The sequence below is a fragment of the Gymnodinialimonas sp. genome, assembly GCF_059726805.1.
In genome coordinates, this window is the sequence record NZ_AP041059.1 from 3140452 (window position 1) to 3195736 (window position 55285).

The 55285-nt window shown below is 65.1% G+C and carries 59 protein-coding genes and 1 pseudogene (1 of these 60 cut by a window edge); 14 read left to right on the plus strand and 46 right to left on the minus strand.

The genetic code is table 11. The features are described from left to right. The 21 genes and pseudogenes from AC6I9R_RS15310 to AC6I9R_RS15410 form a co-directional block, all read right to left on the minus strand. Positions 1 to 161: the 5' end (the start) of a phage distal tail protein, Rcc01695 family gene (locus AC6I9R_RS15310; RefSeq protein WP_461426433.1), read on the minus strand. It extends 472 nt beyond the left edge of the window; 161 of the gene's 633 nt are visible here — the first part of the coding sequence; its start codon is at positions 159 to 161; the stop codon falls past the left edge of the window. 13 nt (positions 162 to 174) lie between these two features. Continuing rightward, complete coding sequence (locus AC6I9R_RS15315; RefSeq protein ID WP_461426434.1) at positions 175 to 843, minus strand: RcGTA-type gene transfer agent tail tape measure protein; 669 nt, start codon at positions 841 to 843, stop codon at positions 175 to 177. Next, positions 827 to 1051: a rcc01693 family protein gene (locus tag AC6I9R_RS15320; RefSeq protein ID WP_461426435.1), complete on the minus strand. Its 225-nt coding sequence runs from the start codon at positions 1049 to 1051 to the stop codon at positions 827 to 829. Before AC6I9R_RS15320 ends, AC6I9R_RS15315 begins: the two co-directional genes overlap by 17 nt. Next, the gene (locus AC6I9R_RS15325; RefSeq protein WP_461426436.1) at positions 1048 to 1365 is read right to left on the minus strand and encodes a gene transfer agent family protein; all 318 of its coding nucleotides are present in this window, start codon (positions 1363 to 1365) and stop codon (positions 1048 to 1050) included. Before AC6I9R_RS15325 ends, AC6I9R_RS15320 begins: the two co-directional genes overlap by 4 nt. Positions 1366 to 1368: 3 nt before the next feature. Beyond that, positions 1369 to 1782, minus strand: a complete 414-nt coding sequence (locus AC6I9R_RS15330) for a phage major tail protein, TP901-1 family (RefSeq protein WP_461426437.1) — start codon at positions 1780 to 1782, stop codon at positions 1369 to 1371. 40 nt (positions 1783 to 1822) lie between these two features. Continuing rightward, positions 1823 to 2233 carry a DUF3168 domain-containing protein gene (locus tag AC6I9R_RS15335; protein WP_461426438.1) on the minus strand — a complete coding sequence of 137 codons (411 nt, stop codon included), beginning with the start codon at positions 2231 to 2233 and terminating at the stop codon, positions 1823 to 1825. Then, the gene (locus AC6I9R_RS15340; protein WP_461426628.1) at positions 2230 to 2556 is read right to left on the minus strand and encodes a phage head closure protein; all 327 of its coding nucleotides are present in this window, start codon (positions 2554 to 2556) and stop codon (positions 2230 to 2232) included. Before AC6I9R_RS15340 ends, AC6I9R_RS15335 begins: the two co-directional genes overlap by 4 nt. Before the next feature lie 27 nt (positions 2557 to 2583). Further along, a pseudogene (locus AC6I9R_RS15345) lies at positions 2584 to 3141 on the minus strand (head-tail connector protein); the annotation flags it as partial. Between the two features lie 163 nt (positions 3142 to 3304). Then, on the minus strand, positions 3305 to 4486 hold the full coding sequence (locus tag AC6I9R_RS15350) for a phage major capsid protein (protein WP_461426439.1): 1182 nt from the start codon (positions 4484 to 4486) through the stop codon (positions 3305 to 3307). A gap of 48 nt (positions 4487 to 4534) precedes the next feature. Beyond that, a complete protein-coding gene (locus AC6I9R_RS15355; protein WP_461426440.1) occupies positions 4535 to 5086 on the minus strand; it encodes an HK97 family phage prohead protease in 552 nt (183 codons plus the stop codon). 9 nt (positions 5087 to 5095) lie between these two features. Continuing rightward, a complete protein-coding gene (locus AC6I9R_RS15360; RefSeq protein WP_461426441.1) occupies positions 5096 to 5344 on the minus strand; it encodes a GTA head formation protein, RCAP_rcc01685 family in 249 nt (82 codons plus the stop codon). Further along, on the minus strand, positions 5341 to 6519 hold the full coding sequence (locus AC6I9R_RS15365) for a phage portal protein (RefSeq protein ID WP_461426442.1): 1179 nt from the start codon (positions 6517 to 6519) through the stop codon (positions 5341 to 5343). The genes AC6I9R_RS15360 and AC6I9R_RS15365 overlap by 4 nt, the downstream gene beginning before the upstream one ends. A gap of 90 nt (positions 6520 to 6609) precedes the next feature. Beyond that, on the minus strand, positions 6610 to 7953 hold the full coding sequence (locus AC6I9R_RS15370) for a DNA-packaging protein (RefSeq protein WP_461426629.1): 1344 nt from the start codon (positions 7951 to 7953) through the stop codon (positions 6610 to 6612). Beyond that, positions 7880 to 8236, minus strand: coding sequence for a hypothetical protein (locus AC6I9R_RS15375; RefSeq protein ID WP_461426443.1), 357 nt, complete (start codon positions 8234 to 8236; stop codon positions 7880 to 7882). The genes AC6I9R_RS15370 and AC6I9R_RS15375 overlap by 74 nt, the downstream gene beginning before the upstream one ends. A 462-nt stretch (positions 8237 to 8698) precedes the next feature. Beyond that, positions 8699 to 9856: an endolytic transglycosylase MltG gene (gene mltG, locus AC6I9R_RS15380; RefSeq protein WP_461426444.1), complete on the minus strand. Its 1158-nt coding sequence runs from the start codon at positions 9854 to 9856 to the stop codon at positions 8699 to 8701. 6 nt (positions 9857 to 9862) lie between these two features. After that, a complete protein-coding gene (fabF, locus tag AC6I9R_RS15385; protein ID WP_461426445.1) occupies positions 9863 to 11119 on the minus strand; it encodes a beta-ketoacyl-ACP synthase II in 1257 nt (418 codons plus the stop codon). Between the two features lie 240 nt (positions 11120 to 11359). Next, positions 11360 to 11599, minus strand: a complete 240-nt coding sequence (locus AC6I9R_RS15390) for an acyl carrier protein (RefSeq protein ID WP_461426446.1) — start codon at positions 11597 to 11599, stop codon at positions 11360 to 11362. A gap of 233 nt (positions 11600 to 11832) precedes the next feature. Continuing rightward, positions 11833 to 12570 (minus strand): 3-oxoacyl-[acyl-carrier-protein] reductase, encoded by a 738-nt coding sequence (gene fabG / locus AC6I9R_RS15395; RefSeq protein ID WP_461426447.1) that lies wholly within the window; start codon positions 12568 to 12570, stop codon positions 11833 to 11835. A 48-nt stretch (positions 12571 to 12618) separates the two neighbouring features. Next, positions 12619 to 13176: a hypothetical protein gene (locus tag AC6I9R_RS15400; RefSeq protein ID WP_461426448.1), complete on the minus strand. Its 558-nt coding sequence runs from the start codon at positions 13174 to 13176 to the stop codon at positions 12619 to 12621. Between the two features lie 7 nt (positions 13177 to 13183). Next, positions 13184 to 14128 (minus strand): ACP S-malonyltransferase, encoded by a 945-nt coding sequence (fabD, locus tag AC6I9R_RS15405; RefSeq protein WP_461426449.1) that lies wholly within the window; start codon positions 14126 to 14128, stop codon positions 13184 to 13186. Between the two features lie 167 nt (positions 14129 to 14295). Beyond that, positions 14296 to 15222 (minus strand): Flp family type IVb pilin, encoded by a 927-nt coding sequence (locus AC6I9R_RS15410; protein ID WP_461426450.1) that lies wholly within the window; start codon positions 15220 to 15222, stop codon positions 14296 to 14298. 365 nt (positions 15223 to 15587) lie between these two features. On the opposite strand from AC6I9R_RS15410, the gene rpsF reads away from it, so the two are divergent. The 4 genes from rpsF (at position 15588) to AC6I9R_RS15430 (ending at position 18137) form a co-directional block, all read left to right on the plus strand. Continuing rightward, complete coding sequence (gene rpsF / locus AC6I9R_RS15415; RefSeq protein WP_461426451.1) at positions 15588 to 15941, plus strand: 30S ribosomal protein S6; 354 nt, start codon at positions 15588 to 15590, stop codon at positions 15939 to 15941. A 32-nt stretch (positions 15942 to 15973) separates the two neighbouring features. Then, positions 15974 to 16201, plus strand: coding sequence for a 30S ribosomal protein S18 (rpsR, locus tag AC6I9R_RS15420; protein ID WP_461426452.1), 228 nt, complete (start codon positions 15974 to 15976; stop codon positions 16199 to 16201). 12 nt (positions 16202 to 16213) lie between these two features. Further along, complete coding sequence (gene rplI / locus AC6I9R_RS15425) at positions 16214 to 16840, plus strand: 50S ribosomal protein L9 (RefSeq protein WP_461426453.1); 627 nt, start codon at positions 16214 to 16216, stop codon at positions 16838 to 16840. Positions 16841 to 16934: 94 nt separating this feature from the next. Beyond that, positions 16935 to 18137, plus strand: coding sequence for a PQQ-dependent sugar dehydrogenase (locus AC6I9R_RS15430; protein ID WP_461426454.1), 1203 nt, complete (start codon positions 16935 to 16937; stop codon positions 18135 to 18137). A 10-nt stretch (positions 18138 to 18147) separates the two neighbouring features. Here AC6I9R_RS15430 and AC6I9R_RS15435 read toward each other — a convergent pair whose 3' ends face one another. The 6 genes from AC6I9R_RS15435 to tig form a co-directional block, all read right to left on the minus strand. Continuing rightward, a complete protein-coding gene (locus AC6I9R_RS15435) occupies positions 18148 to 18777 on the minus strand; it encodes a LysE family translocator (RefSeq protein WP_461426455.1) in 630 nt (209 codons plus the stop codon). Positions 18778 to 18964: 187 nt separating this feature from the next. Beyond that, a complete protein-coding gene (locus AC6I9R_RS15440; RefSeq protein ID WP_461426456.1) occupies positions 18965 to 19420 on the minus strand; it encodes a hypothetical protein in 456 nt (151 codons plus the stop codon). A gap of 251 nt (positions 19421 to 19671) precedes the next feature. Continuing rightward, complete coding sequence (locus AC6I9R_RS15445; RefSeq protein WP_461426457.1) at positions 19672 to 21258, minus strand: hypothetical protein; 1587 nt, start codon at positions 21256 to 21258, stop codon at positions 19672 to 19674. Between the two features lie 244 nt (positions 21259 to 21502). Continuing rightward, on the minus strand, positions 21503 to 22027 hold the full coding sequence (locus tag AC6I9R_RS15450; RefSeq protein WP_461426458.1) for a hypothetical protein: 525 nt from the start codon (positions 22025 to 22027) through the stop codon (positions 21503 to 21505). An 81-nt stretch (positions 22028 to 22108) separates the two neighbouring features. Further along, positions 22109 to 22708 (minus strand): hypothetical protein, encoded by a 600-nt coding sequence (locus tag AC6I9R_RS15455; protein ID WP_461426459.1) that lies wholly within the window; start codon positions 22706 to 22708, stop codon positions 22109 to 22111. A gap of 229 nt (positions 22709 to 22937) precedes the next feature. After that, entirely contained in the window at positions 22938 to 24263 is a 1326-nt protein-coding gene (gene tig, locus AC6I9R_RS15460; RefSeq protein WP_461426460.1) for a trigger factor, read from the minus strand. Positions 24264 to 24524: 261 nt separating this feature from the next. On the opposite strand from tig, the gene AC6I9R_RS15465 reads away from it, so the two are divergent. Further along, positions 24525 to 26609 (plus strand): serine/threonine-protein kinase, encoded by a 2085-nt coding sequence (locus tag AC6I9R_RS15465; RefSeq protein ID WP_461426461.1) that lies wholly within the window; start codon positions 24525 to 24527, stop codon positions 26607 to 26609. Positions 26610 to 26616: 7 nt separating this feature from the next. Here AC6I9R_RS15465 and AC6I9R_RS15470 read toward each other — a convergent pair whose 3' ends face one another. The 15 genes from AC6I9R_RS15470 to AC6I9R_RS15540 all read right to left on the minus strand — a co-directional run bounded on the left by AC6I9R_RS15470 (position 26617) and on the right by AC6I9R_RS15540 (position 43011). After that, on the minus strand, positions 26617 to 27279 hold the full coding sequence (locus tag AC6I9R_RS15470) for a phosphatase domain-containing putative toxin (protein ID WP_461426462.1): 663 nt from the start codon (positions 27277 to 27279) through the stop codon (positions 26617 to 26619). 44 nt (positions 27280 to 27323) lie between these two features. Then, positions 27324 to 27773, minus strand: coding sequence for a hypothetical protein (locus AC6I9R_RS15475; RefSeq protein ID WP_461426463.1), 450 nt, complete (start codon positions 27771 to 27773; stop codon positions 27324 to 27326). A 13-nt stretch (positions 27774 to 27786) separates the two neighbouring features. Beyond that, the gene (locus AC6I9R_RS15480) at positions 27787 to 29787 is read right to left on the minus strand and encodes an FHA domain-containing protein (protein WP_461426464.1); all 2001 of its coding nucleotides are present in this window, start codon (positions 29785 to 29787) and stop codon (positions 27787 to 27789) included. 9 nt (positions 29788 to 29796) lie between these two features. Next, complete coding sequence (locus AC6I9R_RS15485) at positions 29797 to 30660, minus strand: hypothetical protein (protein WP_461426465.1); 864 nt, start codon at positions 30658 to 30660, stop codon at positions 29797 to 29799. Next, complete coding sequence (locus tag AC6I9R_RS15490; protein WP_461426466.1) at positions 30650 to 32161, minus strand: PP2C family protein-serine/threonine phosphatase; 1512 nt, start codon at positions 32159 to 32161, stop codon at positions 30650 to 30652. The genes AC6I9R_RS15485 and AC6I9R_RS15490 overlap by 11 nt, the downstream gene beginning before the upstream one ends. Next, entirely contained in the window at positions 32158 to 32724 is a 567-nt protein-coding gene (locus AC6I9R_RS15495; protein ID WP_461426467.1) for an FHA domain-containing protein, read from the minus strand. The genes AC6I9R_RS15490 and AC6I9R_RS15495 overlap by 4 nt, the downstream gene beginning before the upstream one ends. Positions 32725 to 32850: 126 nt before the next feature. Next, the gene (locus AC6I9R_RS15500) at positions 32851 to 33390 is read right to left on the minus strand and encodes a DUF3726 domain-containing protein (protein ID WP_461426468.1); all 540 of its coding nucleotides are present in this window, start codon (positions 33388 to 33390) and stop codon (positions 32851 to 32853) included. Next, positions 33387 to 35069 (minus strand): hypothetical protein, encoded by a 1683-nt coding sequence (locus tag AC6I9R_RS15505; RefSeq protein ID WP_461426469.1) that lies wholly within the window; start codon positions 35067 to 35069, stop codon positions 33387 to 33389. Before AC6I9R_RS15505 ends, AC6I9R_RS15500 begins: the two co-directional genes overlap by 4 nt. Continuing rightward, on the minus strand, positions 35066 to 36037 hold the full coding sequence (locus AC6I9R_RS15510; RefSeq protein WP_461426470.1) for a membrane dipeptidase: 972 nt from the start codon (positions 36035 to 36037) through the stop codon (positions 35066 to 35068). Before AC6I9R_RS15510 ends, AC6I9R_RS15505 begins: the two co-directional genes overlap by 4 nt. A 199-nt stretch (positions 36038 to 36236) precedes the next feature. Then, positions 36237 to 37784, minus strand: a complete 1548-nt coding sequence (locus tag AC6I9R_RS15515) for a trimethylamine methyltransferase family protein (RefSeq protein ID WP_461426471.1) — start codon at positions 37782 to 37784, stop codon at positions 36237 to 36239. Then, positions 37777 to 38607, minus strand: coding sequence for an isocitrate lyase/PEP mutase family protein (locus AC6I9R_RS15520; RefSeq protein WP_461426472.1), 831 nt, complete (start codon positions 38605 to 38607; stop codon positions 37777 to 37779). The genes AC6I9R_RS15515 and AC6I9R_RS15520 overlap by 8 nt, the downstream gene beginning before the upstream one ends. Further along, positions 38604 to 39023, minus strand: coding sequence for a DUF2867 domain-containing protein (locus tag AC6I9R_RS15525; protein WP_461426473.1), 420 nt, complete (start codon positions 39021 to 39023; stop codon positions 38604 to 38606). Before AC6I9R_RS15525 ends, AC6I9R_RS15520 begins: the two co-directional genes overlap by 4 nt. Next, positions 39020 to 39910 (minus strand): homocysteine S-methyltransferase family protein, encoded by an 891-nt coding sequence (locus tag AC6I9R_RS15530; protein ID WP_461426474.1) that lies wholly within the window; start codon positions 39908 to 39910, stop codon positions 39020 to 39022. The genes AC6I9R_RS15525 and AC6I9R_RS15530 overlap by 4 nt, the downstream gene beginning before the upstream one ends. Further along, positions 39907 to 40530: a LysE family translocator gene (locus AC6I9R_RS15535; RefSeq protein WP_497862961.1), complete on the minus strand. Its 624-nt coding sequence runs from the start codon at positions 40528 to 40530 to the stop codon at positions 39907 to 39909. The genes AC6I9R_RS15530 and AC6I9R_RS15535 overlap by 4 nt, the downstream gene beginning before the upstream one ends. A 30-nt stretch (positions 40531 to 40560) precedes the next feature. Beyond that, on the minus strand, positions 40561 to 43011 hold the full coding sequence (locus AC6I9R_RS15540) for a GcvT family protein (protein ID WP_461426476.1): 2451 nt from the start codon (positions 43009 to 43011) through the stop codon (positions 40561 to 40563). Positions 43012 to 43267: 256 nt separating this feature from the next. On the opposite strand from AC6I9R_RS15540, the gene AC6I9R_RS15545 reads away from it, so the two are divergent. Further along, positions 43268 to 44116, plus strand: a complete 849-nt coding sequence (locus tag AC6I9R_RS15545; protein ID WP_461426477.1) for a LysR family transcriptional regulator — start codon at positions 43268 to 43270, stop codon at positions 44114 to 44116. Between the two features lie 175 nt (positions 44117 to 44291). After that, complete coding sequence (locus AC6I9R_RS15550; RefSeq protein ID WP_461426478.1) at positions 44292 to 45722, plus strand: DUF4350 domain-containing protein; 1431 nt, start codon at positions 44292 to 44294, stop codon at positions 45720 to 45722. A gap of 92 nt (positions 45723 to 45814) precedes the next feature. On the opposite strand, the gene AC6I9R_RS15555 is transcribed toward AC6I9R_RS15550, so the two are convergent. The 4 genes from AC6I9R_RS15555 to AC6I9R_RS15570 all read right to left on the minus strand — a co-directional run bounded on the left by AC6I9R_RS15555 (position 45815) and on the right by AC6I9R_RS15570 (position 48924). Continuing rightward, complete coding sequence (locus tag AC6I9R_RS15555) at positions 45815 to 46036, minus strand: hypothetical protein (RefSeq protein ID WP_461426479.1); 222 nt, start codon at positions 46034 to 46036, stop codon at positions 45815 to 45817. Positions 46037 to 46197: 161 nt separating this feature from the next. Continuing rightward, positions 46198 to 47154 carry an NAD(P)-dependent oxidoreductase gene (locus tag AC6I9R_RS15560; protein ID WP_461426480.1) on the minus strand — a complete coding sequence of 319 codons (957 nt, stop codon included), beginning with the start codon at positions 47152 to 47154 and terminating at the stop codon, positions 46198 to 46200. 14 nt (positions 47155 to 47168) lie between these two features. Next, positions 47169 to 47831 carry a hypothetical protein gene (locus AC6I9R_RS15565; RefSeq protein WP_461426481.1) on the minus strand — a complete coding sequence of 221 codons (663 nt, stop codon included), beginning with the start codon at positions 47829 to 47831 and terminating at the stop codon, positions 47169 to 47171. 10 nt (positions 47832 to 47841) lie between these two features. Further along, a complete protein-coding gene (locus tag AC6I9R_RS15570; protein WP_461426482.1) occupies positions 47842 to 48924 on the minus strand; it encodes an alcohol dehydrogenase family protein in 1083 nt (360 codons plus the stop codon). Between the two features lie 291 nt (positions 48925 to 49215). Between AC6I9R_RS15570 and AC6I9R_RS15575 the strand changes: the two genes are divergently transcribed. From AC6I9R_RS15575 to AC6I9R_RS15605, 7 genes are all read left to right on the plus strand, one after another. Further along, entirely contained in the window at positions 49216 to 50928 is a 1713-nt protein-coding gene (locus AC6I9R_RS15575; protein ID WP_461426483.1) for a BCCT family transporter, read from the plus strand. A gap of 75 nt (positions 50929 to 51003) precedes the next feature. After that, positions 51004 to 51381, plus strand: coding sequence for a carboxymuconolactone decarboxylase family protein (locus tag AC6I9R_RS15580; protein WP_461426484.1), 378 nt, complete (start codon positions 51004 to 51006; stop codon positions 51379 to 51381). Positions 51382 to 51479: 98 nt separating this feature from the next. After that, the gene (locus tag AC6I9R_RS15585) at positions 51480 to 52991 is read left to right on the plus strand and encodes an FAD-binding protein (protein WP_461426485.1); all 1512 of its coding nucleotides are present in this window, start codon (positions 51480 to 51482) and stop codon (positions 52989 to 52991) included. Between the two features lie 108 nt (positions 52992 to 53099). Continuing rightward, on the plus strand, positions 53100 to 53504 hold the full coding sequence (locus AC6I9R_RS15590) for a hypothetical protein (RefSeq protein ID WP_461426486.1): 405 nt from the start codon (positions 53100 to 53102) through the stop codon (positions 53502 to 53504). Further along, positions 53501 to 54547, plus strand: a complete 1047-nt coding sequence (locus AC6I9R_RS15595; protein WP_461426487.1) for a hypothetical protein — start codon at positions 53501 to 53503, stop codon at positions 54545 to 54547. The genes AC6I9R_RS15590 and AC6I9R_RS15595 overlap by 4 nt, the downstream gene beginning before the upstream one ends. Further along, a complete protein-coding gene (locus AC6I9R_RS15600) occupies positions 54537 to 54845 on the plus strand; it encodes a hypothetical protein (protein ID WP_461426488.1) in 309 nt (102 codons plus the stop codon). Before AC6I9R_RS15595 ends, AC6I9R_RS15600 begins: the two co-directional genes overlap by 11 nt. A gap of 9 nt (positions 54846 to 54854) precedes the next feature. Further along, a complete protein-coding gene (locus AC6I9R_RS15605; RefSeq protein WP_461426489.1) occupies positions 54855 to 55241 on the plus strand; it encodes a DUF1801 domain-containing protein in 387 nt (128 codons plus the stop codon). Positions 55242 to 55285: the final 44 nt, after the last annotated feature.

Genomic DNA, 55285 nt, shown 5'->3' on the forward strand with positions numbered 1-55285 from the left:
CGCATCGACACGCCCGCATCATACCGCCTGCGCGAATGCGCCCAGGGCGTGTTGCGCTCTTCAAAACCGTTGGTCAGCGCCACCACTTCGGTGCGCCGCTCGGGCCCACCGACAGAGCCGAAGCTGAGGTTGGCGGGGAAGCGAACTTCATGAAATCCCATGGTTTATCTCCCCTTAGCGGTTGCGTTGACCACGCGCCAACGCGCGTTGCATCTGAGCGGCCACCTGGCTGGAGGACCGCTGGAACCCGGCCACATCGGGCGAGGTGATGTTCATCGTCACATGCACCGGACCACCGCCGCCGCCCGCGGCAGCCACGCCTAGTTTCCCGTCCGGACCACGCCGCAACGGCATGATCGCTTCCGGCCCGGCCTCGCCCATCAGGCCCGTACCGCCGCGCATCGGAAAGGTCGTGGGGCTGCTCACAACGCCACCGCGCGCAAACGGCATCACGCGGCCCTGGCTGATCGCGCCGCCCTTCTCGAACGGCAGGATGCCACTGAGCAAAGAGTTAATGCCGTTGCCCACAGCGTTGCCCAGGGCGTTCTGAACCGGCCGCATCGCGGTGTTGTAGGCGGCATCGATCATGCTGGTCGCCACGTTCTGCAGCGCGTCCGACAGGCGCATGCCGTCAAACACAACGCCGTCAAACGCCCGCCGCAAGCCACCACCAAGCGCGCGGCTCATCGAGTTCACCTCGCGCCCGGTATAAAGCATCGCGCCCTGCATTTCGCGCAGCTCGCCCTGGAACGCCGCCGCCATGGAGGTCGCGCCCGCAAGGCTCGTCTCCAACTCGGCGATCTCGGCGTCAAAGCGGCTGAGAGTGTCATCCATCTCTGTCATGTCCGTCCTCGTCTCTCTTGTCTGGGAAGCGCGCGAGAAGCGCGTCGAACGCGTCGCGTCGCAAAGGCGCAGCCCCGTTTTCGGGGCCAAGCAGGATCAGAAATTCCGAAGGGGTCATCGCCCAGAATGCCTCTGGCGTCAGGCCAAGCCCTTGATAAGCCACACGCATCAGCGCGGGCCAATCAAAGCCGATCGGGTCGTCGCTCATGACGCCACGGGCCGGAAGGCCAGGACCAGAAGCCGCGCGGCTATCCGCGCGGCCTCCAGGATGCCACCCTCGATCTCGGCCTCCATCAGATCTTCCATCTGGCCGCGCCATCCGCCGCCGCGAAGGCCCGCGCACACCAGCGCCAGCACGTCCGCGGACTTCAGGCCATCCCCCTCGAACCGGGCGACCATCTGCGTGAGGGATCCCGCGCCAAGCCACTCTTCCAGCTCCGCCAACGCCCCCAGCGTCAGCTTCGCCGTGTGCCGCTCCCCGTTCAGGGTTAACGCCACTTCGCCGGTCCAAGGGTTCGCCATGGATCAGATCGCCGTAAAGGTTAACGCGCCCGCGGACGCCATGGAGATCTCGTAGGTCGCCTCGCCATCGTGCGTGCCCGCATACTCGATCGAGCTGATCTGGAACGCGCCTTCCACGATGCCGAAATCCGGGATCACGACCTGAAAATCGGGCATCTCACCCTCAAAGAAGATGTCGCGCGCCCGCTCGTCGGTAGAGGCATCGCGGAAGATGCCCGAGCCGGAAATGGAGGCCGATTTCACGCCCGCGCCGCGCAGCAACTCGCGCCAGCCGCCGGTGCTCTCCAGGCTTGTGACGTCCACGCTTTCGCTGTTGAACGACAGACGCGAGGCCCGCAGGCCCGCCATCGTCTCAAACACGCCGTTGCCGTCCATGTCCACCTTCACAAGAAGGTCCTTACCGTTCTGTGCTGTCATGGCAGTTCTCCAGTATTGTCAATGTGTTGTGGGGCGACGCCTAGGCGTCGCTGGAATCGATAAACGCGCGAAACCAGACTTCGATTTCGCGTCCGTCCCCCACCCGCCTTGCACGCGCGCGGAGGAAGTTGAGGCCCGTCAACGCGCCCCTTGCAAGGGCCATATCGGCATCGGAAAGGGCGTCAGAGATCGCGGCGGCAATGGTCTTGGCCGTGTGAAATCCAGCCCCGTCCGAGACGACGGTGACAGGGAAATCGTGCACAGCCCCATCGCCCAGAACGTCCGAGGCGTCGCGGACCCGTTCGGGCCCGAGGCTCACGTAGATCGATGGCACCGGGCCAGGCGGCAGCGCGTCGTAAATCGCGCCATCGGTCAGCATGTTGACGGTGGCATCCATCGTCAGCTTGGCAAAAACCGCCTCTTGCAGGGCGGCCGTGGCGGCGTAGCTCATGCGCCCACCTCCTCTTTTACGAAACACACCAGGCAGCGACCTGTTGCATCGGCTTCGGTCACCGCCTCGATGCGGTAGACCCGTGCCCCGTCGCGAAAGCGCATCGCTGCCGTGGGCCGCGACGGCGCGCCCTGGGGCGCGGCGCGCACGGTGATCTTCAGCTTCAGCTCAGATGCCTCCACTTCGCGCCCGGCACCGCGCGGCAGAACCTCGCCCCAGATGATGCCAAGGGTTTGCCAAACCTCGGTAAATCCGCCCGCGCCGTCGCTTGTGCGTTCAGGCCCTTCCAGCACCAGCTTGCGGTTGAAATGCGGGGGCTTCATGCCATCCCCCCCCCGCAAGCGGATCTGCCGATAGGGCTCAATCAGGGCCATGACATGGGGCGGCATGTGCCGCGGCGCGCTGTCCTCGAGATCGTAGAAATCAGCGGCCAAGGCCAACAAAGCGTGCTGCAGATCGGCTGGAACGCTCGCCCAATCGGGGCCATATCCCGCCGTGACAATCACCTCGATCGTGCCGCCCTGGGCGGGCGTGGGCAGCGATCCAGCGAGTGTTTCAATGCTGGGACGGTGCGCGTCCGGGCGCAAAGAATAGCGTTCCGCATCGACAACACTTTCGTCCCCCTGGCGCGAGACCAGCTTGATGCTGTCGATTTGCCCAACCGGGGCTATCGGCAGGCCGTGACTTGCCGGATTGTGCCAGGACACCATCGTTAATGCGAACTGGCGCTGCATCAGGACTTTGCCGATCCGCGCCTCTATCGCGGCCATGGCGGACCGCAGGCAGGCTTCCAACTGCGTGTCCTGGCTGCCATCGTCGGCGAACCCGGAAGACAGGCGCAGGTGATCCGACAGCGCGCTCACCGGAAGGGAGGCGCTGGGGACAGAGGTCAATTCGACCATCATCATGTTGAAATCTCCGGGAATTACGAAAATTGGGAAGCTGGGGCGTGCCGCTGACCTCCGCGCTGCTCATGCGGAGAGACGCGCAGCTGGACCCGCAAAGGCCCGCACACACGCCCCACCCATTCCAACCGCAACACGCGGCCGGAACAGGATAGATGACGTCAGATCAGCTGGTGCCGAACTTCATCAGTTTGATCGCGGCAAAGTCCGTCACGTCGCCGCCCACGCGCTTAGTGGCATAGAACAGAACGTGCGGCTTGGCCGAGAAGGGGTCACGCAGAACACGCAGATCCGGACGCTCGGCAATCGTGTAGCCTGCACCGAAGTCACCAAAGGCAATCGCCATCGCGTCGGCTGCGATGTCGGGCATATCCTCGGCGATCAGGACGGGGTAACCCATCAGGCGCGCGGGCTCACCGGCGGCCAGGCCGTCGGACCACAGGAAGCGGCCATCGGCGTCCTTCATCTTGCGCACGGCGCCAGCGGTCTTGGAGTTCATCACGAAGTTGGCATTGGCGCGGTAGCGGGCGCCCAGGGCGTAAACCAGGTCGACAATCGCGTCGGCAGGGTTGCCCGCATCGAAATCACCGGCAGTACCCGTGGCGACATAGCCCAGGTTGCCCCAGGTCCAGCTGGCGTTGTCAGCCGTCGGATGCGTCAACAGGCCCGTGGGCTTGCCCGAGCCGTCACCATTGATGAACGACGCCGCTTCCGCGCGAGAGAACTTGTCGGCGATGCGACCGGCCAGCCAGCCCTCGATGTCGAACGCGGCATCATCCAGCAGACGCTGAGACGCCTTGGGCAGGGCGGAAAGCTCATGCAGCGCGATGGAGATGCGCTCAATAGCGGGCGTGTCCGTTTCAGCGGTGGCCGAAACCTCATCGGCCCAACCGGCACCGGTGTCCGTGCTGTCGATCAGCACGTCAAACGACGTCGCCTCGACGGTCACCACATTGGCAACGGAACGCAGCGAGGAGGACGAGCGCAGGACCGACTGGATCATCTCCGAGGTCTGCGGATCGACCAGGTAGCCACCCTCGGCATTGACGGCGGTGTTCATCGCCTTGCCTTCCAACTCCAACCCGCGCAACGCGTCGTCATCGCCGCAGCGAAGGTAGGACTTCAGCGCCAGCTTGTGCGGCGCGGTGGTGTCGATGTCCGCCGACAAGGCGGGACGTGCGGAGTGGTTTGTCTTGGTGTTCAGCATTGCGATACGCTCTTCCTGCTTTTGAAGTTTTGCATTCATGTCGTCTTGGAATTGGTTGAATTCATTCAAGAACCCGCCGATCGCGGTCTTGACTTCAGCCATGGGTGCGCGGTCCGCGCCCCCGTTCTGGGTCTCGGTCATGAGATGTCCCTTGTGGTTGAGTATGACCCCCGAAACGGGGGCCCGAGATCAGCGGGCCTTGCGGGCCGCCAGGGTAAGGCGCGCGTTTTCAAACACCTGCGCCAGGTCTTGAAGCTCGGTCGATTTGCCCTCATGGGCATCCAAACGGGCCTCTGGAAGCATGGGAAACGTCACAAGCGACACCTCCCAAAGCTCCACTTCGGAAAGGCACCGAAGGCCCCTTTCGTTCTTGTGGGATTTCACCGTGCGGTAGCCGATGGAAAGCCCGTCAATCGCGCCAGCCTTGGTCAGTGCCGCCGCCTCCCGGGCGCGGGCCACGGTTTCCAGCAGGCGCCCCTTAACGAACAACCCGCGTTCATCTTCGCGGATCTCATCCCAGATGCCGATGGGCTCGTTCGGGTCGTGCTGCCACAGCATTTTGACCTTCCGACCGTCGCCCAAGGACTTCGCGTAAGCGCCCTTTTCCACGACGTCGCCGCCCTGATCCTTGGCGCCAAACAGCGAGGCATACCCTTCGATGACGAACTCATCATCCAGGGTCAGGTCGCCATCGAACTTCTGGAACTTCACTTCCAATCCACTTGGCGAGAATGCATTCATTTCAATCTCCTATCCGCCGACGTTCAAGTTAAGTAGCTGGTTGATCCCTTGCGCCAGGATCACCGAGACGACGCCGAACACGGCGAGCCAAAGGCGCTTTTCCAGCCGTTGCAGCGCCACCTCGATCCCTTCGAGGCGGAACGCCAGGGCGGCCCATCTTTCCTGCTGCACCCGCTCATTGGCCTCGATCTGCGCGTTAGCAGCATCGAAAGGCGCGTAGAGGTACCGAGAGCCGCCGCCGGGGCGTGGTTCACTCATGCCTCGGGCTGCTCCGGCAGCCCCAACAACCGACGTTTCTCGGCATCGGTCAGAAACGCGGCCTCGCTCACGCGGCGCCATTGCGCCTCCCGTTCAGAGGCCAGGGCTGGCACGCCGTCGAGGTCTGGCGTGACTTCGACCACATCGCCCGTCAGGCCCGACATCCAGTGCGACATCGACGCCCAGACCTTCTGCGCCAAGGGCAGAACCGTCAGGCGATAGAATGCCCGGTTGGCCTCGGCGTAGTTGGCATAGGTCGCGTCGCCCGGGATCCCCAGCAGCATCGGCGGTACGCCAAAGGCCAGCGCGATGTCCCGCGCGGCGGCGTCCTTGGTCTTCTGGAACTCCATGTCCGAGGGGCTGAAGCCCATCGGCTTCCAGTCCAATCCCCCCTCCAGAAGCATCGGACGCCCGGCATTGCGCGCCCCCTGATGGTGGCTTTCAAGCTCCATCTGCAAACGGTCGAACTGATCCTGGCTCATCGTGCCAGCGCCTTCCAAACCATTGTAAACAATGGCACCGGACGGACGCGCGGCGTTGTCGAGCAACGCTTTCGACCACCGCGCCGCAGAATTGTGCACGTCAATCGCCGTCGCCGCCGCCTGGATCGGCGCGAGCCCATGGTGATCGTCCTGCGGGTGGAAATTGCGGATATGGCAAATCAGTTCCGCCGGATAGCGGTGAGACCGCGCCCCGACCGTATAGTCATAGGCCTTCGGCCAACCATCCGCGCCCGGGATCAGGCTCATCCGGTCGCTGCGCAGAACGTGCAGCTCCGTCGGATAGCCCTCTTCCGTCATCAGCGCTTCCACATAGGCATTGCCCGACAGCATCAGCTGCGCGAACGCGGCCTCCAGCAGATCCGCGCGGGTCTGGCCCGCGTTCGGGCGCGTCAAAAGCGCAAGGATCGGGTGTGCCTCATAGCGGCGCTCCGCGTCGCGGCAGATCACCGGCAAGGCCGCCGCCGCCTCGGCGATGACCTTGACGGCGCGAAAGCCCACCGGGTTGCCCAGAAAGCCGTTCTTCGTCAATGACCCCACGTCGCGGGGGCTCCACACCACGCGGCCGGACGATCCCCAGACCGCCAGCTTCGCACTGGCCGAGGCCTTGGCCTCGGGTGCTGCCAACACTGCAGGCGTCTCGCGTGTAGATTTCTTTAGGAAATCCAATACCATATGAGCCTCTCCTCAAGTCATACATGAAGAACGGGCCAGCGCGACGCTGCCCGATCCAAAGCCACTTCACGCGGCCGGTTCAAGTCAAAATCAAAGGTTGCGAATGCCGGGGTTCAGCCGGTTCTTGGCGGGCACCAACATGCCCTCTGTCAGCGCCCAGACAAGCGCGTCCACCCGGTCCGGAGAGCCCTGGCCCTCGTACCCGGTCAGCGCCATCTTGCACATTTCGTCTTCCAGTTCCGCGTGGGTGCCCAAATGGGCCACCCGGCCCTGTTCGTAAAGCGCCGCCACCGGTTCCGCCCGCGCCACCTTGCCGGTCGAGGCATGGACGGTGCGCAAGTTGATCGTCGGGTCGACCGTGCGGATCGTGTCCGCCACCATGACCCCGCCTTGGTTGACCTCCGCCACCATCCGGCTCGCGCCGTGGCGGTGGTAGGCGGCCACCGCCGCGTGGGCCCATTGGTTCGGTGTAACGCCCTGAACCGAGCAATCTTCCAGAACTACCGCGCGCCACTGCGCCGGGTCGCCGGCCTCGATCACGCCCAAGACGATGATCCCGCACGCATCCGAGCCCGCGTGGCCCGTCACCGGCGGGTCGACGGCCACGAGGACCCGTGTGATCTCGGGCGCCGCATCCAGGCGCTGTTCATCAATGCCGTCGCGTTGCCACAGCGCATTTTCCACATCGTCCAGCAGCACGCCGTCCAACTCTTGCCGTCCCAGCCTTGTGTCGCCGTAGCGCGACCGCACCTCGGTCAGAAACGAATCCGCCAGGTAGGCTGAGTTGGCCTCCGTGGGCGCATGGGTATGGGCCACCCCGTCGCGCGCCAGCAATTCCTTAAGCACGTTAACGTTTCGCGGCGTCGTCGTGACGATCTGCTGGGGATGGCGCCCCAATCGCAGGCCAAACTGCAACATATCCCATGTTTCCTGAGCCTTAGGCCACTTCGCCAATTCATCAGCCCAGGCCAGATCAAACTGCGGCCCCCGGAGCGCCTCGGGGTCGTGGGCCGAGTAAACCCGCGCCTCCGCTCCGTTGGGCCAGACCAGCTTGCGCTCGCCCGCCACCCAGCGCGGCACTCGGTCGGGGGGAGAGCATGCAATCAGCCCGCTCTCCCCTTTCACCATCACGGCCAGCGCCTGGTCGTAGGTCTCGCCCACCAAGGCCACCCGCCGCGCGCGGCCCGGCGCCTCCGGCGTGGCGCCTTCGACCATAGAGCGGACCCACTCGGCCCCGGCCCGGGTCTTGCCCGCGCCGCGTCCGCCCAGAACCACCCAGGTGGTCCAATCGCCCTCGGGGGGCAATTGGTGCGGCAGGGCCCAGAACTCGAACAGCCACGGCAGCGCGGCCAGGGCATTCTCATTCAGCCCGCTCAGGAACGCCGCCTCCGTGTCCGGCCCCACGGAGGCAAGCCAGGCGGAGCCCGATTTCAGCCCGTGCTTCGTCGAGGTCGAGCTGTCCTGAACCACCTGTTCCGAACCGTTTGCAGCCTGCTTCACGTGCCTTCTCCCGCATTTCCATCGTGTGTATGAATGCGCTATTCATCTGGCGCACCGCTTTGGTCACTTCGCCCTCGCCGACGTCCGGCGCTTGCTCCAGCGAGCGGCACGAGGCCTGCAACGCCTCAACGGCGCGGTCGAATGCATCTTGTGCCTGAAGCACCAGCTTTTCGTCGCGCACGTCGTCTTGGGGGGCGATTTCAACTGTATTGGTCATGTTCGTATTTCCCGTGTCCGTGATAACTCTCGGTCACGAGCAGAATGCAGGTCCGGTCAAACGCTCTTTCGTCCGCCGTGGCCCCCAAACAAAGGATGGCCCCGTCTCACCCGGACAAAAAGAAACGGCCCCCAGGGAATTACCCCTGATTGGCCGTTGAACCCACATCTTCCAGCGTGCCTAAAGGGGTGCCACGGGCCGTTCGGTGGGTCAACAAGTTTTGCGTTTTCAAAGGCTTAACGGTCGCACCGCACGGTAACACTTGATTAACCAAGCAGCCTTGCACCCTTGAAAATCAGGGGCTTGGATCCTTGAAGAACTGCCCTGCCCACCGAACGCACCGCGCGAAGTTTCTGCACGCAGACCCGCACCGCCGGGCCATTCTGCCGTCAAAGGTTAACAAAATCGGGGAAAAACCGCGTCTGAGCCCAGGAAACCGGCCCAAACACCTCAAATCGCGAGTCAGTTACCGTTGCGCTCCGCCTCAATCTCTCGCCAGCGGGCGACGGCCGCGTTGTGATCGGCCAGCGTCACGTTGAATTCATGCCCGCCCGTGCCATCGGCGACGAAGAAGATGAAATCCGTATCGTCCGGGTTCACCGCCGCCTCAATCGCGGCCTGGCCCGGGTTGGCAATCGGCGTCGGCGGCAGCCCGTCGATCCGGTAGGTGTTCCACGGCGTCTCTGCGTCCAGCTCGGACCGCCGCAAGCCGCGCCCCAGAATCCCGCGCCCGTTGGTGACGCCATAGATCACGGTCGGGTCCGTTTGCAGGCGCATGCCCTGGTTCAAACGGTTGGTGAACACGCTCGCCACCCGCCCCCGTTCCTCGGGCACCGAGGTTTCCTTCTCGATGATCGAGGCCAGGATAAGCGCCTCCTCCGGTGTGGAGATCGGAAGCCCTTCGGCCCGGTTCGCCCAGGCCTCTGCCAGGATCCGCTCCTGGGCCGCCTGCATATCGGCCAACAGCTCCAACCGGCTGTCGCCCCGGTTCACGTCAATGGTCGTGGGCGCAAGCATGCCTTCCTGCGGGATATCGGGAACCTCTCCGTCCAGGAAATCCGCCGCCAGCAAGCCTTGTACGACCTGCCAACTCGTCAATCCTTCCGGGATCACCAGGCGGTACAGCATCGGCGTGCCCGCATCCACCAGGTTCGAATACTCGACCGGCACGCCCTCTTCATAGGCAAACCGCGCGATCTCTTCGACCTCGCCGGTGCTCGGATCCCGCTCGCTCAAGCGCAATTGCCCGGTGCCCGAGTTGCGCAAGACATATGTCGCGCGGTACCGGAACGAGGAGGGGCCCCCCGCCGTCACGATCTCCAGCACCTCCGCCATGTTGGCGCCTGCCGGGATCTCATAATTGCCAAACCGCAGATCACCGGCCCGGTCCGCAGCGCGCACGCCGACGCGGAACACGGCGGCCGAACGGATCGCCCCCGCCTCTTCCAATCGCTCGGACACGCGGCTCAACGTATCGCCCTGCTCCACCTCAAAGAAGGTGGCCTGGGCCAGCGGTCCATCCCCTTGCCACTGCCGCTGGCCCCATCCCAAAGCAGCCGCCGCCGCGATCAGGGCCACGATCAGGAAAGAGATGCCGTTGGCGGCGATATGTTTCCACATGTCAGGTTACACCCGGCCCATGATCAGGCACGCATTGGTGCCGCCAAACCCGAAAGAGTTCGATTGCACGATGTTGATCTCCCCCTCCTGCTTGGCATTGGCACACAGGTTGATCGGCGTCTCCGCCGCGGGCGTATCCAGGTTAAGCGTCGGCGGTGCGACATTGTCGCGGATCGCGAGGATGCTGAAAATCGCTTCAATCGCCCCCGCAGCCCCCAACAGGTGCCCCGTCATCGACTTGGTTGAAGACATGCGCAGATTGGCGGCGTGATCGCCCATCAGCCGCTCCACCGCGCCAAGTTCGATCGTGTCGGCCATGGTCGAGGTGCCGTGGGCATTGACGTAATCCACAGCGGAAGGCTCAAGCCCTGCCCGCTTCAGTGCGGCCCGCATCGCGCGCTCCGCGCCCTCATGGTCCGGCGGCGGGGCGGTGATGTGATGGGCATCGCCGCTCAACCCGTAGCCCAGGATCTCCGCGTAGATCTTGGCGCCGCGTGCCTTGGCGTGCTCATATTCCTCCAGGACGACCACACCGGCACCCTCGCCCATGACGAAGCCGTCGCTATCGGCATCCCAGGGGCGCGAGGCCTTCTCGGGCTCCTCCGCGCGCTTGGTCGACAGCGCCTTACAGGCGTTGAAACCCGCGATGCCGATCTTGCAGATCGGGCTTTCCGCGCCGCCGGCAATCATCACATCCGCGTCGTCAAAGGCAATCAACCGCGCCGCATCGCCGATGGCATGGGCACCGGTCGAACAGGCCGTCACCACCGAATGGTTCGGCCCCTTGAACCCGTAGCGAATGGAGACTTGCCCCGAGATCAGGTTGATCAGCGCCCCCGGCACAAAGAACGGCGACACCCGGCGCGGGCCGCGCTCGTTCAAGATGATCGAGGTATCGGCAATGGACGACAATCCGCCGATGCCCGCGCCCAGCAGGCAGCCGGTACGCTCCAGGCTCTCGGTATCGGTGGGCGTCCAGCCCGCATCCTCCACCGCCTGCGCGGCGGCAGCCATGCCGTAAAGGATAAAATCGTCGACCTTGCGCTGCTCTTTGGGCTCCATCCACGCGTCAGGGTTGAAGGTCCCGTCCGTGCCGTCGCCGCGCGGCAATTCGCAGGCATAGGTGGTGCCAAAGCCCGTTGGATCGAACCGCGTGATCGGGCCCGCGCCCGATTGGCCCGCCAGAAGCCGGCTCCACGTGTGCTCCACGCCCGATGCCAAAGGCGTCACCAGCCCCAGACCCGTCACAACCACTCGCCGCATGCCCAAACCCCTCTCGCCGTATTTTCATGTTCAATTACCGGAAACGCCCCCCCAGGTGCAATCCCCAGCGACAGCGCCCCTGCGGGACGGCGGGAGGGGCGAGGTTTGCGTCTTTTGCCAAGCAAAAGATCGCAGACCAGCGTCTCCCCCGTCCCGGCCCGACAGCCAAACAGAAAGCGGCGCCCGGATCGCTCCGAACGCCGCAAAATCAAACCCGCACCTGCGGGGGACGTACCGTTATCAGGCTTCGGTCGCCTGGCCGATGAACTTGGTCGCGTCGCCAAATGTCTGGATCGTCTCGGCGGCGTCGTCGGGGATCTCGATCCCGAACTCTTCCTCGAAAGCCATGACCAGCTCGACGGTGTCGAGCGAGTCGGCGCCAAGGTCGTCGATGAACGACGCGCCCTCAACCACTTTGCTCTCTTCAACGCTCAAGTGCTCAACAACGATCTTTTTCACGCGCTCTGCGATGTCGCTCATCTTTGGTTCCTCATCGTATGTCGGGGTCAGTGCGCAGTCCAACTGCGCCCCCGGTTTCAGTACTGCCGTTGCGGCCTCTCAAGATGCCCGCACCACCCCTAACAGGTGGGAAAGGCCAACCGGGCGAACAAGCCCCCCCGGTGAAATCTGCGCCGCCTATAGCATATGTTGCGGCCATGGCAATGCCCCGTGCGCGCCTTTGTGCCGTTACGGCAACCTCGGCGCTTGCCCGCCTAAAGCATCGCCATCCCGCCATTCACATGCATTGTCGTGCCTGTCAGGTAACCCGCTTCCGCGCTGGCAAGAAACAGCGCCGAGGCCGCAATTTCATCGGCCGAGCCCATGCGCCCCGCCGGAATTTGTACAAGAATCTTGTCTTTCTGGTCGTCCGTCAGCTTGTCGGTCATCGCCGTCTCGATGAACCCTGGCGCGATGCAGTTCACGGTAATCCCCCGGCTCGCCACCTCGTAGGCGAGGCTTTTTGACATCCCCACCATGCCCGCCTTGGAGGCTGCGTAATTCGCCTGCCCCGGGTTGCCCGTGGCCCCCACGACCGAGCTGACATTGATGATCCGCCCCCACCGCGCCTTCATCATGCCGCGCAGCGCGCCGCGACAGAGCCGCATCGTCGAGGTCAGATTGACCTCCAACACGCTCGCCCAGTCGTCGTCGGACATGCGCATGAACAGGTTATCGCGGGTGATGCCCGCATTGTTCACCAGAACATCCAGGCTGCCCATCGCGGCAATGGCCGCCTTTGGCAGCGCGTCGACGGCCTCTGCGTCGCTCAGGTTACAGGGCAGCACATGGGCGCGCTCGCCCAGTTCAGCGGCCAACGCTTCCAAAGGCTCCACCCGTGTCCCCGAAAGGCCCACCGTGGCCCCCGCCCCGTGCAATTGCCGCGCAATCGCCGCGCCAATCCCGCCCGAGGCACCCGTGACCAGCGCATTTTTCCCTGTCAGATCAAACATATCCACCCTCTCCCATTCCATAATTCTCAAGCAAGACTCCGAAAAACTTCATTCCCCGGTCTCCAGACCGAACCTCTCGATGTCATCGGCATTCAACACATACGTCCCGCCCAGCGCCCGGCGCTCCTGCACGAAGGCCGCGAAATCCTCGCTCCCCAGCATCCGCGTCGCAAAGCTCGCGCGTTCTGTGCGACCGGCGGGGCTGGCGTCAAACGTCCAGCCTTGCCTGCGCGCCGCCTCCGCCCCGGTGATCGTCAGATCGCCCGCCACATGATCGCGCGACGCACCCGCCAGAAACAGCAGGATGGCGTCGTTGTTCAAGTCGCCCTCGGCCCGCGTGGCCAACCCTGCGGCGCGGATGAACGTCGCCATCTGGATCAGCCAGCCCGCGTCATCGGCGCCGGGAATGTCCCTCAGCACGACCACTTCCAAGCCTTCCGCCTCTTCCAACAGCCGCTCGAACCGCTCCGCCGAGGCGCCCGTGATCGGCCCGCGAATGTGCATCTCGGCGCCCGTCAGGCGAAACTCCGTCGCGCCGCCGCCAGCAAATCGGATCAGGGCCGCACCGCCCACAACCATTGCAATCACAACGGCAGCGGCGATCATAAGGCCCCTAGGCACCGTTTACGACCTCAACGGCTTTCACCACATCCTCGGGCGTGCCCACCGCGTGGGTTGCCACGCCCCGGTCGATCCGCTTGACCATGCCCGACAGCGCCTTGCCCGCGCCGATCTCGAAGACCTCTGTCACGCCTTCCGCCGCCATCCACGCCACGCTTTCGCGCCACCGCACGCGGCCCGTGACCTGGGCCACCAGGTTTTCGCGGATCATCGCGGCCGAGCTTTCGGCCCGCGCGATCACATTGCCCACCAGCGGCACTACCGGCGCTTGCAGGTCCACTTTGTCCAGCGCCTCGGCCATGGCATCGGCGGCGGGCTGCATCAACGCGCAGTGGAACGGGGCCGAGACCGGCAGCATCAGCGCCCGCTTGGCGCCCCGCGCCTTGGCGATGTCACAGGCCCGTTCCACGGCAGCTTTCGCGCCGGAAATCACCACCTGTGCCGGATCGTTTTCATTGGCGGCCTCACAGACCTCGCCCTGCGCCGCTTCGCCAGAGACCTCTTCCACCGTCGCCAGATCCAAGCCCAGGATCGCGGCCATCGCCCCCTCGCCCGCAGGCACCGCTTGCTGCATCGCCTCGCCGCGCAGGCGCAGCAGGCGCGCGGTATCGGCCAGCGACAAGGCCCCCGCCGCGCAGAGCGCAGAATATTCCCCCAACGAATGCCCCGCCACATAGGACGCGGCAGAGATGTCAACACCCTCCGCCTTCAGGGCCGCCATTGCCGCCAAAGACGTCGCCATCAGCGCGGGCTGCGCGTTGCGCGTGAGCGTCAGGGTTTCAATCTCCCCTTCCCAGATCAGCGCCGACAGCGCTTCACCCAAGGCCTCGTCCACCTCGGCGAAGACGGCCTTGGAGGCGGGATAAGCCTCGGCGAGGGCGCGGCCCATGCCGATGGTCTGGGCCCCTTGGCCGGGAAAAAGGAAGGCTCGGGTCATTCTGGGGCTCCTTGATTGTCGTATGCGCGCGGCCTCCTTGAGCTACCTCAAGGCGAAACGCACTGCAATGCAACCGGCCACCCAATAGGACAAGAGCCGGCCCGAGGCGTTCGGGCCGGCTCTTGTGTTGGGGGGCAAAGGCGTGCGCTTGCGCGGCGCGGTCCCGCCTATTGGTAGGTATTCAGCTCCAGCTCCGCGCTGCACTGACCCGCGCTGTAGCCGCCGAACCAGATATCGATCCGACCATTCAGATCAGCCGAGCTTTCCAGCCAAACCCTTGATTTCAAACCATATCCGCCATCGTCGTCGAAGATGTAATTGCCCGCCGCATCGCGCACCAGCATGGTCGTGTCACAGCTGGCGGTTTGAACGTCGATCAACAGCCAGGTGAAGTTCTCCATATCCGACAGGTAAAGCGAGAACGTCGGGTTCGCGTCGAAATACCCCCGGTTGCCGTTCGGCAAACCCGTACAGGTGCGGATGTCGGTGTAGGCGGTGTAATTCGCCACAAGATCCAGATCGTAGTTCAGGTCGGTGCCGTCGGATTGGATCGGCGTCCCATTGTAATTCGATGAGGGGCAACCCGCCGCAGGCGCGCTTGCGACCGGTGGGAAGGTCGTGCCGCCGGTGCCCGGATCTGGATCGGGATCGGGATCAGGATCGGGCGTTGGATCGGGATCAGGATCAGGTGTTGGGTCCGGATCGGGATCAGGATCGGGATCCGTGCCGGTCCCGGTGCCCGTCCCCGTTCCAGTCCCCGTTCCAGTCCCCGTTCCAGTACCTGTTCCTGTGCCAGTCCCCGTCCCTGTGCCCGTGTCGGTGCCCGTCCAGATCCCGGTCCCTGGATCACAGGTTGTACCACCGGTGCATTCTTCGCCCGCCGTCGTGTCGGGCTGCACGGAAAGCTGGTGATCCCAGGCCGTCTCGAACATGCCGTCCTGCAATTCGCCTTGGATCGTGGTGGATTCCGTCGTCAATGCAGCATCCGTCGAGTTGGAAACTGCAACGCCAAGACCCGTCAAAACGGCCATCACAACGACCCAATCGACCGTCGCCGCGCCGTGTTCGTCCTTAAAAAACCGTTGGTGCGCCACGGGGGGCCTCCATCTTTGTTCCAGTAGGGGCCGTAAGCCCTTGATTTTACTTGATCAGGCAGGCCAATGCGGCCCCGCCCTCTCCGGCCCTCCTGATCGCAGGACGGCACTGTCCACGGCCCTTATCCCGCCGCATCGTGGTCAGAATGGGGCAAAAACCGGAAAACCCTGTGATCATTGGGCCAAACCGCGCCCCACCGCGCGGCACAAAGGCCCGGCTAAAGGCTAGACAACGCGCGCGCGGGGGCGTAAACGCGCGCATCCTTGCCGAGTTACCTGATTGGCGTGATCCCTCGTGGCCGGGGGGCAAGGATGCGCATGCCCGGTCTTTGAAATGCGCCCGAAACGATAGAACTGGAGTTCCCATGGCTCTCTACGAGCACGTGATGATTGCGCGTCAGGACCTGTCCAACACGCAAGCCGAAGCGCTGAACGAGCACTTTGGCACTGTCCTCGCCGACAACGGCGGCAAGGTCGTCGACACCGAATATTGGGGTGTCAAGACAATGGCCTACAAGATCAACAAGAACCGCAAGGGTCACTATTCCTTCCTGCGCACCGACGCGCCTTCGGCCGCTGTGCAGGAAATGGAACGCCTGATGCGCCTGCATGACGACGTGATGCGCGTTCTGACCATCAAGGTCGACGCCCACGAGGACGGCCCCTCCGTCCAGATGCAAAAGCGCGATGAGCGTGAACCCCGCCGTGAGCGTCGTTGATTCGACCGCCTTGTTACTGAAAGGACATTCCAATGGCCGCTAAACCATTCTTCCGCCGCCGCAAGACCGACCCGTTCGACGGCGAGAACGCCCCGAAAATCGACTACAAGGACACCCGTCTTCTGCAGCGCTACATCTCTGAGCGTGGCAAGATCGTCCCCTCCCGTATCACCGCCGTGGGTGCCAAGAACCAGCGTGCGCTCGCCAAGGCGATCAAACGCGCGCGTTTCCTGGCCCTGCTGCCCTACGCCGTCAAATAAGGAGCGCACATCATGGACGTTATCCTTCTGCAACGTGTGGCAAAGCTGGGTCAGATGGGCGAGGTGGTCTCTGTCAAAGAGGGCTACGCGCGCAACTTCCTTTTGCCGCAGAAAAAGGCGCTGCGCGCCAATGAAGCCAACCTGAAGACCTTCGAGAACCAGAAAGCGCAGCTTGAAGCGCACAACCTGGAGACCAAGGTTGAGGCTGAGAAGATGGGCGAAAAGCTGGCGGGCCAGCAGTTCATCATCATCCGCTCTGCGTCTGATTCCGGGGCGCTCTACGGCTCTGTCACGATCCGTGACGCCGCCGAGGCCGCCACGGCCGAGGGCTTCACCGTGGATCGCAAACAGGTCGCCCTGACCGCGCCGATCAAGGACCTGGGCATTCACACCGTCATGGTGAACCTGCACCCCGAAGTCGCCGTCGAGATCGAGCTGAACGTCGCCCGTTCGCCCGAAGAGGCCGAGCTGCAGGCATCGGGCAAGTCGATCCAGGAGCTGGCCGCCGAGGAAGAGGCGCAAGCCGAGTTCGAGATTGCGGAGCTGTTCGACGACATCGGCGCCGCAAGCCTGGATGAGGATGAGCTGGACGTGGCACCTGCCGGGGCCACTGAGGAAGAGACCTCTGAAGAAGAGTAATCTCGCCTGTTTTCGGATGATCACAAAGATTTAGGCCGTCTCCTTGCGGGGGCGGCCTATTTCTATGGGAATCGTTGTTGTCTTGAGGTTCGCCATGCTTCGCACGCTCACCGCCCCCCTCCTCGCTACGCTCCTCGCAGGGCCAGCCTTGGCGCAAGCGCCCGTGGACGACGGAACCGGGAACTTCCCGGCTGACGTTGCGGCATTTGCGGGCCAGACCGAAGCGCCCGAGGTGGCCTCGGGCGTGACCTTTGATGAAGAGGTGATCGCAGGCACCCTGGCGCGCCCCTGGGGCCTGGCGGTGTTGCCGGAGGGCGCGGGGTACATCGTTACCGAGCGCGGCGGCACCCTGCGCCACGTGACGCGGGATGGCACCATGGGCCCCGAGATCAGCGGCGTGCCCAACGTGCGCGCGATGCGGCAAGGCGGATTGCTGGATGTGGCGCTGTCACCCGCCTTTGGGCAGGATCGGGTGATTTTCCTGACCTATTCTGCGCCGGATGGCCTCGCAGGCTCTGCCACGGCGGTCGCCCGCGCGGTATTGTCAGACGACCACTCTGCCCTCACCGACGTGCAGGAGCTCTGGCGTCAAACCCCCGCGTCCGCCATCCCCCTGCACTTTGGCGCCCGGGTGATCGTGCTGCCCTCGGGCGCCCTCTTGGTGACGACGGGCGACAGGTTTACCCCTGAAAACAGGCAGTTGGCCCAGGATCCGGCGAACGCCAGTTACGGCGTCACGATCCTGATCGATACCGAAAGCGCCCCCGCCGCCGAGCCACCCATCGAAGGCGCCCGCCCCGAGGTCTGGACCTACGGCCACCGCAACATCCAAGGCGCCGCCGTGCAGCCCGAGACCGGCACCGTCTGGGCGTTGGAGCACGGCCCCGCGGGCGGCGACGAGTTGAACATCCTCCGCCCCGGCGCCAACTACGGCTGGCCCGAGGTCAGCTACGGCGTGAACTACAACGGCAGCGATGTGGGCACGGGCCAGCAGGCCCATGCCCCCGATTTTGAGGAACCGCGCTACTACTGGGACCCCTCCATCGCGCCCTCCGACATGATCTTCTACGACGGCGAGATGTTCCCCGACTGGCGGGGCGATATCCTTATGGGCGCCTTGGCGGGCCAGGCGCTGGTGCGGCTGGATATGGACGGCGACACGATCATCGCAGAGGAACGCCTGCGCCCCGGCGCGGGCCGGGTGCGCGATGTGGAGGTGGACGAGAACGGGGCCATCCTGATCCTGATCGATGATGATCCCGGTGCCCTCATCCGCCTGACCCCGGCGGCGGAATAAAGCTGCCTGCCTAAGGCGCGGTGCGGCTCGCGCGCAGCGCCAACAGGCCCGCCGCCCCAAGGCACGCCGCCCCGATGCGGTTGATCACCCGCATCACGAAGGGTCCCCGCAACTGCTCGCGCCAGGCGCTCGCCAACACCAGCCACCCAATGCCGTTCAGCCCGGCCACCGCCAGAAACGTCGCCGTCAGGATGGCGAATTGCGCGAAAGCGGGCTGGGACGGATCGATGAACTGAGGCACGAAGGCCATGTAGAAGACCGGGCCCTTCGGGTTCAGCGCGCTGATCAGCGTGGATTGCCGAAACAGGCGCCAAAAGCTCCGGTCCGGCGCGTTGTCCTGGGTCTCGATGCCCGCCACCGGCGCGGTCCACAGCTTATAGGCCAGCCACAGCAGGTAAAGCGCGCCCGCGACTTTCATCGCAGTGAACAACCCGACAGAGGCCGCAAGCACCGCCCCTGCCCCGGCGAGTGACGCCGTCATGGCAACGAACGCCCCAAACACCTGGCCCGGCACCGTCGCAAGCCCCGACCGCGCCCCGTCGCGGATCGCATAGGTGACCGTCAGCACGATGTTGGGCCCCGGGATCAGCACCACAACCGCGCTTGCCAGGGCAAACGCCAACCAAACCTCAAACGTCACGGCAATCTCCTTTGTTAGCCAAGCTTTACCCGCCCCAACCGCCGGTGCAACCGATGTCTGCGGGACGGTGGGTGGGGCGAAGCGCGCGCTTTTGCTCCGGCAAAAGCGTGGGCCAGCGTCACCCCCGTCCTAACGCAAAACGGCCCGCACAAAGGCGGGCCGTTCATTCAGAAGAAAGATCGTTGGATCAGAAGGTTTCCATCTGAAGCGTCGCGCCGCAGAGGTTCTGGCCATAGGTGCCGACCCAGATGTCGTAGGTGCCGGAGCGGGGGTTGGCGAGGTTCACCAGCGGGTTCAGGTTGCCCCAGCCATCGTCGTTGAAGTACCAGTTGCCGGTTGCATCGTTGACCAGCAGAACCGTGTCGCAGGACCCCTGCACGCGGATCTCCAGGCGGCGATACTGCTCCAGACCGTCGATCTGAAACTCGAAGTCAGGGCGCGAGATCACGTAGCCGGAGTGGTTCCAACCGCAGTTGCGCAGCGACTGGCTGCCACCGGCGGTGACCGAGTAATGGTTGGGCGTCCACAGATCCTGACCGGTGGTGTACCCGGTCTGCACACCGGCGTTCTGCCAGGCGGGGCAAGCGGCGGCGACGCCAGCGGTGGCGATCAGGGCGAAGGCGGCGGCAAGAAGCTTTTTCATAATGTGTTACTCCGAAATTTTCTTAATTTTAGAAGGGGTTGTGTTTGTCTTTGGTGTCTTCGGGTCGTCGGTTCAGCGCCAGGTTGGTGTTGCGCTATGGGGAGATCATGCCGCGAGCATCGCGTTAACAAAAGGGCGGAATTCCTTACCTCCTCCGCCTCGCGCCACCACACCGCCATCCGTCGACCGAAAGCAAAAGGGGCGCAGCCAGTCCTGGCCACGCCCCCTTTTCTCGTTTCAATTCAACCGGATCAGAAGTTCCAGGTCTCCATCTCCAGCTCGGCCGAGCAGGCGATTGAGGGACCGAAGGTGCCGACCCAGACATCGACCCGGCCATTGAGCGCGGCGGTGTTCGTCAGGTTCAGCTCGGGCTGGAACGCCCCGCCGGTATCGTCGTCGAAGTGCCAGTTGCCCTGGGCATCATTGACCAGAAGCGTGGTGTCGCAGTCGCTTGCCACTTCGATTTCCAGGCGACCGTAGGTCTCCATCCCCGAGAGGTAGAAGGTGTAGGTCGGGTTGGCATAGGCCACACCGGCAGCGGCGGGAATGTCCGCACAGCTCGACAGCGGCGTGATGCCCCCGGCCTGAACGGTGTAGCGGTCCGGGCTGTAGAGCTCAGCGCCGTCAGAGGTGACAACGATGCCTTCGATGCCAATCGACGGGCAACCGCCGGTCTGCGTCGGCGCAGGTGCCGGAGCGGGCGCCGGTGCGGGCGCAGGTGCCGGAGCCGGAGCCGGAGCAGGCGCAGGTGCCGGAGCGGGTGCAGGCGTGGGTGCCGGCGCAGGGACGGGGACCGGCGCGGGCGCGGGCACCGGTACGGGGACCGGCTGCGGCACCGGCTGGGGAACCGGTTGCGGGATCGGCTGCGGCACCGGCGCAACAGCGACAGGGATCGCCTGCAGCGTGAAGGTGCCGGGGCAGACCGTGTCGTTATACGTGCCCACCCAGACATCGATCCGGCCATTCAGCGCGGCGGCATCGGTGATGTCGAGCTGCGGTTGCAAGTTCCCCTGGCCGTCGTCGTTGTAATACCAGGTCGTATCGGCCCCGTTCACCAACAGCGTCGAATCGCAATCGGCGTTGGCCAGAAGGCGCAGGCTGTGGCCGTCCATCCCGGTCAGCGAGACCGAGAACTGCGGCACCTGGCTGGCATAGCGGCGGCCATCGATGCCGGGGCAACTCGTCACATCCGTGCCGCCGGTGGCCTGGGCCACGTAGCTGAGCGGTTGCAGAATCTGGCTGGCGTCAAAGGCCAGGGCGGGACCGGGCATTTCCCATGTCGGGCAGGCGCTCACCTGCGGGACCGGCGCGGGGACGGGCTGCGGCACCGGGACCGGCTGCGGCACGGGCACGGGCACGGGCTGCGGCGCGGCGGCTGCGGCAAGGGCTTGCACCGACAGAACCGCAGGGCATCCGCCCCCGGCAAATGTGCCGATCCAGATGTCGACACGGCCGTTGGCAGCACCCGCAGGCAGGGTCAGGCCGGGCTGAAGGCTGTTGCGGTCATCGTTGAAGTACCACTGACCGTTGGCATCGTTCACCAACAGCGCCGGGTCACAGCTGGAGCTTGCAAAGACATCCAGCGGACGTCCCGCCATGCCCGTCAGGTTCAGGGTCAGATCCGGCGCAGAGCGGAACTGGCCAAAGCCAAGGTTGCCCAGGCCACATTGATCCAACGTGAAGTCGCCGCCGGCGGTCACGGAAAAGCCCTGCGCCACGGCAGAGATCTGAGAGGCATCATAGCTGAGCGATCCAGCGGACAATTGATAGTTAGGGCAGGCCAAAGCGGCACCGCCCATCGCAAACATCGCGATCGCGCTTGCTGTCAAAAGACGCATTTTGTCGAGTTCCTTCCTGTTTGGCGACAGGCCGAGGGGGGGCCGGGCCGCCCTAGATAGACGTAAATGAGATCACTTTAGGGTTAGAAATACACCCGCAGAACTACGGAAACCCTGACCTTCGTTGCACACGTTTAACGATAGCCGGGCGGGCCGTTCGACCAAAGCTCTTTTTTGGAAACGGTCCATCCCTGTACAACAGGCGCTGGCCCAACCGGGCCAACGCCTTGATTTCGGGTCTAAATCAGCTGCCAAAAAGGCGCTGCCAAAGGGTCCGGCGCGGGGCCTCGACGGCGCTTGGCTCGGACGCGATGACGGCTCCGTTGACCACAAAGGTGTTTGATCCCGCGGGCGCGGCGTCGGCTGCGGCGGCCATCGCCGTGACCAGATCCGGGCCGTCGGCGGGGGCGGCAACCGACGGGGCGATTTCAACCGCAGGGGTCATCACACGGGCAATTCCGCCGCGCGGAACCGGCGCCATGGAGGTCAGCGGCGCCAACCGGCTGGTCTGAACCTGCGCGGCAGGTGCAAGGGCCGCGATCTGCGCCCCGGCGGAGGGGTGAAGGCGCGCGGCCACATTGGGACCGGCGAAAAGACCCGACATGTCGGAGGGCAGATTGGCAAACGCCGGGTTGGCGCCGGTGTTCAGGCGCGCGGCGAAATTGCCGGGGTTCAGGATCGACGAGATATCCTGCGCCGCCACAGGGGCTGCAAGGGTCGCGGCCAAAACGGCCAGGAGGGGAAGGGTACGGGGGAAAGTGCGTTTCATGGTTTTTCTACTCGAATGAATTGGGGGGAAAAGGGCGCCCTGCCCCGTCACCACTGCGACGGGGCAAAGCAAGGGCGGGGGTTAGAAAGTGCGCCACGGAAAAGTGGGACGCGGCAGGATCGTATGCGGCATCGCGGCCGGGGTGTTGAGCCGGTGAAAGAAGCCCGACAGGTCGTGATGCGGGCGCGGCAGGTTCGGCAGCACGGTCGAGGGCTGAGCCGGGTAAAGATGCGCCAGCGGCGGCGTGATGCCATGGGGGCGCGGCCAGACATGGCCGGAGAACGGCGTGTTCCAACCGAACAGGCGCGGCGGGATGCGGGGCGGAAGGATACCGGGCAGCGTCTGTGCCGCGTCACGGTCCTCCAGCAACTGGGCCAGACGCTTTTCGGCGTCGGCCATGTGGCCGGGGCTCCAGACCGGGGCGATGCCACCTTGGGCGGTGATCTCATCCGGGCCGCAGGCCAGACCCATGGTCTCGCACATCTGTGCCAGACGGTGGAACGCCGGATCCTGCAGAATGTCATGGGTGGCGCCCGGCAGGACGGTGGCCTCACCGCGCGTGATAACAAGCGGCTCGAACGTGGGGGTGCCTTGATAGATGATCGTGTCGGCCTGGGCGATACTGGCAGCGGTCAGAGCCGTGGTAAGGCCGACCACCGCTGCAATGGGAAATCTGAACATGGGATTAAGCCTTTGGATGAATGAAAGGGGCGAAAAAGAACGGGGTCGTAAGAAAAGGGATCGTAATGAAAAATGCCGGGGTGCGGCGATGGGATGAAGATGCCCCCAACCCCGCCTGATTTTCAAAAGCGGCGACGCGTTATTCGATAACAAGGGGCCTTTTGCCCAATAAAAAAAGGCGCCCCGTGCGGGACGCCCTTGTGTGTAGGTGAGTCGCCTGGAACGGGGTTTATTCCTCGTCCAGCGCGTCCACAGCGGCCTTCAGGTCGTCTTGCGACACCTCTTTTTCGGTCACTTCGGCCATCTCGCCGATGAAATCGACGACCTTGTCCTCAAACAGCGGCGCGCGGACCTGCTGTTGGGCGGCCTGGTTCTGCTGGATGAACTCGAAGAACGCGCGTTCCTGGCCCGGGTACTGGCGCGCCTGGGTCATGATCGCTTGCGTCATCTCGGCATCAGACACCGTGACGTCGTTCTTCTGGCCCAACTCGGCCAGCAAGAGACCCAGCTTCACGCGACGCTCGGCCAGAGAGGTATGCTCCTCCGTCGTCTCGATCTCGGGGTGGTCGTGGCCTTCCACCTCGGGGTTTTCCTCGTGCCACAGCTGATGCGCGATCTGCTTGGCCTCGGCATCCACCAGCGAGGGCGGCAGCTCGAAGTTCACCACTTCGTCCAGCTGATCCAGAAGCGAGCGCTTCATCACGGCGCGGGCGGCACCCTTGTACTCGGCGCCCAGACGCTCGGTGATCTGACCCTTCAGGGCCTCCAGATCTTCGGCACCGAACTTCTTGGCCAGCTCATCATCGATCTCGGCGGCGACGGGCTTTTTCACCTCTTTGATGGTGCAGGCGAAGACGGCGGCTTTGCCGGCCAGATGCTCGGCCTGGTATTCCTCGGGGAAGGTCACTTCCACGTCCTTGCTTTCGCCGGCTTTCACACCCACCAGCTGCTCTTCAAAGCCGGGGATGAACTGGCCGGAGCCCAGCTTCAGCGGGAAGTCTTCTGCCGCGCCGCCCTCAAAGGCCTCGCCATCCACGGTGCCGAGGAAATCGAACACCACCTGATCACCGTCGGCGGCCTTGCCCTTCTTGGTGGCAAAGCTTTCGGCGTTCTCGGCCAGGTTTTTCAGCGCCTCGTCGATCTCTTTGTCAGAGGGCGTCACCACCAGCTTTTCCAGCTTGATCGCCTTGTAATCCACGTCCGGGATCTCGGGCAGCTTTTCATAGGCCATGGAGACGACAATATCGTCGCCCTCTTTCCAATCCTCGTTGGTCATCTTGACCTCGGGCTGCATGGCGGGGCGGTCGCCGCTCTCGTCCAGGTGGCCCTGCATCGCTTCATCGACGGATTCCTGCATCGCCTCGCCCATCACCCGGGGGCCGAACTGCTTTTTCAACAGCGCCATCGGCACCTTGCCTTTGCGGAAGCCCTTCATCTCCACCTCGGGGCGGGCTTCTTCCAGCTTGGCGTTCACGCGGCTTTCCAGATCGGTTGCCGGAACGGTGATCGTGTATTCGCGCTTCAGGCCCTCGGCCAGGGTCTCGGTGATTTGCATCGGGGCATCCTCTTTGGCATCGCGCGCACGGTCCGGTTCGTCGGGTCACGCGCGAGCATCAATCGTCTTGAAAATCGCGCTCCTTCTATGGGCGCGAGGGCTGAGGCGCAAGGGGAAGCGCGCGGCGCGCGGGGCCGCACGGGCACATTTGCGTAAGGTAAACCGGAGGTTTACAAAATGAGCGTGGAATCGCCACATTGAGGGGGCCTGTCTGCGCCTCGCCTGCCCCCGATTTAACCCGCCCAAAGGCCCGCATTTTCGATGTCCGACGACCCCGACAAGACCCGGATCCTGCCAGAGGGCCCCGCCGGAGAGCTTCCGGTGGGCGCCGAGTTGAGCCAGGGCATGTACCGGATCACGGGCCGGATCGCGGCGGGCGGCTTCGGGATCACCTACGAGGCGCGCGACAACCTGGAACGCAAGGTCGCCATCAAGGAGTGCTTTCCGGCGGGCCTGGCGTTGCGCGCGGGCGATTTCACCGTGTCGGCGGCCAGCGCCTCCACCGCCGAGCCGTTCGAGACGGCGCGCACGCTGTTTCTGCGCGAGGCGCGGACATTGGCGGCGCTGCGCCATCCCAACATCGTCCACGTCCAGACCCTGTTTGAAGAGAATGGCTCCGCCTATATGGCGATGGACTACATCGACGGGCGCGATCTGCAGCATGTGATCGCCCATGAGCCCGAGCTGCTGACCCCCGACTATATCATGGAGTTGACCCGCGCCCTCCTGGCCGCGCTCGATTACCTGCACCGCGATGCGCCCGCCAAGGGCAAGGAGCGGCTGCTGCACCGCGATATCAAGCCCGCCAACATCCGCATTGACCCGCTCGACAGCCCCGTGGTGATCGATTTCGGCGCCGCGCGGCAGGAAACCAAGGCGCAATCGCGCGCGGCGGGCACGTTTCGCGTGGTCTCGGACGGGTATTCGCCGAATGAATTCTACGTGGCGGGCACCGAACAGGGCCCGGCCTCGGACCTCTATTCCCTGGCCGCGACGCTTTACCATTGCATCAGCGGTGCCGCCCCCGCGCCCGCCGATGAGCGTGCGCAGAAGGTGTCGAACGGCGAGGATGACCCCTACCAGCCCATCGCGGGCCGTTTCCCCGCCCATGATCCGCGCCTTCTGGCGCTGATCGACCGCGCCCTGTCGCGTCCCCTGCGCGAACGCCCGGCAGACGCCGCGGCCTGGTTCAAAGCGCTGCCCGACTCCACGACGCGGATCATCCCTGCGGCACCGCCCCAAGCACCACCCAAAGCACCTGCCCCGGCCCCCGCCAACGGCGGCGTTTGGAAAGGCGCGCTGATCGCGAGCGTCTCCGCCATGGCGCTGGTGGGCGTCGGCGTCTACGCGCTCAGCGATCCGCTGGTCACGGACACGGAGCTGCGCCAACAGTTGGACGCAGCCCAATCCGCTATGTCCGAGATGGAGGCTGAAATGGCCGAAATGTCGAGCACCGCCAACGGGTTACAGGCCGAGGTTGATCTTGCTCTGGAGGCCCGCGAACAGGCCGACGCCCGCGCCGATGAGCTGGCCGAGACGGTCACAGACCTGCGCGACCAGCTGCGCGCGGCAGGTGACGGCGGCGGCGAAGAGGCCGCCGCTTTGCGCCGCCAGTTGGACCGGGCGCTGGCCGAGCAAACCACCGCAGCCGCCGAGATTGCCGCGCTGCAAGCGGATCTGGAAACGGCCCGCGCCGCGGCCGACTTGCCGCCGGAAATGGACCTTGTGCTGGCCTCGCGCGCGGCCGCCGAGGCCGAGCGCGCCGCGGCCCTGGCCGATCTGCAACGCATGGCCGCCAACCTCGCCGACGCCGAGGCCGAGGCCGCGCGCCTGAACGTCGAGTTGCGTACCACCCGCGCCGAGATGGACCTGATGCTGGTCGGCACCTCACGCCCCAACTCTGGGCCCGGCACAACACCCGCGCCCGCCGCCTGCCCCGACCCCGCCGCGCTCGGGCAAGCGCAGCGCTACACCGGGACCGACATCTACAGCCCCCAGACCCTGATCACCGACGCCAGCGGCACCACGGACCTGTCGGCCTGCGACGGCCTGCCGTTCAACGCCGTGGGCGTGGCAAACAGGGCGCCCACCTACACCTTGACCCTGTCAGAAATGGAACAATTCGGGCGGCTGGAAATGCAGGTCGTCTCGGTCTGCGACACGACGCTTCTGGTCAACACCCAGGACGGCGTTTGGCACTTCGATGACAACAGCAACGGGGGCATCCTGCCGATGCTGAACCTGAGCGGGCAAGAGGCCATCGAGGGCCGCGTGCAGGTCTGGATCGGCACCAGCGACGGATCAGATTGCACCGCGGATCTGGAGCTGGAAACCTGGCTAAACTAACGCGGTTTCAAAGGTTTGCCGGGTCGTACTCTGTCTCGACCCAGGCGCGCAGGTCGATGGGCCCTCGGGCCAGCCGGGCGGCGTAGGCTTCCAGGAAACGGTCCAGCACCCCGGTCTTGGACGCGCGGATATGCAGGTGCCGGAAGGTTAACGCCCGCTGCGCCTCAGCCACCGGTTTGCCCTCCACATGGATCGCCCAAAGCGCCGCTGCCAGGCCGGTGCGGTCGGCGCCGGATTTGCAATGGATCAGCACCGGGTTCTCGCGGGGCGGCGGCAGGCGGTCAAACATATCCAACAGCCGCAAAAGCCCCTCAACCCGCGGCGCTTCGCGCGCGGTCAGGGGCGCGTTCATTAGCGTCAGGCCGAGCGCTGCGCAGGCCTCAACTTCAAAGGCATGGACCGCACCCTGCGCCGGGCGCAGGCTGATGACATGGCGGACACCGCGCGCCTTCCAGCGCGCCAACGCCTGCGCATTGGGGTGGTTGGATCGATAAAGCCCCTCGGCGATCTGGCCCTCATTGGTCCAGCGCCGGCGCAACCAGCCATGGTCGATCGTCGCGGCATAGAACTGCCCCTGCCAGCGCCCCAGGGCGCTGTCGATCCGTTGATCATACTTGTGGGTCAACACCGCCCAGGCGGCGGCGATCTTCTGGGGCAGACTGGGGCTCATGCCTCCCCTTGTTGCAGGCGCGCGCGGATTGCAAGGGGGCGGATCTACAGCTTGCCCAACTGCCCGCCCTTGAAGCGCCAGCGGATGAACAGCACCTGCATCGGCCCCAACAGCGCCAGGAAGGAGGGCACGAAGACCAGAGTGAAGTGCAGGACCAGGGGGCCAAGGCTTGCAAAGGCCGCCTCTGGGAGGAACGGCAGTAGCCCCGTCCGCGCGAGGGCCAGCGCCAGGGCGAATTCGACCCACGAAAAGAAGGCCTGAAAGACGAACGGCCAATCCCTCTCCCACCGCAGCGACTGCGCGAAAATGTAGATCGGGTCGAGCAGCAGGCCCAGGCCCGTGACCGTACACAGGAACCAGACATAAAGCTGGATGCGCGACCAGTCCCACTGCCCCCCCGTTTGCCACAGCCCGAATGCCAGCGTGACTGGCAAGCCAATGACAATAAACAGGAAAAGCCGCGTTTGCAGACGGCCCGCAAGGGTCGGGATCATGGCTGCACCCCCCTCATGGCTTGGCCCCGATCATCCATTTGCTCCACCCCGCAGCCGAGCGCAGCGGCCCAAGGCGGCGCACCCCATGGGTCCGCTCCTCCGCGATATGATCGACCGAGCGCAGGGCCGCATATTGCAGGCCAAGGAAGCTGTCGACCGCCAGATACGGCCCGCCCGTGGTGATCGTGCCCGCGGCATAGACCCTGCCCGCGCCGTTGCGCAGGCCTTCCACCTCAAAATCATTGCTCGCCGCCAGACCCAGCGGCGTGCCCGGCCCGGAGGCGTCCAAGGGATAGGCGTGATTGCGCGGCAGATCATAGGTGTCCAGCAGATCAGCCAGCAGGGGCGCGCGGCGGATGTCGGCGATTAACCCTGTGCAATCAATGAGGTAGTCTGCGTTGAGGTGTTCTACGCTCCCCTCTGGCGTCGCGATGTTGACGCGCACGCCCTCGGGCTGATTGGGCTGTGCTGCCAGCGGCTGCAGGTCTTGGATGCTGCCGAAAATCGGGGTGTACCACCCCTCCTGCGTGCCACGCTTGATCAGCTTGATCCAGTCCCGGCGCTCGGCGGTCGTGGTGCCGCCAAGCTGCGCCAGCATCGCGCCGCGGGTGGCGGGATCGGCGGCCTCATATTCAGCCCTCAGGTCCCCGCCCCAACAGGATTTCGGCCAGTTAAACGGCTGAATTTCCACGTTATGACGCACCAACCTGCGGGCAGCGCGGAAGCCCGCCCCGTCACGAGGACCCAGCGGCGTACGCATCGAATGAAGAACGCGGATCTGCGGGTTCTTGGCGCGCGCCTCATGGAGGCGCTGGATGATGCGCGAGGCCACGATGCCCCGCCCCCGCACCATGACCTGAACCGGGCCGCCGCGCCGCTCCGCCTCCAGATAGATCTGATCGTGGGGCTCATAGGCATTGGCCACCTGCGCGCGGGCGTCGGGGTGATTAGTGATAAAGGTCTGAAAATCATCAACAAACCGCGTCGCCGGATAGCCTGTGGAGAGGTGGACGACATCGGCGATGACATAGCGGTTGCGCGCCTGGCCAATCGCCTCCCCGCCCCAAAGCTTGGTGGCCAGCGCGTAACGTCCGTCCGTGGTCTTGCGCAGGCTCAGCACCTGCGCTTTCAGCAGCATCTCGGGCCAGCCGATCCGCGCGGCTTCCGTGTCGAGGCTGTCGAACACATCACCTGCGCGCGGCGTGTAGGATTGCGCCAGGGCGGGTTCGGCCAGCACCTGAATCAGCCCCTTGAACCCGGTGCCCTTGCCCGCCTCGCGCAGAGCGTAACCGGGGAAGCCCCAGATGTTGTCGGGGCGGCTGAGTGAGTTGGAGCGCAGCCGTTCATGATCCGGTATCTGGCTGTTTTTGCAGTACCTTTTGTAGGTCTGATAGCAGGTGGCATCGGTTCCCAGGACGCGGATATCACCCGGTTTCACGCCGTAGCACCGCAGGTGATCCACCCAGACGAAGCTGCCAAGCCCGCCGCCCACGGCGCAAAAACGCACCTCTTCAACGGGGTGGCCAGAGGCGCGCAGCGCCTCGACCGAGACCATGTCACGCCCGCCAAACTCAGCGTCCGGGAAAGTGCGGCGGGTGACCGGCGGCGCGGCGGCGTCCGGGCTGACCAGGCGCGACACGAGGCTCGCGTCCACCTCCGCCCCGCCGATGCGCGACACCGCCTCGGGCGTGTCGGCGGGCGCCAACAGCTCCAGCACCCAGCCCGGAATGCGGACCTGATCGCCGACCGACAGCGCCACCTCATCCACGCGCGAGCCGTTCACCGTGGTGCCATTGGTAGAGCCCTCATCCCGGATGCGCACGGCGTCACGGTCCAGCACCAGCGTCATATGCCGTCGCGACACCGCATCGCCGGACAGGGGCACATCGGCATCCGCCGATTTGCCGACCAGAAAGGCGCCGGGATCCTCGCACAACAAGATGCGCGAAGGGCCGGTAAACGCGCCATCCATGCCGATCTGACGGACCCGAAATCGGACGGGAAACACAATCATACCAGCACCTTAGGAGTGTACCCAGTAAGAGGTGCCATCGCCCAGGCGCTGCCCGCAATAACGGCAGTTTTCGCCCGGAAGATAGGGGTTCAGCTGACGACACGCGGGGTTGCTGCACGACAGGCCCTTGCCGTCCTCTGCCGACATGATCCGCAACATCTGCCCCCGGATCTCGACCGTGTCCAGATGATCCATCGGCACCGCTTCATCGGCCTCCAGCAGGCGGCGATTGTGAGAGACTTCGCCGCCCACCCCCCCAATTGCCGTGATCCCACCTGCTCCGTCGGGGCCAACCATCACCAGGCATCGCCCCCCCTCCGCCCGCAGCGCGTCCAGCGCCGCGCGCGCTTCACCGGGGCGGCGGCGCATCAGGACCTCGCGCCCTTCGGCCACCAGCGCGATGGACACACCGTCCAGGTCCAGCGCCTTCAGCCGCCCGGTCGAGGCACTGTCATAAACCAGGTGCAGCGGCTGGCCGATGGCATCCACCCGCGCCGCCTTCGGGGCGCTGACCGTGACCCGCAGGCCGACCGTTTCAAACGCGCGCAAGGTGCCGGGCGACATGGCGACCGTGCCGCCGCGCCCCATGGCCACGGGCGCGGCCCCGGCGTGGGCGATCTGCGACACGCCGTTCGACGATAGATCCGTGACGATCAACGCCCCGTCAGAGGCCTCAGAGATGGTCATATGTTGCCGCGACAACGTGCCGAACCCCTCGCCAAACGGCACGACCTGCCCGTCCCCGGCGCTCAATCGGCCGGTGTTTTCCGCGCCGAAGCGGCCCAGTTCCACGGGCGTGCGCAGGGTTTGCGCGGCCATAAGCACCGCGTTGGTCGCGGCCCAATGGATCGAGACTTCGACATCACCCGCCATCGGAAAGGCCTCCGTCGCCGGGCCGCGCGCGCTCGGATCGTGGGGCGGGAACCGGCAGCAGCGGGTCCACGCCCCCCTCCGGCGCGCTGATGCCTTCGCTTTGGGGCACGGCATCGGAGGCTGGCGTCAATGCGTCGAGGCCGATGGCGTTGGCGCCCGGGGCCAAAGCCTCTCCACCCGTCTCACCCCCGAATTCAAGCGTCGCGGCGCGGGCGGGCGTCGGGACTTGGCTCATGATCTCCACGGCCAGTTTGTCGCCGATGATTGTTGGGGTATTTGTCGCCAGGATCTCTTCGCCAAGGGGCGCAGTTTCTCCAACGATTTCATGGGTATCGGCCCCAGCCGCATCTGCCACCACCTCGGGCGCTTGCACAACAGACCGTGTCGATGCCGCCGACGGGGCAACCACGCTCGGGGCGGGCGTGATGAGGGCCGGCGCCGGTTGCGGCGCCACGGTGGGCGTCACGGCCGCCGTCTCGAAACCCGTGGTTTCGGGCCCGGAAAGCAGGGCCGGCAGGGCAAAGACCAACCCGGCGGCGACGGCAGCCGCGCCCAGAAGGCCCGCAGGCAGAACCCAGCGGCGCGCCCCCACTGGGCGCGCGACATCGGTTGGGGTCGGCGCGCGCGGCGCTGGTGTATCGACCGCGGCCAAGGGCACGCCCACCGCGCGCTCTGTGGTGTCAGAGGTCGTCGCCATCGCCCGCACAGCACCCCGAGCCTCGGCCAGTTGCAGCACCAGAATGGCTGTGTTGTCCTGGGTCTCGTCATTCAGATCACGCAGGGCATCCATCAGCGCATCGGCGATCTCTCGGCTGCTGCCACCGCGCGCCACAACCCGGGAAATCTCCGCCTCTTCAAGGTGTTGCACCCCGTCCGAGGCCTGGATCAACACATCGCCCGGGTCCAGCACCGTCGCCGTCGTGGGCACATCCATCGCCTTCAACGCATTGCCCATCAGCACGGAGGTCAAGGCGTTGCGGTCCGGATGGTTGGCCGCCTCCGCTGCCGTGATCTCGCCGGTACGGGCCATCTCGTCGATCACCGGCGCCATGGAATGATCTTCATTTAACTGCCGCAGGCGGCCCTCGCGCCAAAGGTACAGCGGGCTATCGCCCACGGACGCCCAGTATAAGCGATCCTCAAACAGCACCGTGGCCAGGAACGTCGTGCCCATCCCGTGCAGGCGGCGATCATCGGCGGCGCGATCCTTGATCACTTCGTTGGCGGTCTCAACGGCCGAGGTCAGCTCGGACGTCAGGGATTTCTCCAGCGCCGCGCCATCGTGCATCAGGAATTTCAGGTGGCTTGCCGCGTCAATCACCACCAGCCGGGACGCCAGATCGCCCGCCGCATGGCCGCCCATCCCGTCCGCCAGGATCGCAAAACCGCGGTCGAGGCCGCCGTGGAAATCGGCCAGCAGCGTATCTTCCTGGTAGGGCCGCGCGCCCTGCCACAGGGCGGTGGCCACGTCGTAGGAAATGCCGCTTGCGGTCGCGCTCATGTCTGGGACCAATCGAAATCATCGCCGCAAAGCGCCACGAAACGCAGGGACGTCGCACCGATGGAAAGCGTGTCGCCATGGGCCAGCGCTTCGGTTGCCAGCACCGGCGTGTTGTTGAGCCGCACGAGGTTGGTCTTGCCGCCGTGGCTGACAAAAAAGCGGCGCGTGGCATCGTCGTAGGTGACGAAAGCATGGGCATCGCGGCTGATCGCGTCGTCGCCGAAATCAAGCTGGATCTGCGGGCCGTCACCGCGCCCGATGCTGTTCATGCCCGAAATCACCGGCAGCGCCGCGCCGTGTCCGGGCCCAGCGGTGACGACCAGCCAGCCCACGGGCGGCGCCTCGGCTTGCGGGGTCTCTGGCGTTGCATCGCCACCGTAGCCCAGGATCCGCGTCTTGGGCCGGGCGTGGCCCGAGGCATCGCGGCCTCCCGGCGGGGGGGCGGCAGGTGTCGGCTCAGCAGGTGTCGGCTCGGCAGCCGCCACCGGGCGCGTCGCGGCCATCGGCGCGGCGGCGGGGGCAGCCTCCAGGGGATCATCGGTCAGGATGGGCTTCTTCGCCATCGTCGTCTTCTCGCTTTTCGCGGCGCGTCGCATCGCCCGGGTCGTCGAAAGGGTAGCATATTCCGCGCCTTGATGAAGGAGTTTGCCACCGGGGGCGAGTGGCGGAAACCCTCCCTTGGGCGCGTGTCAGTCGTTGTCCGACGTGCCCGCCCCGGCGCCCGCGCGGCTTTGCTCGGTCGCGGGCGCATAGGTGCGGGCGGCGAAAGTGTTAAGGGCGTTAAGGATTTCCAGGCTGACCTGCGCGCGGGTTTGGGTGGCGGCGCGCGGCGTTGCGCGAGGGGTCAGCGCCATCGTGTCAGGGTCAATATCGACGCCATGGGGCGTCACCTTGGCCAGAAAGGGCAGCAGCAGGATCGGGCTCCACACGGGACCAAGGGGGCCGTCGGGCAACACGCCCATATCCGAGAGGTAACCGCCGAGCGCCAGGGGGCAGAGGCCCTGTTTGACCGGCGTGAACGCGGGAAGCGCGGGGATCATGTCGCCCACAGGCAAGCCGTCGGTCGCGCGCAAAAGCGCCACCAAGGCGCCCGCGCCCTCCTCGCCGCGCGCGGTCAGCCAACGGACCGCATGGCCCGCATCCTCGGCCACACCAACCGCGCGCCCGGCCCCGCGCGTGGCCTTGACGCAGAGCGATTGCAGCTCTCCGAGCGACAGATCTTGGGTCACTCGGCGGCCTCAAGGGGCGGATAGCTCCAGCCATCGGGGTCGGCATCGGCCAGCTCACCGGGATACGGCGCGTTTTGGAACATGGTGATCCGCAGCCACCGGTCCGAGCGTGGATCGAACCGCGTGGCCCCAAAAAAGCTGAGCTTTGCGCGCAGAAGGTCAATCGGGGCCATGTCGGCGTGGGTCGTGTTATCGCGGATCTCGGCATAGGGATGGCGCGCGGCCAGTTGCAGGCGGCGAACCGTATGGCGATGCTCGGGCGCATGCAGCAGGAACGCCGCGATGGGCCCGGTGTGAGCGTCCAGCGCAGCGTAGAGCTTCGCCGCATCATGGGCCGGGCACAGCGCATTGGCGTAGGCGTCCAGGTCTTCTTCCGCCCGCTCCCCCAGGCGCGGCTCCAGCTTCTCGGCCGAGGTGTACCAGACCCGCGCGCAGGCCTCGGGCGCGGTCCAATCGGTCGTAAGCGCCCGGGGATGGATGCATTCGATCAGATCCTTAACGGCGTTAACCTCCATGCGCCCGTCGATCCGCTCCGGCGTCTCATCGGCGGCCATGCAGCCCGCCGCGTCGTCAATCAGGGGCCCATAGGGCTCCAACAAAAGCGAGGCCAATTGCTCCTGCCCCTCCAGCCCCAGCGTCACCTCCGCCCAACGCCAAAGCCTATCCCAGGGCCGCTCTGCGCTGAAATCGTGGGTTTCCAGATGCGCTTGCAAGGCGTCCATATCGGCGCGCAGCTGCACCAGCTTCGCCTGCTGGATCGGATGCGCGGACTGCCACTCCCGCGCATTGCGCGCGGCACGCTCGGCGAAGCTACGGAACGTGGCGACTTCCGTGACCGAGGCGTGGGAAAGCCCCCTCACCTCCGCCAGCGCCCATTCACGCGCGGCGATCCAATGGTGGATCAACTTGGAGTGGTTCACCAGAAACGGCGCCATTCCCAGGCCCGTCGAGTTGCCGATCCCAAAGCGCCGTTTCAACGCCGGATCAAACCGCGCGGCGCCGGGATCCTGCGCTCGCGCCATATGCTCGACCAGGTCCATCACGAAGGTGCGGACCAGGTAGACGGTCAACATCTCGGCCTGAAACGGCGCGTTCAACTCCACCCGCGCCTCGATCGCGGCCCGGTCCGCCGCGCCGAATTTGGCCGAGCCATAGACGGCCGTGGTGCGCATCAAATACCCCACCTCGGCGATCTTTTCGGCATCCGGCTGTCGGCCCGAGGCCAGCGCGCCAACCACATGATCCCACAGCCGCACCGACCGGTTCGCACGGCTCAGCGTCAGAACCCTGTCCGAGACCCGCCCCGCCTCCTGCTTCGGCACATTGGCGCGCAAATCGTTAATGTCGTTAACCGTTGGCACGCCATCAAACAGCACAAACGTCGCGTCCCACGCCGTGGCAATCACCCGGTCCGAGCGCATCTCGGCGGGCAGATCATGGGCGAAGGCCACCAGCGAATAGGCGCGATCCCGCGCGCGCACGGTGTAGACGGCATGGCCCTCGCCACGCCCATCAATCTCCCACTCCGGTCGGAAAAATTGCCACGCCTCGCGCTTCATCCGGCGCAACAGCACCCGCATGAACGACAAGCGCGACTGGTGCATGGAGCCCATGCGCGCCAGGGTCATCACCTCTTGCGGGTCGCGCATCTCGATGGTTTGGGGCAAGGGCTGTTTCATTGCGGACCGAAGTTCTTGTCAAAGAAGTTGAACCAATTGCCGCCAATCAACGCGGCCACGCAGTCGTCGTCAAACCCCACCGCCCTCAACCCCGCCTCAAGCCCCGGGAAATCCGCGTTGGAGCGAAACCATTCGGGCTGCGGCGGGAACCCCGGCGCAGAGGCCGAGCCCTCGCCATAATCAATTCGCTTGGTCCACCGGCCCACGCGCATCCACTCCACCACGCTGTCGGGCTGATCCTGACACAGATCGCTGCCGATGCCGAAATGCTGCACGCCGTAGCGCGCTGCCGCGTCCATCATCGCGCCGCAGAAACTGTCCATAGTGCAGGCACTGCCCCCCTTAAGATGATGCGGATAAAGGGAAAATCCCATCATCCCGCCGCCTGCAACGACAGCCTCGATCACCTCAGCGCGCTTGTTGCGCCGCGCCGGATGCCAATCAAACGGGTTGGCATGGGTGATCGCAATCGGCCGCGTGGAATGCTCCGCCGCCTCGATGGTAGAACGGTCGGCGGAATGCGACATGTCCACCACCATCCCAACGCGGTTCATCTCGGCAATCACCTCGCGGCCCATGCGGGTCAGCCCGGGATCCTCCGCCTCATAGCACCCCGTCGCGAGCAGCGACTGGTTGTTATACGTCAGCTGCATGAAACGCAGACCCAGCCTATGGAGGATCTGCACCAGCCCAATGTCATCTTCAATCGGCGACGGGTTCTGCGCCCCAAACACAATCGCCGTCTTGCCCGCCGCGCGCGCAGCCGCCACATCGGCGGCAGAGCCCGCGGGCACAATCAGATCCCCATGATCCTCAAAATAGCGATTCCAGCGCTCCATCTGCAGCACCGTCTCGCGGAACACCTCGTGGTAGGCGATGGTCACATGGACCGCATCCAAACCGCCTGCGCGCATTTCCTCAAAAATGCGCCGCGACCAGTTACAATATTGCAGACCATCAATTCTCATACCGCGATCTGGCCCGATCCAAAGAACCCCGTCAATCCCGCAACCGCCGCTCGCGCTCCCGTCACCACTAGACGCGCACCCCCCATTTCCCCGTTCCTAAAATATCCCCGCCCATTGCCGTTAGGCGGGTTTTCCCGCCGATAGGGGAGGCTCCCACACCCACCAAAAGCGCCGCCCTCAACAAATCCAGGCACCCCCCTCAATTCCGGAAATACATCGCGTATTTCTCCCGCACCGCCAGATCCAGATCCGGCGCCACCAGCCCTGCCGGTTGCGACAGGATCTTCTCCTTGCGCGCGCGAGCGTTCGCCACGAGGTCGGGCTTCTCGTTCTCCTCCCATTCCTTCGGGCTCATCCGGTTGCCGAAGGTGGGGTAGACGAAATCCGTCTGCATCAGCGCCAGCGTCTTGTCGGTGCCCAGGTAATGCCCGTTGCCGCCCAGGCAGACCTCGGCCATCTGATCGAGCGCCAGGGTGTCCTCATTCACCTCAATCCCGCGCACGCAGCGCATCGCCTGGCCGATCAGATCGTCCGACAGGATCAACGATTCCAGGCAAAACCCGAGGAGAGAGGCATGCATTCCCGCCGCCTCATAGACCATGTTCAAGCCCGACAGGCCCGCCATGACGTTGGAGCACATCTGCTCCCACCCCGCCTGCATGTCGGGCATTTTGCTGTCCGACGCGCCGCCCGCAGCCCCGCCGGGCAGCCCGTAGAACTGGTGCATCTGCGCGCAGGCAGACGACAGCAACGCCTGCTCGCCCGAGCCCAGGCACATCGCGCCGGTGCGCAGGTCCAACCCGAAGGGCCAGGTCCCGAAAACCGCCGGATGCCCCGGCGCCAACGCGTTGACATAGACGAGGCCCGCCAGGCACTCCGCCGTGGCCTGCGTCACGGCCCCGGCAATGGTCGAGGGCGCCGTGGCCCCCGCCATGCCCGCGCTCAACAGCAGGATCGGCATGCCCGCGCGGATGCACAGCTCCATCGTTTCGCAGGATTCCGTGGCGAATTTCATCGGCGGCACCACGAAACAGTTGGTGTTGGACATGAAGGGCCGCGCGCGCCAGGCCTCTTCTCCGCCCGCCAGTTGATGGATCAACTCCATGCAGGGTGCGACATGGGAGGGGTCACTGAACGACATGCCGATGTGCTTGGTCGTGCCCGCGACCGAGGCGTAGATGGAGTTCAGGTCCATCTCAAGATTGTCGGCCACATCGCGGCAGACCATCGGGCGTTGGAAGAAATTCACGTTGTCCAGCGCCTGGGTGATCCGGGCGGCATCGTGCAGATCCTGGGCGGTGCATTCGCGGTAGCTGTTGGTTTCCGGCTCGACGATATGAACCGCGGCCCCCGCCGTGCCGTAATGGACCTTGGTCCCCCACAGCTCCAGATCGTGGGCCGGGTCGCGGCCCTTCAGGGTGATGGCGCGCGCGGCTTTGCCCAGCGCGTCTTCGACCACCTGGCGCGGGAAGCGCACGCGTCCGTCCTCGCTGCTATAGATCGCGCCGACCGAGACCATCAGATCAATGCCCGATTGCGGTGCATCGACCAGCCCGATGGTCTCCAGCGCCTGCAAGGCCGCCTCGTGGATCTGGCCCACCTGGGCGTCGGTCAGCACCTTCAAGGTGCCGCCTTCCATGCCCGCCCGGATCGGGCGCATTTCCTCGGGCAAGGCCGCCGCCCGTGCTGCCACCCGCGCCGCGCGGCCTCCGCCCCGACGGCTCTTTTTCTCCATGATCTCAGTCATCTGCGCTACCCTCCCTCAGCATCGCATCAATTTCATCGCCCGGGGCACTGCCTTTGAGCACGGTCAAATCCCCCGCCACCACGCCTGTCATCGCGTCGCGAATGGCCGCGTGGGTCAGCCGGGCCACCTGCCCGCCCAGCGACACGCGCCGCACCCCCATCGCGGCCAGCTCCGTCACCGGCAGGTCCCGTAAGGGGCCCGCCGCCAGCGCATTGACCGGGGCGGTGACCGCCCCCAACACGCGTTCCAGTTCCGCCCTCCCCGGCGGCACCGGCAGGTAGAGACAATCGGCGCCCGCCGCTTCAAAGGCCTGCAAGCGCGCGATGCCCTCCTCCAGATCGTAAAGCTTGTTCATCACCCCGTCGGCACGCGCGGTCAGCACGAAGGGCCGCCCCAAGGCCCGCGCGGCACCCACGGCGGCTTTGATCCGCTCCACGGCCAGCTCGAAGTCATAGGCCCGCAGCCCGCGGTCGAACCCCATATCCTCGATCCCGCAGCCCGACAGGCCCACCTCGGCGGCCATCCGCACGGTTTCGGCCACCGTCTCGGGGTCATCGCCAAATCCGTTCTCGAAATCGCCGCTCACGGGCAAGGGCGTTGCCGACACGATGTCCTGGGCATGGGCCAGCGCCTCGTCGCGGCTCACGCCGCCCATATCGGGGCGGCCCATCGTAAACGCGTGCCCCGCCGAGGTCGTCGCCAGCGCCACCGCGCCCGAGGCCGCCATCAGCCGGGCCGAGCCGCGATCCCAAGGGTTGGGCATCACGAAACAGCCACCCCCATGGAGGCGCGCAAAGGTCTCGTGCCTGTCAGGCAAGCTCATGCCAACCTCCTTAGGGCGAGTTTTACAATGATTTTATGGGGGATCAGGACCACCGCCAGATAGAGCCGCCCGGTCCAATGGTTGAACCAGATCCGCGTCGTCAGGCGCGCGCTGCCCTCTTCGATGATGGTCTGGAGCGTGAAGGTCAGGTGGCGGTCGATCAGGCCCAACTCGTAGGCGCCCGGGGCCTCGGAGACAACGGGCAGATCGGCCATGCCTTGATCCAGTGACGGCGTGCTCAGGCCCAAACGGCCCACGATCCCATTGCGGATCGCCATCGCCCGGGCGACCCAGGGCGGAAGTTGGCCCAGCGCCACCTCATAGGCCGCGCGCGCCGTTGTCAGGTCGGCGCGCAGGGGCGCCGCGTGGGTGTCGGACCAATCGGGCGGCCGCAGCGGACGCTTGAGGCTTGTCATGGCAGCCCGTCCCCCAAGGCGTTCACCCGGCGGGTGATTTCGGCAATATGAACCGGCCCCACCTCACAGCAGCCGCCGACGATTGTGGCACCCTGATCGATCCATCCCATGACGTGATCGGCATAGGCCTCGGGCCCCAGGTCACTGCGCGCGGTCAAGGCATCGACCGTCGGCGCATCGCCCAGAAAGCCCGCGCTGATCTCAGTGAACCCGTTGGCGTAGGCGCCAAACGGCTTGCCGCCCCGCCCCAGGATCTCCAGTGCCGCAGGCATCACTTCGGGGACCGAGCAATTGGCCAGCAGCGCCGCCGCATCGCCCGCCATCGCCAGCACATCGGCCAATGCCTCACCCGAGCGCAAGCGCGTGCCATCGTTGTCATCCACGCTGAACGCCAGCCAGACCGGCACATCGTGGCCCAGCGTGCCGTCCAGCACCGCCTCGGCCTGCGCGAGAGAGGTGATCGTCTCGCAAATCATCAGATCCACATGGGGCGCGTGCAACGTGGCGATCTCGGCATAAAGTGCCACGGCGGCACTGTGTTGCGGCATCAGATCGGGGCGGTAGGACGCCCCCAAAGGCCCAATCGCGCTGGCCACACGGCCCGCGCCATGGGCATCGCGCGCCTTCAGCGCCTGATCCAGCGCGGTCTTGTGCAGGCTGACGAATTCCTCTTCCACACCGGCATGATCCAGGCGGTCGCGGTGGATCGCATAGGTGTTGGCGGTGGCAATCTGGGCGCCCGCGTTGAAGAAATCGCGGTGGATCTCGCCCACCAGATGCGGCTTGGCGCGCATCACGTCCGTTGACCACAGCGCCGTCGGCGGCATGCCCGAGCGCGCCACCAGTTCCTGCCCCATCCCCCCGTCAAGGATCGTAATTTCCGTCATTGTCTCGCCTCCACCGAAAGATCACGCGAGCCCAGTAACACGGCGGCAGCCAGCATCAATCCCCCAGAGATCCGATTGAGCCAGATCCCCTGCAGCACCTTGATCCGGCCCAGGGTGCGCGCTGCGACCCAACCCCAGGCGATCAAGGTCAGCCCGTCCACGACAAGATAAGTCACGCCCAGGATCAGCAGCTGCGGCAGGATCGCCACGGAAGGATCGATGAACTGCGGGAACAGCGCCCCGAAAAACACCACCGCATAGGGGTTGGCCGAAGAGGTCACGAACCCCTGCCGGAACAGAGCCGTGGTGGCGGGCTTGGGGGCATCGGCGCTTGGTTTGGACAGGATCAGCCGCACCCCGATCCAGGCCAGATAGGCGACACCGGCCCATTTCACGACCCACAGCGCATCGGCAGAGGCTGCGATTAACGCCGTTAACCCAAACGCCGCCGCCGTCATCTGCAAGCTGTTGGCCGTCAGATCCCCCGCCACGACCGCCAGGGACCGCCGCAACCCGTGCCGCGCGCTGTTGGACATGATCAATAGCTGAGAGGTATCGGGCGGGGTCGCGAAGAATGCGACGAGAACGCCCAGATAAAGAAGGTAGACCTCCACACTCACAGCGGCGATCCGATCATGCCCAGACCCTGATCATGCCCTGATACGCTCGTTGGCCGCGTCCCAGATCGGGCCATCGCCCTGCACGGTGGCTTTGCAGATCTCGCCGTAGATGTTGACGTTCAGCTCCGTGCCCGGCGCGCTCAGATCGGCGCGCACCATGGCCAGCGCCACGGAATGGCCCACCCGGTAGCCCCAGGCGCCCGAGGTCGTCTCGCCCACCACTTCGCCGTCGTATGTGATCGTCGACATGTAAGGCGCATCCGCCGCGCCCGCATCGACATTCAGGATCACGAAGCGCTTCTTCACACCGCTCTGCTTTTCCGACAGAAGCGCCGCTTTGCCGGGGAAATCCTGCGGCTTGTCGAACTTCACGAACCGCTCCATCCCGCCTTCCAGCAGGGTGTAATCGGTCGAAAGATCGCCCTTCCACGCGCGATATCCCTTCTCGATCCGCAGTGCGTTGAGCGCGAACATCCCGAACGGCACAGCCCCTGCCGCCAGCACGGCCTCATAGATCATCGGCATCGTGTCGAACGGCGCATGGACCTCCCAGCCCAACTCGCCCGCGAAGGACACGCGGAACATCTTGCAGGCATGGCCCGCCACCTTGGCGTCCTGATGGGTCAGCCAGCCCAGAGACAGATCCGCCTCGGTGCCGATTTTCTCGAACAATTCCCGCGCCTTGGGGCCTGTCACGATCAGCGTGCTCACGTCGCGGGTGTGATCCGTCAGGCTCACGCCCTCAGGCAGGCCATCGCGCCACAGCACCTCGTAATCGTGCCATTGCGCGGGCGCGGCGGTGATCAGGGTGAAGTGATCCTCGTCGTGGCGGATCAGCGACATCTCCGTCAGGATCCGGCCCCGCGTGTCGGGGAAATAGGCCAGGTTCATCCGGCCGATCTTCGGCAAAGCGCCCGCGATGCGGCCCCGCAGCCATTCGGCGCAGCCCTCACCTTCCAGGTTGAACCGAGAGAACCCGGGCAGGTCCAGCACGCCGACGCCGTCGCGGACCGCCTCACATTCCTCGCGCACCCGCGGCTCCCACGGGCCATTGCGCTCCCAGGTCTCGGTGGCTTCCAGCGAGGTATCATCACCGGGCTTGGCGAACCAATTGGCCCGTTCCCATCCGGCGAAAGAGCCCATCTGCCCGCCCAATTCGCGCACCTTGGCATCATTCGGCGACAGCTTCTTGTCGCGCCCCGCAGGCCAGGATTTCCACGGGAAATGCATCCCGTATTCGTGCCCGTAGGTCTCCAGCGCCTTTTCCAGACAATAGGAGTGATCGGCGTAATCGGTGTAGCGGCGCGGATCGACCGCCCACATGTCCCATTCGGTCTCGCCATGCATGATCCATTCCGACAGGACCTTACCCGCACCGCCGCCCTGGACGATGCCGAAGGTAAAGGAATGCGCCTCAAACGCGTTCTCCACGCCCGGCATCGGCCCAATCATCGGCAGGCCATCAGGCGCATAGGGAATAGGACCGTTGATATTGCGGCCCACGCCGCCCTCGCCCAGGATCGGCACCCGCTCCATCGCGTCTTCAATGTACCACTCAAGGCGGTCCAGATCGTCGGGGTAAAGCTGGAAGCTGAAGTCATCGGGCATCGGATCATCGGGCGTCACCCAGTGCGCCTTACAGTTCCGCTCATAGGGCCCGAGGTTCAGCCCGTGCTTGTCCTGGCGCAGATAGTAGGAGCTGTCCACATCGCGGATCATCGGCAGCTTGCGCCCGTTGGCCTCCGTCCATTCCTTCACCGCCGGGATTTCCTCGGTCAGGAAATACTGGTGCGACATGACGATCATCGGCACCGTGCGCCCGCCATGGGGCTTGAACCATTCGCCCACACGCTGCGCATAATAACCGGCGGCGTTCACCACAAACTCACAACGGATCTCGCCCTTCTCGGTCTCCACGATCCACTCGCCGTTCTCACGCCGCACGCCGGTGGCAGGCGTGAACCGGTGGATCTGCGCCCCCAAATCCCGCGCGCCTTTGGCCATCGCTTGGGTCAACTGCGCCGGGTCAATGTCGCCGTCCAGCGGGTCCCACAACACAGCCGACAGATCATGGGTCTCGATGAAGGGATACATCTCCTTCGTCTCTTCCATGCTCAGCATCTGCATATCGAGGCCCTGGTACTGGGCCATGCCCATCACCCGCTCAAACTCCTGCCGCCGCTCTTTCGTGTGACCCAGCCGCAAGGCCCCCGTCACATGGTAGTTCATCGGATAATCGACCTTCTCGGCCAACCCCCGGTACATCTCCAACGAATAGCGCTGCATGTTCAGCACCGCCCAGGAGGTCGAGAAGTTCGGACAATTCCCCGCCGCGTGCCAGGTCGAACCCGCCGTCAGCTCATTCTTCTCCAACAACACGCAGTCCGTCCAACCGCCCATCGCCAGATGATACAAAGCCGAGGTCCCAACGGCCCCGCCCCCAATGATGACAACCCTTGCAGTGCTTGGCAGATCCGCCATGTCTCTCTCCCCCTGTCGGCAGCGCGTCGCGCGCGCGCCTGAAAACTCTTAACGCGCGCAAGTATCGTATCGGAAACTTGGGACTTCAATTCGCAAGGCACATCTGTTTTGATCTGAAAAACCGATTAGCCACCCCGCCCCACACCCCCCTTCCCCGTTCTCCAAATATCCTGGGGGAGTCCGAAGGACGGGGGTGAAACCCCCAACAGGGGCGGGCGGGCGGGCCCGCCCACCCCCAAATAAAGCCCAACTTCCCATGCAAATCGACCAAATCGAAACCTTCCTCGACCTCCTCGATACCCAAAGCTTCAACCGCACCGCCGACCGCCTCGACGTGACCCAATCCACCGTCTCGGGCCGGGTCAAAGCGCTGGAAAAGGCCCTGGGCGAGCGCCTGTTTGAACGCTCCCGCTCCGGCACCCAGCCCACCACGGCGGCGCTAAGGTTCGAGACCCACGCCCGCGTCCTGCGCCGGGCCTGGGCCGATGGCCAGGCCGACGTGAAGCCCTTCGGCACCGCCGTCATGCTGCGCATCGGCATCCAGCACGACCTGATCGACAACCACGTCGCCGATTGGCTGGCCGCCCTGCGCAGCGCCCTGCCCGAGTGCGGCTTCTACGTCGACGGCGATTACTCCACGCAGATGTGCCGCGACCTGGAGACCGGCACCCTCGACCTGGGCGTCGTCTTCACGCCCCGCCCCTCGCCGGACCTCTATTTCGAGTCGATGGGAGAGGTCACCTACCAGATGATCTCGACGACCGAGGCCGCCCTGAACGACATCCAGCCCACCAATTACATCCTGCCCAACTACGCCCCCGCCTTCGCCCAGACCCACGCCGCGCTCCTGCCCGGCCTCAGCCTCGGCTCCGTCTCCAGCGGCCAGGCCGCCGCCGTTCGCGGCCTGCTGATCGCGCTTGGCGGCACCACCTACCTGCCCACGGAAATGGCCCAGAGCCTCATCGCCGAGGGCACTGCCCACGACATCGCGGACGCCCCCCGGATCACCCAGCCCGTGTTCATCGCCATGCACCTGCGCAACCGCCACCGCGCGGGCTACCGCCGCATGGCCAAAGTGCTGCGCGCCCGGATGGGCGACGGCTAACCCCACCGCCCCGGCCCGCGCGCGCCTCTATTGGATCCTCTTTCAAGGCGGCCAAAGCGCCGTTGGGCCCGCCCTGGTCACCGCCGCGCAATGGCGCCTCGTCCAATGGCCCATCGCGCGTACGCAAGACACCTACGCCTGGCTCGACAGCCACCTCGCGCCCTTCACAGCTTACGTGCTTTTCGTCTTCCCCATCGTGGTCCCCGCCGTCATGCGCGTCCAAGAAGTCGCCTTCAAACCGATGCAGTTCCTCATCAATGTCTGGAGCTTCGTCGCTATTCTCGGCCTCGGCTGGACAATGGTCAGCGCCACAATCGCCAGTCCCTATGCCCTGATCCTCTTCGCAGCGTTCATCCCCATCGTCGGCCTCTTCGGCATTTTCGGCGAAAGCCGGTTCGAGAAGCGCTATTCCAATGGCCTAGTGCTGCGCGACTTCACACCTGTCTCAAACCAAAGGAAAGATGGGCTCATCTATGCCGATACGCGCGCGCTCACACTTGGGGCTGCGATAACCGCCTTCTGGTTCCACCTGCCGCTCGCGCCGGGCACCCTCATCGGCTTCTACGCCACCGCCATCGGCGGCCTCCTGGCCATTGTGGGTTTTGCCGCTCTGGTCTTCACCTTCACCCACGAACGCATGCCGACCCCCAACATGGGCCGCAAGATCGGCCATGACACCCGCGCGATCCAGACCGCCGCCGGGGCGACCTTGATCTGCGCAATCGGGGGAATGCTTCTGGTCGATGGCCCGCTGACCCTGACCCTGCGCGAGATGTCGGGGCTTCAAACGGTCCAGGCCACCTTGCTGGTCGTGGCCACCACCGGCTTTGTCTATGCCATCGACGGCGCACTCGCCCTGTTCCAGCGCGTCGTCGATGTCATGGTCGATGTCGATGACCGTGACACCTCGTGTACCGTCATTTTTGAGGAAGCCGGCACGCCGCTGTTCCAAAGCGCCACGGGCGACGACAAACAGGGCCATGTCCAGATGCGCGAACATCTGGAGCTTTCGGGCTGCAAGACCATCGTGGCCCAAAAAGCCCTCTGGGTGGGTATCGCGGGCCAGAAGAATCCGGTCCTCATGCTGGCGCGCACGAACACGACCTATCGCACCGACCCGAACTACCGCCATTTCGTGGAACAGGGCGGCACCCTGATCGTGCTGGCCGACCGCACCGACCTGTCGCGGAAACGCGCCATTCTGGACATGTTCGGGTTCGACGTCACGGCACGGGCGAGCGGGCATTGGAAGAACGTCGCCCCCGATGGGATCTTCAGCGAGCGCACCGGCTTTGCCGAAACCCACAGGGTCTACGTCTCGCTGTGCATCCGCCCCGCCCCCGGGGACCGCATTCTGGCCGAAACCGCCCCCGAGACCCCCGGTGCGCCTTTCGTGAGCGAGCCCTTTATCCTCAGCCGTCGCCACGGCGAGGGTCAGGTCATTCTCGTCGGAAGCCTGTCCTTGTTCTCGAACGAGAACATCAACGAACGGCGCACGTTCCGCATTCTGGACCGTTTGCTACAGGAAATCCCCGTGCCCCGGGTCCCTGCGGTCTCCCCTGTCCCGCCGGTCCCTGCCCCCGTCGCACAGGCCGAACGCGTGTAGGACGTTCTAGCGCCAGCCACGAAAAAAGGCGCCCACGAGAGGTCTGGCAGGCGCCCTTCTCAATAGCGTTGGTGCCCGTTCAGTCGCCCCGTTCAGGCGCCGGTGATCTTCTCGATGATATCTTCGACCGAGATGCCGAGCCCTTCCAGCATCGACAGATCGATGCCGTTTTCACTCAGCAGGTTGGTCACCGCCTCCGCGTCCAGATCCTGCAGCGACGACAGGTCAATGCCCGCCTCGCCCAGCTTGTCCATGATGCCATCCAACGGCCCTTCGCCGCCCATCAGGCCACCCAACATATCGCCAATACCCATCGTCTTCTCCCTTTGGTTCTGACCTGCTGCGTCCCACGATTCTGCGCCCACGCCTAGGGGAAAATCGGTCAGTTAAGCCCCGGAAGGTCGGTTTGCGCAGGTTAAAAAAGGGTTAACAAAATCATCAAAAGTGCATTGTTTCAGTGGCTTAACCCCTGTGCTCAAGCTTGAGCACCCCGCCCGACCCGCACTTCATACCCGGGCTCTTCCGGCTCCTCATCGACAAGCTCCATCGGAAACCCCTCGGCCCGCACCTCCAGGCCCGTGGCGACCTCCAGAAGCTCGATCATCCGATCCGATTGCGCCGCCTCCCCCAGCACCCGCTGCCCCTCGGTCAGCATCTCGATCACCTTCGGCGACAGCTCCAACGGCACCCCGTTCCGGTCCGCGATGGCCTGAAAAAGCCCCACATCCTTCTGGATCAGATCGAGCGTGAAATTCACATCGCGGGAGCCTGACAGGATCAGCTGGCTCTCGGTTTCATGGACGAAGGAATTCCCCGAGGACACGGCGATGGCCTCATAAGCCACGCCCAGATCCACCCCCGCCGCCTTCATCACCGCAAGGCTCTCACAAAGCGCCAGAAGATGGGTCGTCGCCAGATAATTCGTCATCACCTTCAACGTCGATGCCGCCCCCAAAGGCCCCGTGTGCAGCACCCGGCGGCCCATCTTGGTCAGCAGCGGGAAGACTGTATCGAAGACCTCCCGCGCGCCGGACATATAGATCGAGATATTGCCGGTATCTGCCCGGTGGCACCCGCCCGAAACCGGGCATTCCGCCACCGCGCCGCCCTTCGCTTCCACCAGCGGCGCGATCCGCAGGATCTCGGCGGCATCGGTCGTGGACATCTCCATCCAGATCTTGCCGGGCCCAACCTCGGGCAGCATCTGGTCGACCACCGCTGCCGAGGCCGCAGGCGACGGCAGGCAGGTGATTACCACGTCGCAATCCCGCATCATCGCCGCCGGATCTCCTCCCGCCGTGGCCCCGCGAGCGACGAACCCCGCGACGGCCTCAGCATCCAGATCGTGAACGCTCAGCGTCACCCCGTTGCGCACCAAAGATCCGGCGAGCTTGCCGCCCACCGATCCCAACCCGATAAATCCAACCTGCATCTTTGTGTCCCTTCTTATTCCAAACTCACGCCTTGCTCGGCCAACAGGCCCGTAAACCGCCGATGGCCCGAGGTCCCGTGTGCCATCAACGTGATGTTGACCTGAGAGCCGGGCGCGTCCTGATAGACCGACAGCGCCAACGCTGGCGCGGTTTTGGGGGGCCAATAGGCAACGATCGCTTCGGCCTCATAAACCACGCTGTTGGCCTCCGTCGCCCGCATGTCCGCGTCGATCCTTTCTACGAGCCCCTCGGGGATCGAAAACCGTTTCGGCCCCTCCCCACGCGAGGCCGTGATTTGCCGGATCACCGCCGCAACGAAACCTGCCACGGCATCGGGGCTGTCACAGGGGGCGGTCACGGCGAGGGGCAGTTGGAACCCAACCACGGTGTCGAGGGTTTGCGGCGGGCGCGGCGTGGACCGCGTGCGCCACAGGTACCATAGGTCTCCCCACAGGTCGCTCAGGATGATCCACCACGGGTCCCGAATCCCGCGCCTGGGGTCTTCTCCCGGGGCAAGGCCCAACGCCTGCGCGCGTTCTTCCTCGAAGTAGGCGAAAGCGGCTTCCTGCCCGGCGGCACCCCGGTCGAAGAGGTCCTCCAGGGTCTCAGCCGAAAGGACATCGGACAAATCCGGCACTTTGCCGTCTTTCGGATAGCGGAAGAGCGTTTGGGTCAACGGCTGCGCCTCACGGAACCACGACGATATTGCCCGTGTGGGCCTTGGCGATGAAGGCGGCTTGCGCCTCGCGCAACTCCGCCAAGGGATAGGTCGCGGCGAGGACCGGTTTGATCGCGCCTTCCTCAATGTAGCGGATCAGGTTCGGCATCACTTGCGGCCCGATCACGGTGGAACCGGTGAAGGTCAGGTCATTCAGGTACAGCGTTCGCAGGTCCAGATCGACAATCGGCCCGGCAATGGCGCCGGAACAGGTGTAGCGCCCGCCGCGTTCCAGCACGTCGATCAGGGCCGAGAACTGCGGGCCCCCGGTGATATCGGCCACGACCGTGATCCGTTCATCACCCAGAGCGGCGCGCAGGTTTTCGGGCGCGCGCGCAAGGATCTGGTCGGGGCCGAGGGTGGCCACGGCATCGTGCTTGGCCTCGGACGCCATGGCGATGACCCGTGCGCCGCGGCGTTTGGCCAGTTGAACCAGCGCGCCGCCCACGCCGCCGGACGCGCCGGGCACCAGAACGGTGTCGGCCTCGGTCACCTGGGCGCGGTCCAGCATCCCCTCCGCCGTGGAATAGGAGCAGGAGAACGTCGCCAGCTCTGCATCGCTGAGCGGGCTGTTAACGGCGAGCGCGTTGCGGGCGGGCATGGTGGCGAACTGGGCATAACCGCCGTCCCGCTCGGATCCATAATAGCCGGTCTTGTTGAGGTTCCCCAGATCGTCCGGATCCCGCAGCCAGTTGTCGGTGATCACCCGCTGCCCGACACGGGCCGCGTCGACGCCGTCCCCGACCGCCACGATGCGTCCGCAGACATCCGCGCCCTGAATGCGGGGGAACTGGATCGGCGCGCCGCCCCATGTCGGGTCCTCTTCATTGACGGAGGCGTAGGCGCCGCCGGTCGTGGCTTCCGTCACGGCCTTGGAGTACCAGCCCGAGCGGGTATTGACGTCCGTATTGTTAAGGCCAGTCGCGCCAACTTCTACAAGAACTTCGCCCGGGCCCGGTTGCGGCACAGGCCAATCCTCGTGCCACTGGTACGCGTCCAGGTCCCCATGTCCGGTCAGCACCATTGCTTGCATCGTTGTCGGCAGGGTCATCGTGTTTTGCCTTTCTTTTTCGCACCGTAGCCCGGCGCTGAGTGGGAACCGGGATGTGCCGTGGGGCGCCCGGATTGCACGGATCACGCCCCCGGCCTGCATCGCCGCGGGTAGTGTTGGCCTTATCGAATTCAACCCATGGCAGTAATTATTGCTTTCGAAAATGAAAGAATCGCGCATAGGCTCCATTCACGCGCAATAAAGCTTCCAAAAAGGAAGTCGTTGACCGCCAGAAGACGACACGAAAACTGCGTGCCGCTCCTCGGTCACACAATACGGGAGAGATCAAATATGGCGGTTAAACCACCACTCACGGACCTACCGATCAACACGGCAGACTCCGGCTTTTATCGCGGCTTCAGCCCGAATGTGACGATTATCAGTAAAGCGATTATCAGCATCCTCGTGGTCTGGTGTATCTTCTGGCCGGTTCAGGCCGGTGCGACGCTTGGCACCTGGAACTCGATTATCCTCAACAACTTCGCGGCGTGGTACATCTGGGTTGTGGCGCTGTTCGTGATCATCTGCCTGGGCCTGGCGATCTGGCCTGCTGCGGGCCGGATGAAGCTGGGAACGGCGGACGAAGTGCCTGAATTCTCCAACTTCTCCTGGTTCTCGATGATGTTCGGCGCCGGTATCGGTGTGGGCATGTTGACCTGGGCCGTGGCCGAACCTGTCGCCCACTTCCAGAACAACCCCTCGGTCATTCAGGGCCTCACGACGGCGGGCGGCGCGGACAACGTGCGCACGGCCTACGTCTGGTCGTTCCTGCACTGGGGTGCGGGCGCTTGGGCGTGTTACGCGATCATCGGTCTGGCGCTGGCGTTCTTCGCCTACCGCCGCGGCCTGCCCCTGACGATCCGCTCGGCGCTGACGCCGATCTTCGGCAAGGCGCTTTCGGGGACGCTCGGACACATCATCGACATCGTGGCCGTTGTGGCAACGATCCTTGGCGTCGCGCAAACCCTTGGTTTCGGGGTGGAGCAATTCGTGGCGGGCCTGACCCGGATCGGCATTGGCGGTCTGACCCATGGCGCAGAAGCGGTGAACGCCGCGGGCGAAAGCATCGCGGGTGCGGTGAACGCGATGGGCATCGTGGTGGCGCTTTTGTTCATCATGGGCGCCTCGACCCTGTCGGCGCTGTCCGGCGTGGGTAAAGGGATCAAGTGGCTGTCGAACATCAACATGGTGCTGTCGATCTTCCTTCTGGGCTTCTTCATCATCTTCGGGGCCACCTGGTTTGGCTTCACGGCGATGTTTGTGGGCCTCTGGGACTACCTGATCGCGCTGCCGGGCCTGAGCTTCAACGTCTACCGTTCCGACGGTGTTGAAGGGTCCGAGGCCTTCCTGCTGGCACAGTGGCAGGGCTGGTGGCCGGTGTTCTACTGGGCCTGGTGGATCGCATTTGCCCCCTTCGTGGGCCTGTTCCTGGCACGTATCTCCAAAGGTCGCACGATCCGCGAGTTCGTCCTGGGCGCCATGATCGTACCTGGCCTGATGTGCATGGTCTGGTTCTCCTGGGCCGGTGGCACCGCCATTGACCTGGAGTTGAACGGCGACGCCAACGGCGTGATCTTCGGCGCCCCCAACGGGGACAAGATCTTCGCGATGACCGAGTTCATGCTCGCCCCCATCGCCCAGATCCTCGCCTGGGGTATGGCGGTGCTGATCGTGGTTCTGTTGATGACGTTCCTCGTCACCTCGGCGGACTCGGCGGTTCTGATCGTTAACACGATTAACGCAGCTGGCGACGAAGGCCCCAAGGCGCGTCCCCACATCATGTTCTGGGGTGCTGCCCTGGCGCTTGTGGTGGGCGGATTGCTTCTTTCAGGCGGAACAAGCGCCATTCAGACTGCGATGGTGATCGGCGCGCTGCCCTTCTCGATCGTGATGGTCCTGATGTGCTTCGCCCTGATCAAGGCGATCTGGAACGATGGCCGCCGCGAGAAGGTGGGCATGGCCACGACGGTCGAGCCTGATGAGCGGGCGGTCCCGGCGGAATAAGCCATTTGACCGACAACCGGACGGGCCGCGCTTGAATGTGCGGCCCGTTTTTTCATGTCATGACAGGAGGTCCCGATGGACGACTTTTTCGAACGTGGACTGGAACAGCGCAAAGCCACCCTGGGCGCAGAATACGTAGAGAAGAACCTTGCCGCCGCCGATGATTTCACCCGCCCCTTCCAGGAGGCGATGACCGCCTGGTGCTGGGGTTTCGGCTGGGACGACGATGTGATCGAGCCCAAGACCCGCAGCATGATGAACCTGGCGATGTTGGGGGCTCTTGGCCGCTCGCACGAGTGGGAAATCCACTGTCGCGGCGCGCTCAACAACGGGGTCACCAAGGAAGAAATCCGCGCCATCATCCATGTGGTCGGCATCTATGGCGGCGTGCCCCTGTCGCTGGAATGCTTCCGCATCGCGCGCCGCGTGTTGGAAGAAGCAGAAGAGCTGTGACACCCTCCTCGTGACGTGGCGTCACAGGTTAACCCGGTTTACAAATAAATGAACGTCGTTCATAAATGGAGGCAGAGCTGATCTGAAAGGGTTGAGACATGAGCCGTCTGGGTACGATATCGCGCCGAGGATTGCTGTTGGGCGCGGGCGCGGCAGTGGGCTACGGGCTGGGAAATGCCTGGGCCCCGGGCCTGTCGCAGATCGACGGCGTGCCCCGGATTGGCGGCGGTATGGTGGACCCCACGCGCTCTACCCCGGACCTGTTTCTCAACGACGCGTCCGAACTGTCGGCAACGCCGATCCACGTCCACACCCGCCCGCAGGCCCATGGCGACGCGCTGATCGAGGCGTTCCGCGCGGAACTCGCCGCCGCCCAGGCCGAGAACCGGCCCGTCTGCGTCAGCGCCGCGCGCCATTCCATGGGCGGGCAGTCGATTCCGCGCGATGGCCATGCGATCACCGTCGATGACGCCACGATCGAGGTCGATACCGCCGCCCAGACCTACCGCGTGAACGGCGGCGCGCGCTGGCGCGACGTGATCGCGACGCTTGATCCGCTCGGGTTCTCGCCCGCAGTGATGCAGTCCAACCACGACTTCGGCGTCGCGGCCACGTTCTCGGTCAATGCCCACGGCTGGCCCGTGCCCTACGGCCCCATGGGCGCCACGGTGCGTGAGGTCCGCATGGTCGTGCCCTCGGGCGATATCGTCACCGCCTCGCGCACCCAGAACACCGACCTCTTCAACCTCGCCGTCGGCGGCTACGGCCTGGCTGGCATGATCGTGGATATGGAAGTCGACATGGTGCCCAACCAGCGCCTCGCCCCCGCCTTCACGCCCATGCCCGCGCGCGATTTCCCCACAGCCTTCCGCGCCGCCGTCGATGACCCCACGATGCCGATGGCCTACGGCCGCCTGAACGTGACGCGCGAGACCCTGTTCGAAGACGCGCTACTGGTCACCTATTCGCCCACCCCGGACCAATCCGACATCCCCCCCGCGACCGAATCCGGCTGGTTGTCCTACGCCGCCTCCTACCTCTACCGGGGCCAGGTGGGCCGCGAGGGCATGAAGGACTGGCGCTGGTGGGTGGAAACCTCCGTCGGGCCGCGCTTTGCTGGCGAAAGCACGCGCAATTCGCTGATGAATGAGCCTGTGGTCACCCTCGATGACCGCGACCCGACCCGCGTCGATATCCTGCACGAATACTTCGTGCCGTTCGACGCGTTCGACGCCTTCCTGGAGGCCTGCCGCGATGTGATCCCCGACGCTTTCGTCGAGTTCCTCAACGTCACCCTGCGCTTTGTGGACAGCGACACCGACAGCCTCCTGCCCCATTCCCCCACCCCGCGCATCGCCGCTGTCATGTCCTTCACCCAGGAAATGACCGCGCGGGCCGAGGCCGATCACGCCCGCATGACCGCCGCGCTGATCGAGCGGATCATCGCAATCGGCGGCACGTATTACCTGCCCTACCGCCCCCACGCGAGCCTCGACCAATTCACCCGCGCCTACCCCCGTGCGCCAGAATTCGCCGCCGCCAAACGCGCCCTCGACCCAACCCTGACCCTGCGCAATAATCTCTGGGACCAATACCTCGCCCCCCTGTAACCGCGTCCCCCATTTCCCCGTTCCCAAAATATCCCGGGGAGCGCGAGGGGCTGGCCCCTCGCTCCAGTCCCCAGCCACCAAGCGCTGCGTTCGAAAGGACACTGAACCATGAGCCTGATCCGCCGCCTCTGCCTGGTCTACGCCGTCATCCTTCTAGGGGCCGCCGCGATCAACTACATCCCCGGCCTGACAGACGACACCGGCCTCGCCTTCGGCATCTTCGCGCTCGACCCTTTCGACGACGCGCTCCACCTGGTCTCGGCCATCTGGGCCTTCCTTGCGGGCCTCATCTCCAACCGCTCCGCGCGCACCTTCCTGATCCTCTTTGGCGCGGCGTATCTGGGCGACGGGATCTTCGGCATCTTCACCGGTTGGGGCTATCTGGATTTCGGTATTTTCACCAATGAGGCGCTCGGCATGGACTGGTCGTTCCAGCGCATCATGGCGAACCTGCCCCACATCGGCCTCGGCTTCATCGCGCTCGTCGCGGGCGTGGCGGCGCGGCGCGCATGAGGGCGCTGGGGCGGATCCTCAAGCGCCTTCTGCAGGCGGTTTTGCTGCTGGTCATCGTGCTGGCCAGCCCCGTGGTCTATGTCGAAACCATGTGCCGGGGCGGCGCGACGCCCGCGCCCTCCACGCCGCTGGCGGGCGAGACCCGCCCCGAAATCCGCACCCTGCTCACCTATCCCGAATGGCACATCGTCCACGCCTATGACGACTACGCCGAGGTGATCCGCGAAGGCGACCCCCATGATTTCAGCTACCTGCGCGCGATCCTCGGCTATTGGTCCTCGCTCTGCACCCTGACGCAAGAAGCCGCGTCCCTGGGCGAGATTGACGGCGACACCCGGCAGCTGGTTCATGTCATCGGCGTCTCCTTCACTTTCGAGATGATCATGAAGGCGGCCTATGAGGAGACCATCGGTCGCCTCGCCACGGTGATCCGGGGCCCGCAACACGCGCGCCTCGACAATCTGTCGGCGCAGCAGGCCGCCGAATACGCGACGTTCCTGCAACAGGTGCCGTGGTACCGCTATGATTTCCGCCGCGATGCCGCTGCCCTGAACCAGGTCGCCACGGACGCCTTCCGCGACCAGGAACGCGCGTTCTCCCTGGGGCTGGAGCATCTGGCCCGCGCTGCCTACGCCGACGTCATCGCGGGCGCGGTCGCCGCCACGGGGTTCGACGATCTGACCCTGCAGATGGTCGTCACCGGCCTGCCCGCCGAGGCCTTCACCGCCGTCGATGGCGTCAGCCTGATCGGCCAAACCGAGGCGGGGCTTGAAATTGAGACCCCGCGTTACCGGGAACTGACCGGCCTGTTGGCCCTTTGGGCCAATCAGGGGGCCCAGTTCATCGACATGGCGGGCAATGATCAGATCATGTTCACGGCGATCTCGGAGACGCCTGTGCAACCGGGCGCGCTCGAAAGCCTCGCGCGCCAAGGCTACGGCGACACGCGCCACCTGTTCCTTGTGCCCGTACGCGAGTTGGCCGAGACCCTGCGCAGCCTTGAGGCGCGCGGCCTGCGGTTGGAGCATGTGCATGATTATTAGGCGCCTGGCTCTCGCGGTGCCGATCATGCTGATCGGCTGGATCGCCACGCTGGCCCTCGTCATGCGCGCAGGCGGCGAGGCGCCCGCCGCCTTCGTCCCCTTCCCGACCGCCGCTTTGATCGAGAACCTGCCCGCAGATGTCGCCATCACAGGGCGCTCTCCCGTCTCGCTGACCCTGCGCACCGACGCGGATGACCTTCCCACCCGCCTCTATGAAGCGGGCGCCTGGTTGGTCCTTCCCGCCGGGCTGGAGGCCTGTATCCCGAATTTCCTTCGCGACACGCCCGCCGCCAGCTAGGCTTGCGCCATGCCCCCCGCCCCGCCGCCAGACGTCGCCGCCGCCCTCGCGCCCCTGCACCCGCGCCTGATGGAACTGCGCGCGCTGATCTTCGCCGCCGCCGAGGCGACCGGGACCGCACCCCTGAACGAGACGCTGAAATGGGGTCAACCGGCCTATCTGCCCGCGAAAAAAGCCGGAACGACCCTGCGTTTGGGCGAAGACGCGGGCCAACCCACGCTGTTCGTGCCCTGCTCGACCAACCTGCTGGACCGCTACCGTGATGCCTTCCCGTCCGAGTTCACCTATTCCGGCGCCCGCGCCGTCCATGTCCCGGCCCAAGGCCCCTTCCCCAAAGCCGCCTTCCAGCACATCGCGGCCCTGGCCTTGACGTACCACCGCGACAAACGCCGCTAGTCCCACACGCTCTTTTCATCTTGCCCGGAAAACTCCGGGGGTGG

Coding starts and splice junctions, on each gene's coding strand:
- AC6I9R_RS15340 (WP_461426628.1), bottom strand. CDS start 2,556: ATGAAGCCCCCGCATTTCAACCGCAAGCTGGTGCTGGAAGGGCCTGAA.
- AC6I9R_RS15360 (WP_461426441.1), bottom strand. CDS start 5,344: ATGAGTGAACCACGCCCCGGCGGCGGCTCTCGGTACCTCTACGCGCCT.
- rpsF (WP_461426451.1), top strand. CDS start 15,588: ATGGCTCTCTACGAGCACGTGATGATTGCGCGTCAGGACCTGTCCAAC.
- mltG (WP_461426444.1), bottom strand. CDS start 9,856: ATGTGGAAACATATCGCCGCCAACGGCATCTCTTTCCTGATCGTGGCC.
- AC6I9R_RS15440 (WP_461426456.1), bottom strand. CDS start 19,420: ATGAAAAAGCTTCTTGCCGCCGCCTTCGCCCTGATCGCCACCGCTGGC.
- AC6I9R_RS15335 (WP_461426438.1), bottom strand. CDS start 2,233: ATGAGCTACGCCGCCACGGCCGCCCTGCAAGAGGCGGTTTTTGCCAAG.
- AC6I9R_RS15450 (WP_461426458.1), bottom strand. CDS start 22,027: ATGAAACGCACTTTCCCCCGTACCCTTCCCCTCCTGGCCGTTTTGGCC.
- AC6I9R_RS15355 (WP_461426440.1), bottom strand. CDS start 5,086: ATGAATGCATTCTCGCCAAGTGGATTGGAAGTGAAGTTCCAGAAGTTC.
- AC6I9R_RS15350 (WP_461426439.1), bottom strand. CDS start 4,486: ATGACCGAGACCCAGAACGGGGGCGCGGACCGCGCACCCATGGCTGAA.
- fabG (WP_461426447.1), bottom strand. CDS start 12,570: ATGTTTGATCTGACAGGGAAAAATGCGCTGGTCACGGGTGCCTCGGGC.
- tig (WP_461426460.1), bottom strand. CDS start 24,263: ATGCAAATCACCGAGACCCTGGCCGAGGGCCTGAAGCGCGAATACACG.
- AC6I9R_RS15480 (WP_461426464.1), bottom strand. CDS start 29,787: ATGATTGTGTTTCCCGTCCGATTTCGGGTCCGTCAGATCGGCATGGAT.
- AC6I9R_RS15600 (WP_461426488.1), top strand. CDS start 54,537: ATGATTATTAGGCGCCTGGCTCTCGCGGTGCCGATCATGCTGATCGGC.
- AC6I9R_RS15465 (WP_461426461.1), top strand. CDS start 24,525: ATGTCCGACGACCCCGACAAGACCCGGATCCTGCCAGAGGGCCCCGCC.
- AC6I9R_RS15325 (WP_461426436.1), bottom strand. CDS start 1,365: ATGGCGAACCCTTGGACCGGCGAAGTGGCGTTAACCCTGAACGGGGAG.
- AC6I9R_RS15560 (WP_461426480.1), bottom strand. CDS start 47,154: ATGCAGGTTGGATTTATCGGGTTGGGATCGGTGGGCGGCAAGCTCGCC.
- AC6I9R_RS15490 (WP_461426466.1), bottom strand. CDS start 32,161: ATGAGCGCGACCGCAAGCGGCATTTCCTACGACGTGGCCACCGCCCTG.
- AC6I9R_RS15495 (WP_461426467.1), bottom strand. CDS start 32,724: ATGGCGAAGAAGCCCATCCTGACCGATGATCCCCTGGAGGCTGCCCCC.
- AC6I9R_RS15520 (WP_461426472.1), bottom strand. CDS start 38,607: ATGAGCTTGCCTGACAGGCACGAGACCTTTGCGCGCCTCCATGGGGGT.
- AC6I9R_RS15430 (WP_461426454.1), top strand. CDS start 16,935: ATGCTTCGCACGCTCACCGCCCCCCTCCTCGCTACGCTCCTCGCAGGG.
- AC6I9R_RS15485 (WP_461426465.1), bottom strand. CDS start 30,660: ATGGCGGGTGATGTCGAAGTCTCGATCCATTGGGCCGCGACCAACGCG.
- AC6I9R_RS15595 (WP_461426487.1), top strand. CDS start 53,501: ATGAGGGCGCTGGGGCGGATCCTCAAGCGCCTTCTGCAGGCGGTTTTG.
- AC6I9R_RS15475 (WP_461426463.1), bottom strand. CDS start 27,773: ATGATCCCGACCCTTGCGGGCCGTCTGCAAACGCGGCTTTTCCTGTTT.
- AC6I9R_RS15570 (WP_461426482.1), bottom strand. CDS start 48,924: ATGACCCTGCCGACAACGATGCAAGCAATGGTGCTGACCGGACATGGG.
- AC6I9R_RS15540 (WP_461426476.1), bottom strand. CDS start 43,011: ATGGCGGATCTGCCAAGCACTGCAAGGGTTGTCATCATTGGGGGCGGG.
- rplI (WP_461426453.1), top strand. CDS start 16,214: ATGGACGTTATCCTTCTGCAACGTGTGGCAAAGCTGGGTCAGATGGGC.
- AC6I9R_RS15545 (WP_461426477.1), top strand. CDS start 43,268: ATGCAAATCGACCAAATCGAAACCTTCCTCGACCTCCTCGATACCCAA.
- AC6I9R_RS15390 (WP_461426446.1), bottom strand. CDS start 11,599: ATGAGCGACATCGCAGAGCGCGTGAAAAAGATCGTTGTTGAGCACTTG.
- AC6I9R_RS15455 (WP_461426459.1), bottom strand. CDS start 22,708: ATGTTCAGATTTCCCATTGCAGCGGTGGTCGGCCTTACCACGGCTCTG.
- AC6I9R_RS15510 (WP_461426470.1), bottom strand. CDS start 36,037: ATGAGAATTGATGGTCTGCAATATTGTAACTGGTCGCGGCGCATTTTT.
- AC6I9R_RS15320 (WP_461426435.1), bottom strand. CDS start 1,051: ATGAGCGACGACCCGATCGGCTTTGATTGGCCCGCGCTGATGCGTGTG.
- AC6I9R_RS15525 (WP_461426473.1), bottom strand. CDS start 39,023: ATGACAAGCCTCAAGCGTCCGCTGCGGCCGCCCGATTGGTCCGACACC.
- AC6I9R_RS15470 (WP_461426462.1), bottom strand. CDS start 27,279: ATGAGCCCCAGTCTGCCCCAGAAGATCGCCGCCGCCTGGGCGGTGTTG.
- fabF (WP_461426445.1), bottom strand. CDS start 11,119: ATGCGGCGAGTGGTTGTGACGGGTCTGGGGCTGGTGACGCCTTTGGCA.
- AC6I9R_RS15605 (WP_461426489.1), top strand. CDS start 54,855: ATGCCCCCCGCCCCGCCGCCAGACGTCGCCGCCGCCCTCGCGCCCCTG.
- AC6I9R_RS15330 (WP_461426437.1), bottom strand. CDS start 1,782: ATGACAGCACAGAACGGTAAGGACCTTCTTGTGAAGGTGGACATGGAC.
- AC6I9R_RS15365 (WP_461426442.1), bottom strand. CDS start 6,519: ATGGTATTGGATTTCCTAAAGAAATCTACACGCGAGACGCCTGCAGTG.
- rpsR (WP_461426452.1), top strand. CDS start 15,974: ATGGCCGCTAAACCATTCTTCCGCCGCCGCAAGACCGACCCGTTCGAC.
- AC6I9R_RS15585 (WP_461426485.1), top strand. CDS start 51,480: ATGAGCCGTCTGGGTACGATATCGCGCCGAGGATTGCTGTTGGGCGCG.
- AC6I9R_RS15555 (WP_461426479.1), bottom strand. CDS start 46,036: ATGGGTATTGGCGATATGTTGGGTGGCCTGATGGGCGGCGAAGGGCCG.
- AC6I9R_RS15580 (WP_461426484.1), top strand. CDS start 51,004: ATGGACGACTTTTTCGAACGTGGACTGGAACAGCGCAAAGCCACCCTG.
- AC6I9R_RS15505 (WP_461426469.1), bottom strand. CDS start 35,069: ATGAAACAGCCCTTGCCCCAAACCATCGAGATGCGCGACCCGCAAGAG.
- AC6I9R_RS15445 (WP_461426457.1), bottom strand. CDS start 21,258: ATGCGTCTTTTGACAGCAAGCGCGATCGCGATGTTTGCGATGGGCGGT.
- AC6I9R_RS15375 (WP_461426443.1), bottom strand. CDS start 8,236: ATGACCAATACAGTTGAAATCGCCCCCCAAGACGACGTGCGCGACGAA.
- AC6I9R_RS15530 (WP_461426474.1), bottom strand. CDS start 39,910: ATGACGGAAATTACGATCCTTGACGGGGGGATGGGGCAGGAACTGGTG.
- fabD (WP_461426449.1), bottom strand. CDS start 14,128: ATGACCCGAGCCTTCCTTTTTCCCGGCCAAGGGGCCCAGACCATCGGC.
- AC6I9R_RS15590 (WP_461426486.1), top strand. CDS start 53,100: ATGAGCCTGATCCGCCGCCTCTGCCTGGTCTACGCCGTCATCCTTCTA.
- AC6I9R_RS15515 (WP_461426471.1), bottom strand. CDS start 37,784: ATGACTGAGATCATGGAGAAAAAGAGCCGTCGGGGCGGAGGCCGCGCG.
- AC6I9R_RS15575 (WP_461426483.1), top strand. CDS start 49,216: ATGGCGGTTAAACCACCACTCACGGACCTACCGATCAACACGGCAGAC.
- AC6I9R_RS15400 (WP_461426448.1), bottom strand. CDS start 13,176: ATGATCGCCGCTGCCGTTGTGATTGCAATGGTTGTGGGCGGTGCGGCC.
- AC6I9R_RS15315 (WP_461426434.1), bottom strand. CDS start 843: ATGACAGAGATGGATGACACTCTCAGCCGCTTTGACGCCGAGATCGCC.